We start from the raw sequence: 41,524 nt of genomic DNA on the forward strand, positions 1-41,524 counted from the left end.
GGCTCTCCGCTGGTATTGGTTTATAATGGTAATTTGTTTTATAATGCTTTGGAACATTTCGTTTAATCGTCGTTTTTTGTGTACGTTTTCAGGTAATTGTATTTGTGTGGCATACGGATTTTGTACTTCTTCAACTTTTAAAGCTCTGATTATTTTTTGTAATAGTTCTTTGGCTTTCTCTTGGTCTTTTTCGTTTATTTCTCCTGCTATACGCTTGTTTTGATAATTAATTATTTTGTCTGTTTGGTACTGGCTTTCATCTACCGCTAATAAAAAACTTCTACTCATATTGTCTTCGTAGATTTCTCCTTTGGTGGTGGCTGATAAACTGCTAAAAACTCCTTTTACTTCTTTTTTGGTACTCTTGATATTTCCCTTTTTATCCTTAATTGATACGCTGCTGCTTAATCTTTGATTACTGATTAACTCACGCATTGCAAACATTGCTTCTTCTTTTAATCCGTCTAAATCTTCAATGATTAATAACTTATTTACAAGCTCGTATTCGCCCCAATTATATAAACTACTTTCTGTAATTCTTGTAAATCGAAGTACGTCTTCTTGTGGTATGATATCGGCTATTTTACTGATAAGGTGTGTTTTTCCACTTCCGCTACTACCTTGCACGATGGCGTGTAATGGGCTTTTGGTTTTGTAGCTTGATGCAATGATAAATAGTAATAATCGGCTGTTTGCTTCTCCAACTATTCCGCTTTGTTCTATCAATTTATTAAGTTCTTGTAGTAGATTATCTTGTTTTAAAAAGTCTATTGTGTTTTCTAAATTGGGTTGTTTTGGTTTTGGTTCTGGAGTAATTTTTTGTACTTCCTGTTTTGGCTCAACTTTTATATCTTCTTCAATTGAAAAAGAAAATACTATTTCCTTTCTTTGCTCGATTAGGTGGATTAAAATTTCGCTTTCGTGTCCTTGGATTAAACTGTTTATATCTTCGTTTACGTGCGTTTCTACTTGGCTTATTTTGGCTTTTGGGTGTAACTCTCGCAAGATTTCAGCGTATTTGGTAACGGCTTCGTTTCCTGCTTTATCTCCATCAAAAAAGAAAATGATTTCTTCTAACTGTTTTAAGAGTTTTAGAGCGTTTAGTATTTCTTCATTTAGTCCATTAGTTCCATAACAGGTTAATAGTGTGTAATTGTCTTTTATTTCATCGATTTGTAATAAACTAGCCGTGTCGATTATAGCTTCAGTAAGAAGTAATTTCTTTGTGTCCGGGTTTGGATAATTTGGATATAATCCTTGTCTATTCTTTAGATAAAAATGTTTTGAGTTTTCGTTATTAATTGTAGATCTAAAATAAAAGCTAACGATTTGGTTTTCTTTGTTTTTTAATGGGAATAATATTGATTTATTGCCAAAAGGTTTATACGCTTGTCCGCCTGTTCTTGAGTTAGTTCCTGCCAAGGTTAGTAATCCATAATTTAAACAATCATTGATTAACTTTTCGTCTTTTCTTGCTCCGTGATGGAACTGCCCACTATTAAAACCAACCTCTAATTTATCAAAATCTAAATTTCTACTACTGCAATATTCTTTGGCTGGATCACTACATAACAATCCTTTTCTAAAACTTAAAAACATCTTTTCAAGAAAAAGTATTCTTTCCTGTTCGTTTACTGGATTTGTCGTTTGTATGGTTGTAATTGCTTTTTGGATTGGTTGCATTGTTTCTATCATTGCCGTACATTTTTTTAATGCTTCGTGTTTGGTTAACTTTTCATAATCTTGAACAAATTGGATAACATCGCCTTTTTTATCGCATCCGTGGCACTTGTATTTATTTTGGCTAAAACTTACTTGTAAACTCGCTGTACTATCTTCGTGGAACGGACAACGGAGCATATTGTTTTTATCTTGCTTTAAATTGTAGTGTTGCAGTACGTTTGCTAGTGGTAGGTTTTGTTTTATTTGTGCTATTTCCATAGGTTAAAATATTTTTTTGTATTTTAAATCATATTGCAAATATATTGAATATGTGTTTATAATCATATATTGATATTTATATTTTTTAACATATTGTGTTTGAAAACATAAAATATTACTTTTGTTGTAGTTTAAATCATTATTGTTATGAATATAGCAGACAAAATAAAAACCGCTAGAACTAATAAAGGATTATCACAAAAAGAGATAGCTATTACTATTGGAATTGACCAAGCACAGTACAGCCGTATAGAAAGTGGTAAAGTAGAACCTACTTTGTCTTCGCTAGAAAAAATTGCAGAAGCTTTAGAAGTTAGAGTAGTTGAGTTCTTTAATGATGATGAACCTATTGATATAAATTCATTTGATAAAAGTATTGTAGAAAAACTTCGCCTTTTAGACCAACTGGACGAAGTAGAAAAAAAATCAATCTATAATATTATTGATATGGCAATAAGCAAAAAGCGTCTGAAAGATACACTTTCAAACGCCTTAAATACTTCTTCTTAAGTTAACAAATATTACCTTTAAAAAGATACTTTTTTAGTTATTAATAATCTTAAAATTAAAGTTATACTAATAATTAAAAATGGAATAGATGTTATCAAATAAAGGTTACTATTGATTATTGATTGTAGCATTTTAAACCACATAAACCACATAAAAACAAATATTATTAATGCAAGTATCATTATCCTTGTATTTCTTTGTATTGTTGCTATAATTAAAACAACACCTACCAACAAAAATTCAACAAAATAATAACTATAATTAGTTTTTAGATTAAAATTATCAAAATCAAAACCATTCTTAATTCCCTCTTTAATTAATACTACAAAAGCACTAAATATTGAACCTGATGGAGCGCTGTTATATCCTATTTGAATAAACAAAAACGACACTATTAATAAAGAAACTAGTATTTTGTTAATATATATTTTCATAATTTCTAATATGACGAACCTCCAGTTGCGTTTGGTTTTATATCTCCATTATTTAAAATTTTTGCCTTGTTAAAATCTATCCCGTTTATTACATTAATTGGGCTTCTACCTCCATTTGTTTGATGAAGTATCAAAGGTAAATATTTAGTAATAGTATTATCCATATTGGTATGAGTAGTTCCCGACGGTAATGACACATTTAAAACATTTGTACCACTTCCTGCAGTTCCACCACTGCCCGAGTAACTATTTGATGCAGAAGTAAAATTAACTAAGTTTTTGACATTACTACCAACTTCGGTACTATAACCCTCTGCAGATGTAGGACCTGTCCTTGTTGCAGCTTCCATTGTAATTAATAAATCAATGGTTTTGTTTTTTATTTTATCATTACCATTAACGAGATTTGCAGCATCTAATGCATCTTTACCTCCCAAACTATGACCAACAATAGCAACTTTACCATCTGGATTAGTTTCTCTATAATTAGCTATTGTTTGAGCAATGTGATCTGCTGTAATACCACCCTCAGAACCCGCATAATTAACAATTTCTGAATTAAGAACATCCCATCCTTTTTGTCCAAGCATTGATAAACCATCATCGTTGTTTCGATATCCTTCGGGTAAATTCTTAACTAAAGTATTATTTCCTGATATTTTATCTCCATTGATACCGCCTGCTGAACCATTTACAGTAATGATTAACATTTTTGTGTTTTTTGTAACATTTACAGGTTCTAGTCCTTCAAGTTCTCTACTATCAACAACCCTATTACCACTAAATACATAAGGCGACCAAGTATGATATTCTTCTGTAAGAGGATCTATCGACATAAAACGTCCAATAGCCATATCATAATTTCTATACTTATAACTATCCCAATTAAGCCCCAACTCGTCTTGGCGTTCGGTTCCTTGAAACTTATACTTATAACTACAATTAGTACAATACTCTATGGACAATTCACTACCATACTTTTCATATTGGAGTTTATCAACATTATAGTTGTTGTGTTTCATCCCAAAAGGATAATAATTATTCTCCTCCAATATCTTTACCACATCTCCGTTTGGCTCTGTTCCATAACTCAACCTAACATTCCCCAAATGATCCAAATAGTTATACACATAACTATAATCATAATCTGTGCTTTCTCCCGATACTTTCACATAACCTTCCGCATGAGGAAAGAAATCCAACACCACTGCGGTAGTATCGTTCGCTTTACTGTATTGAAAACCATCCAAATATTCCGTTTCTACAACGCTACCCGTTTGAGGATAAACAATCTTTTTAATCTTTTGTCCCGTCGCATTGTAAAGATATTCAATTCTAGATTGATTTACAAACGTTATTTTGGTAGGCAAATTCAAATGATTATAAATAATTTCTCTTATGCCTTTGTTGTTGTCTTGTATCATGTTTCCATTGGCATCATAATCATAATCATTATTATTATGAGGATTAGTATCATCTTTAAACCCGTTTGGATTATTGCTACCATCCACTAGGTTCATCAACTGGTTTCGTTTATTTGAGTCGTAGGTATAAGTCAAATTATCAATTTCCAGAGCATAGTTCGCATCATCAAATTCACCGTTTCGAACCAAACTAATGATGTTTCCATTCTTATCATAACTCAAACTCTCGTTGTAACTATTGGTAACAGGAACCGTCTCATTTGGCTTTTGATAGATAGCTTCCGTCAATCGGTTTAAAGCATCATATTTGTAACCATACTTGCGCTTGATGTCATCACTCCCAGTACGCCAGTAGGTTTCCGATATGTTACCATTATACAATGCCTGGCCTTCATAATCGATGTTATTTTCTACTTGATTGTAATTAATCTTGAAGGCAAATAAATCTAATGCATCACCATGCTCGTCCAAGCTGGACACATTATTAATACTTCGCAACCAGCCACGAATGTTATAATTGTAATCTACTTTTTGCAATCCTTCAAAGTTGGTAACATCTTCACCACCAACACGCTTATTCATCAATTGACCTAAATTATCATACTCATTTTTGGCTAATAATCGAACCTGTTCTCCATTTATCTTGTGAAGATGAACAACCAAACGGTCTTGTTCGTTGTACTCATATTCATCTCTAACGGTTAGTAAATCGTCTGCATTTTTTCTTTTGTGTGTAGTAACAGTATAAAGTGGTTTGCCTACAAAATCCAACTTTGTATCTATTTGTGTAAATCCATCATGAATACCTCCTTGCTTATACGAACGAACAACTCGTGACTTAAGGTCATACAACTGATAGGCAAGTTCTCCATAGGTCTCATCTTCTCTAGTTAATACTCTAGTCCATGTACCTGTAGTCAAAGACTTTGCCTGCTCAAGCAGCACTTGATCTTCTACTCGTTCAAACGATGTCGGCGCACCAGCATAGTTATAATCATCATAATAGGTGATGGTTAGCAAATGCTCTACACTAGGCAATGTAGAATGGGTATAATTCATAGCAACTCCATTTAGCGTAGTTGTATTGCTCGTGCGCTGTTCTGACCAATCCGTGGTCATTTCATCCACAAGTTGTTTTCTGCCTTGACTTGTTCTTGGCTTTTGGGTTGACCATCCAGAATAAACCACTCGTCCAAAGATGTCATACTTGCTTATCAACCAAACGGTAGCTGTTCCACCCATCGGATGCAACGCTGGTCCTGTAGCTACCACCATATCTTGATTGTTATACACTATAAACTCCCATTGCTTACCGGGTAGTTTCTTTTCCACCAATCGGTTTCTGTGGTCATACTTGTATTGATAACACAAACTGTTCAAAATATCGGCAGTTACTGCCAATTTAGCATCTACTAAAGGCGGTACTACATAGGTTAAATTACCATAAGCATCATAAACATAGTAGGTATCGTGGGCTTTGTTTTCTTCATAGGTTCGCTTCAGTACTACGCGTCCTTCTTTATCTTTAAACTCTTCTGTAGTATGATTTTTTCCACTTACCCAATTCTCATCTTTAGTAATGGTTTTATACAATGCCGATTTAGCATAATAACTCACTTTGTTCAAGCTAATATCATAAAGCCCCAAGGTAGGGCTCCAATTGGTTTCAGCCTTAAACAAAAAGACTTCTTCATCAGTATTCGTTTGATACTCAAACTTGATTTCGTGACCATTGCCCATACGCCATGCTTCACCAGGAGCTGCTTGTTTTAAAACCCGTTGGAGTGGAGAAGACTCAAATTCCTTCTCACTATAGGGATAAAACGTTTGCTCCTGCGATGGTGCACTCAAACTACTGTAAAACGAAATAACATCAGCATCGGTAATAGATTGGTATTTTAGGTCAACCACTGTTCCTACCATTGGAAGAAACTCTTTTACTTGTCTCCCAAAAGCATCATACTCAATATGGGTTATTAAATCTTCTCCCGTTCCAGCTTGCTTACTGGCTATTTGCTGTATTGGCCTTCCTAGTCCGTCAAAATAGGTAATACTCTCGCGTTTTCCTTCCCCTAACTCTTGGGTATAAACGGTTGTCTTTACATAATTCTGACCAGAACTTTGCCCTAAAACTAAAACTGGCAACAATGCTACGGCTAAATATACTATTTTCTTCATCTTGTTTTAGTTTTGATTTCTATAATGATATTCCGTCTCAGTCAATGGATTGCCCTCTGCATCCGAAACCCGAATCAAACGATTAAAAGAATCATACTCATATCGGGTAAGTTGTCTTTTTGGGTCGGTTATCGTGCTTACACCTACTAAGGGTATGTAGGTAAGTGTGGTAATCATGGCTTTTTGTAAATTAGCATCGGAGCTATTATATAAATCGCTCAAAGCATTCAAAACATCTTGCTCAGTACCAGTTGGCGAATCTGTAGCCGATTGAATGGCTGTAATTAACGAGGCAGGTATACTCGAATACGCTATGTTTTCCAACTTAGCCACCGGCTGGGTTTTATTATAACCCCAAATGTAGCTTATCTTCATGCCGTTCTCATTTTGGACTTCTAATGGGTTTCCGTTAGTTACATCTACAACATTATATTTTATTCGTTCCTCTAGTGTTGCCGTTCCTTTAGATGTCTTAATGATTTCGGGCAAAAGAAGTGTATTACTACTCATATCCCAATCCTTATAGACCGTTTCTTGAGTGGAAAGCTTTTCTGCATTACGATAACCTTCGGTAACCAAAGGAACTCCTATTATATTCTTAGCTATCAATTGCGAAACAAAAGGCTTGCCCGCCATATTAGGATGAGGCGGATAATAATATTTGGTTGTTAAATTCTCTCCCTGAGAATTTTCTAAATGCTCAGTTTCAATTTTAAAATTAGTATTATCATAAGTATAAAATCGATTAGTACTTACAATCTTTGGAATACTACCTTCGTAAAAATAATCCTCAGTCAAAGTTGAAGTTAATTTTGCCCAGCCTCTTATATAAATTTGCTCCTTAATATCAAGAAAAGTGTACATATTATTACATAAAGAAGATTGCATTTGAAATTCTGTATTTGGATTATTAACTGTGGCGATATAATGTGTATGATCTTTTACAAATTCTCCAAAATGAGATCTGTGTATATGACAGTCATTATATTGACGTAAAAAAACATTCCATCCACCCAATACATTAATTTCACTATAATCATAAGAGTTCTCGGTAATTTTTACAGGTTGATTATTCGAATTAAAAACTTCTTCTTTTAATAATAAACCTCTTTTAAAATCATGATTTGGCACTTCATTAGTATAAGGATATGAAAAAGCGTGCTCGGGTTCGGGAAAATCTTCGGGGGAATTATAATAAAAACGCTTAAACCCTTCATAAGAGTCCGTAACTTTTACATTTTTGTACCCAACAATAGAACCATTTGTTGAAGTGTAAGGAACCATTGATTTTGAAGACGTAGTTACATAGTAGGTTTCACGTACTGCCAACATATTGCTTGGAGGTAATATGTAGCTAGCCCATTTTCTTTTTTGATAATAGGCATGAATAGGAATATTAATAATTGCCCCACTTGATTTTGCAGTATTTTCAAAAGAATCATAATTGTAGGAGAACTTTCTAGAAGGTTCAACATCGTCGATAGCATTGTAGTATTCTATTGATTTAACCCGTAAACCTCCTCCATAATTAAATTTTAGATTTTCTATGTATCTATACCATTGAAAACTGATGTTGTAGTTTACAATATCATTCATTTGGGGAATATCTCCGTTAAATCCTAGTTGTACTAAATAAAACCCCTTTAGATAAAAAGTTTTTAAACAACTATTTCCATTTTGACTACTGCAATCTTGCATACTAAATTTATAACTTGAACGAATAGCGTCAACATAATTTTGGTTTACATCAAAAGTATATTGTGATAAATCCTGAATTATTTGAGTATTCTGTGGGTCAAAGTTATAATTAGGGATTAAAGGTGTTATATTGACTCTGTATGCATTTATATTTGCTGTCCCTTGCCAAGTTTGGTTTATGAAAGTAGGTGTTAAATTAAAATTTATAAAATCACCGTTTTCTATGTAAATTATTTTAAAATTTGTGGATACAGATTGATTAGGATTTCCATTTAGCGCTATACTTTCATTGATTACATTCTTGTTTTCAGGCTGGTCATAATATTCTTTATTTAAAGTGGCTGTCTTTGAATAAGTATTTGGCTCAAAATCAATTTTTTTATAGCCTCCATTTGGATAAATAATTTTATTTAAAGAACCTGTGTTGACAACATTCTTATTAGTTCTTGCATCTGAACCTGTAGTCCCCAAAAAAGGGATAGCAGGATAAGGTTCCATATTACGATAGCTATTAAAATAGCCCCAATAATCTTTAGAATAAGATCTCTTATCCGGTAAAAGGTCTGGGTTTTTATATAAAAACAAATACGGATTAAAAGAATTATTATCGTTTCCGTATTTCTTTAATCCTTTAAGAAACAATCTATTTCCTATTCCAAAGGTTTGATACTCTAAAGCAAATTTACTTGTTTGATTCCCTTGAAAATCTTTAACAACAATACTTTCCAAAGAACATCCTGTATTATTTTCATAGTCGGTTCTCCCAAGAGTAATATTAAATAAAATTTCTGCTTTACCGGTGATAGAAATTCTAGAAACTTTTTTGGATGCTACATTAATTGTTGTTTCTGTATAAGAACTTAAAGGAAGCATATTATGAAGATCAGGAGAAACCCCATTTGTATCAAATATATCTATATCATGCTTATAAACATCATTCTTGGAATAAGAAAACGTTTTTGTCGACTCAATTATATCAGGATGATAATCAAATGTACATAGCAATGTTCCAGAACTTGTCTCTACTTTACTTAAATGCCAGCTAGTTGGATAAAATATAGTTGAACCGCCAACACTTGTGTTACCATCACCTCTTAATGATGAAACGTTATTAGTATATATTGTTGAAATCTCTTTAACATCAAAAGTAAATTTATAACCCGTATCATTTGTTAACACAAAAGAATCTATGCCTAACTGTGAAGATTGAAGTACTTGAATTTTAATATTTGATTTACAATCTAATAATGTTGGAACAATGACTCCTGAACTATTTTTTGAAAAAATAAACTTTCCAGATTCACCAAAGAAATTAAAATGAAAAATATCAGACATGGTATCATGATCAAAATCACTGTATTTCCCAGTTCCTAAATAATATGAATCATAATTTATTTGATCAAAAAGATTAAAATTTGTTACAAATGAAGAATTATAATAGTTATTTGAAAGTATCCCACCAAGTTCATCTGGAGCACCTTTTGTTGTTCGTGATACAAATCCTCCTATTCCATTAAGTGACCAACCAGTTCCAACCCATGAAGCATATTCTTCAATTCTAACACCTGTTGGATGATAATCCAAAGCTATTGATAAATTCAAATTTCCATCTACAGGTACTTTGGCTAACTCTTCATTAATACTAGGTATCCCTGTATAATAATTAACAGGCATTTCTTCAAACTTAATAAGAGAAGAAACACTAGGTGATGGGGGTATCAGATTTGGTAAATCAGGGTTTGACACATTTTGACCTGCAGGTTGTCCTATTGCTCTCATAAAAACTAGCAACGTTATTATTAAAAAATATTTTCTCATATCTTTAATTTCTTTTCTCTTGTTTCTTTTCTCTATTTTCCTCTCCTCTTAATAATCTTCACCCCATCATTCCCTTTGTCCGTCTTGATGTTGACAATATAAATTCCTTCGGGTAGTCCTTGTAAATCTATCGGCACAGTGCGTTCCGTAATCTTAAACTGCTGCAATACATGTCCTGCCAAGTCCACCAACGTAGCCGTACCCTTTTCAAATTCATAACCCACAATAACATTGGTATAATCCACCGCTGGGTTTGGTATCGCTTCAATCTTTTCTCTTTCTTCTTTCTTCTTATTTTTGTCTTTGAGCTTCACCACCCAAAAGTCTTGTCTGCCTATACCACTACTTTTATCACCAGTCGCTTTTATTCCCCCTTCGGGAGTTAGGGGGCTTTTACTCGTTCCTGCCATCAAATAACCACCATCTCTGGTTTCAACCACTTTCTTCAAAATATCTTCACCATCACTACCTACATCTTTTCTCCATTTCTCTTCACCCTTGGCATTAATCTTTATCACTACATAATCCGCTGTACCTTTTTTTACCTTCTCTTCACTATTATTTGTCACCCTGAGCGCAGTCGAAGGGCTTTTGCCTTTAACTACTTCACCCTGTGCATAACCACAAAGCAACATAGTACTATCATCATTCTCAACCACAGAGGTCAAAATATCTACTTTTGCAATGTTATACGTCTCTTGCCAAAGTATATCTTTATTGTCTTTATCTAGTTTTACCACCCAAAAATCAGTTCCATTGTCATTACTACTACGTTTATCATTTCCCGGCTCTGAATTGGAATTTCCTGCTAAAAGATAATGTCCGTCTTTGGTCGTGTGTACAGCATACAACTGGTCGTCACCAGTACTACCAATAATTTTTTGCCATTGCTCATTACCATCTTTGTCTAATTTAATAATCCAATAATCACTTTCGCCCAAATGCTTTTGTGTTTTATTCCCACTTTCAGGTGAGTTCGAACTTCCGCCAAGCAAAAAACCGCCGTCTTCGGTTAGAGCAATGCTTCTTAGTTCATCATTATACTTTCCACCAAAACTTTGTTGCCAAACAACCTTACCATCTTTATCCAACTTCATTATCCAATAATCCAATCCTCCATAATGAGGTGTCGTTTTTTTGCCTGCTTGTTCAAAAGCCCCTCCTTTGGAGGGGTTGGGGAGGCTAGCACTCGAACCGCCTATAACAAATCCACCATCTCTAGTGCGAACAACTGCAGTCAAATCGTCTTGTCCACTACCTCCAATAGTTTTTTGCCATTCTTCACCGCCTTTGGCATTCAATTTTATAATCCAAAAATCCGATTGTCCTCTTCTGGTTCCTTTATAATCTCCATCCATCTCTTCATCGCTCTTAAAAGCCCCTCCTTTGGAGGGGTTGGGGAGGCTTGGATTGGGAAGGCTTGAACCCGCTAACAAAAAACCACCTTCATTAGTAAGCACCACCGCTTTAAGCATATCCTGTCCCGAACCACCCAAACTCTTCTGCCAGTCCAATTCGCCTTTTTCATCCATTTTCCAAACCCAATAATCCAAGTCACCTCGGTTATCTTCGGTCTTGTTTCCAGTTTTTTTCGACAACGAACTTCCTGCTAAAATAAAACCATAATCCGGCGTAGGGATAACATCAAATAAATACTCGGCATGTTTGCCGCCATAGCTTTTTTCCCAGAGAATATCTTGAGAATAGGATTTACTTTGAACCAGCAATGCAATTGCGGTTACAAAAAACACAAAATAAAAAGGCTTTTTAATCATAGAATATAGTGGTTAGAAATTTCAATTTTAAAAATAGTACTTAAATTTTATCTTTTTAACTAAACAGGTTAACTTTGTGTAAACATTTTGTAAGGCGCAAGCTAAAACCTTTATTTGAATTATATCTACGTAGAAATACCTATTTTTTTATACCAAACTAAATTTTTTTATACATTCAGATGTAGAACAAAAAACAAATAAAATCCACATACATTAGTTCAAAACACAAAGCTTAAAGAGGCATCTTAATTTTTAAGACACCACCATGCACAAAAATGCAGAATCAATTTGTGCCAAAAGTAAACATCATACAAACACCAAAACAGGGTAAAAACCGCAATTCTGCATTGCGGTTTTTACCCTGTTTTTAAAAATTGTTATTTCAAAAAAAATTTAAACTACTATCATTTCTTCACAACCTAAACCAATCAGTTTAGTAAAAAAACTTAAAAACATAAATTTTAATTACTAGTAAAAACTTTGCGCCTTCGCGCCTTTGCGAGAAAAAACCTTGAGTAAACCGAATTTAATTTGTGATAATCTGTGTAATTTGTGGCTAAAACCCAAGAGCAAAGCGACAAAACTTAAATGCCCTTAAATTCCTAAATGGTTAAAAAAACCATGAGCAAAGCGAATTCAATTTGTGCTAATTTGTGCTAATTCGTGGCAAAAAAACTTTGTCCCCATCAGCTATCCAAAATAAATCTACACTAATCAGCACAATTCGCAACAAAACAGAAAATTTATAAAATTTAACAAAAAATTAAATAATTTCTTAAAAATATGGCAAACATTTTGATAATTGTTTATTCGTGAAATAGTTCACAAACAATTAATAATTCAAAAAATCATGAGTTCACAATCAGAAACAGGTCATTACAAAAATGTGGTAAACCTAAAAGCACTAAAAACATTCGCAAATGGATTAGGTACAGAGTACACACCACAAAAAGAAACATTACAACTTCCATTTCTTGAGGCACTTGTCACAGAAATGACAAACCTTCATCAAGATGTAAAAGACCAAGCCAATACGCTATCAATAGCAATTGATGAACGCCAACTAGTTTTTCAAGATGTAAAACCCCTTGCTACCAAAATTATTAATACGATGAGTTCAACTAATGTCGATTTTAAATTAATTGAAGATGCAAAAGCCATCAATGCAAAAATCCAAGGAGTTCGTGTAAATAAAAAGAAGCAAACAGAAAACCCAGACCAACCTATGAATAACATTTCTGTTTCCCGTCAAAGCTATGACAGTCTATACGAAAACTTTCGCTCTTTAATAAACTTACTAGAACAAGACGACAAATACAGTCCTTTAGAAGAAGAGGTAAGCATTGTTGGGTTAACCGCTAAAGCCACTAGGCTGCTCCAAGCCAACGAAAAAAACGCAACAGAAAGCAACACACTTGAAAATCTTCGCATTCTTCGCAATAAAAGGTTTTATCAAGATGAAGACTGCCTATTAAATGTAGCTAGAGATTTCAAAAAATACATTCGCGGAAAGTTTGGCGTCAACTCACCTCAATTCGCTCAAATAAGCGGATTAGAATTCAAAGAAATAAAACCAGAGTAAAAATCACCAACTATAAAAAACCACTTAACAGTGGTTTTTTTTAAGCTATATTATTTCTGATATAAAATACTGTTGAATAATAATACCACAATGGTAATTAGCAAAGAAAAAAGCTCTTTGTAAACTTTCCAAAATACATTTATAAAATAAACTATAAATAACTACTACATTTTAAACAATTTTTAAAATATAGCAACAACTATTTAAAAAATCACAGTTACTATTCTACAGTAAGCTACTACCATTTCAAAACTTACTACTGCTATTCTGAAAATAGCTACTGCGGTTTTAAAACTTACAACTGCAATTCTAAAGTAAGCTACTGCGGTTTTAAAACTTACTACTGCAATTCCAAAGTTAACCACCGCGGTTTCAAAACTCGCTACTGCAATTCTAACAATAGCTGCTGCGGTTTCAAAACCTGTCACTGAATTTCAAATAGAATCTAATTGATTTTTAAAATACCCTAAGCCATTTATATCATCGTTACTCAACTTACCAGTAACAAAAAAAACTACTTCAAAAAATTAATATTACGTTTCAATCCTTCCAATTTAGTCCTTTTTAGAGGCGAATTAGTGAATACTTTAGCAAAAGTTTCTTCGGTTATTTCTTCCCAATCTTTTTTAGAATAAGACAACAATTCAGGATAAGGTGTAAACAAAGGTTCGCTATGCGCTTTAGAAAAACGATTCCACGGACAAACATCTTGACAAACATCGCAACCAAACATCCAATCGTCTAGTTTTCCTTTCATCTCCTGCGGAATATTTTCTTTAAGCTCGATGGTATAATAAGAAATACATTTGCTTCCATCAACAACATAAGGCGCAACAATAGCTTCAGTTGGACATGCATCGATACAAGCCGTACACGAACCACAATGGTCGGTTGTAGGATTATCATATTCAAGTTCTAAATCCAAAATTAATTCCGCAATAAAATAAAATGAACCCGTTTTTTGAGTAATTAAGTTAGCGTTTTTACCTATCCAACCCAAACCACTTTTTGCTGCCCAAGATTTTTCCATAACCGGCGCAAAATCCATAAAAGCACGACCAGAAACATCACCAATTTCAGTTCGAATAGCTCGTAACAATTTCTTTAACTTCTTCTTTAAAACAGAATGGTAATCCTTTCCGTAGGCATATTTTGAAATCTTATAACTGTCTGCATTTTGAAAATCTGGCGGATAATAATTCAGCAATAATGAAATCACACTCTTAGAATCAGGAACCAATAAGGTTGGATCCAATCGTTTATCAAAATAATCAGTCATGTAATCCATTTTGCCATGATGATTTTGATTTAACCATTTCTCCAATCTTGGCGCATCATCTTCCAGAAAACCCGCTTTAGAAATACCACAAGAAAGAAAACCGAGGCGTTTGGCTTCGGCTTTTATGAATGAAGTATATTTTAATTTAGAATTCAGAAATTAGAATTTAGAACGTTAATAAACTACTTGATATTGATTCTATTTTTTGTATTCTTAATGATTGTAACAAAAATTGCTGTTAACTCGTTCGCTTCTTTCAGCAATCGTTGCAATTCATCATTATTTTTCCAATTCATTTCTTCAATTATCTCTAACCAAAACAAGGTTTCATCAGCTTCTTCTAAAACAATGTTCATTTTTGACAAAAATTCAGCATCACTTCTACCTCTACATGCTGAACGATAATTTGCTCCAACGGATGAACCTGACTTTGTAATTTGATTTACAACTACCTTTTTAACTATTGAATAGTCCAAACTCTCAGCAAAATTGAATATCCCAATTGTAAATTGCTTCGTTCTATTCTTTAAATCTTTATCTTGATGCAACATAGATTTCTAAATTCTAATTTCTGAATTCTAAATTAAAAAAGTTCCCCCTGATTAAATCCTTTAATTCTCCCAAGATGCTTATATGCCTTTTCAGTAACTTCTCTTCCACGTGGAGTTCTGATGATAAAACCTTCTTGTATCAAAAACGGTTCATAGACTTCCTCAATAGTTTCACCACTTTCAGAAACAGCTGTTGCAAGCGTAGAAAGACCAACTGGTCCGCCTTTAAATTTATCGATTATGGTTGTTAGGATTTTATTATCCATTTCGTCCAAACCATGTGCATCAACATGTAATGCTTTAAGAGAGAATTTAGCAATTTCAATGTCAATTTTACCATTTCCTTTAATCTGTGCAAAATCACGCACTCTTCGAAGCAATGCGTTAGCAATACGTGGTGTTCCACGACTTCTTCCAGCAATTTCGATGGCGGCTTCCATTGTGATTGGCATTTTTAAAATTGCTGAGCTTCGCTGAACTATTGTAGTCAACAATTCGGTGTTGTAATATTGTAATCTACTTTGAATTCCAAAACGCGCTCGCATTGGTGCTGTTAACAATCCTGAACGAGTTGTTGCTCCAACTAAGGTAAACGGATTTAGATTAATTTGAACCGTTCGTGCATTTGGTCCAGACTCAATCATAATATCTATTTTGAAGTCTTCCATTGCCGAATACAAATATTCTTCAACAACAGGACTTAAACGATGAATTTCGTCTATAAAAAGAACATCTCGTTCCTCAAGATTTGTCAGAAGACCAGCTAAATCTCCGGGTTTATCTAAAACTGGTCCAGAAGTTATTTTAATTCCAACACCAAGTTCATTTGCCAAAATATTAGCTAATGTAGTTTTACCTAAACCTGGCGGACCATGAAATAAGGTATGATCTAATGCTTCACTTCTAAGATTAGCTGCTTCAACGAATACTTTTAAATTTTCAAGTACTTGTTCTTGACCAGTAAAATCATCAAAAGATAATGGTCTTAACTTTTTTTCTAAGTCAAGCTCTTCTGGATTAAAATTGGCATTCGTTGGGTTAAGATTTTCGTTCATACTACAAATATAGGATAAAGTTGGATGCAAATAAAAATGCCTTTCGATGATGAAAGGCATTTTCTATATTTTTTAAAACCGATTAATGATGCAATACTTCTTCACCTGGTTTCATTGGCACGTTTTGAGGAACGAAATCTTCATCATGACCTGGTTTACTATAATCATAAGGCCATCTATGAACTTCTGGAAGTTCTCCTGGCCAGTTTCCATGAATGTGTTCTACTGGTGCAGTCCATTCTAGCGTATTTGATTTCCAAGGATTTTGTTCAGACTTTTTACCATAGAAAATACTATGGAAGAAATTCCACAAGAATACCAATTGGAAAACACCTCCAACAAGAGCAAATACAGTAATAACAACATTTACATTTGCTAAATCATCAAACAATGGGAAATTAGTATTTGTATAATATCTTCTTGGTAAACCTGCCATTCCAATAAAATGCATTGGAAAGAAAACTCCATAAGCACAAACCGCAGTTACCCAAAAATGTACATATCCTAAATTTTTATTCAACATTCTTCCAAACATTCTTGGGAACCAATGATAAATTCCAGCAAACATTCCATAAAGAGCAGAAATACCCATTACTAAGTGGAAGTGAGCAACAACAAAATACGTATCGTGAACATTGATATCCAAAGTACTGTCTCCAAGGATAATTCCAGTTAAACCTCCAGTAATGAAAGTAGAAACCAATCCAATAGAAAACAACATCCCAGGATTCATTTGAAGATTACCTTTCCACAATGTTGTAATATAGTTGAATGCTTTTACCGCAGATGGAATTGCAATCAATAAAGTTGTAAAGGTAAATACCGAACCTAAGAATGGATTCATACCCGATATAAACATGTGATGTCCCCAAACAATTGTTGACAAAAATGCAATTGCAATAATAGACATAATCATCGCTCTGTATCCAAAGATTGGTTTACGAGCATTTGTAGCAATAACTTCTGAAGTAATACCCAAAGCTGGCAACAATACAATATATACTTCTGGATGTCCTAAGAACCAAAATAAATGTTCAAATAATACAGGTGAACCACCTTGATAATTCAATACTTCACCTGCCAAATAAATATCAGATAAGAAGAAAGATGTACCAAAACTTCTATCCATAATCAACAATAACGCTGCTGATAATAAAACAGGGAATGAAATAATACCAATAATTGCTGTAATAAAGAAAGCCCAAATTGTTAGTGGCAATCTTGTCATTGACATACCTTTTGTTCTAAGGTTGATAACGGTTACTACGTAATTCAAAGAACCTAATAATGAAGATGCAATGAAAATAGCCATAGAAACTAGCCAAAGAGTCATACCAGTTCCCGAACCTGAAATAGATTGAGGCAAGGCACTCAATGGCGGATAAATTGTCCATCCTGCAGAAGCTGGTCCAGATTCTACAAAAAGAGAAATAACCATGACAACGCTAGAAAGGAAGAATAACCAATAGGAAACCATATTCAAGAAACCTGAAGCCATATCACGAGCTCCAATTTGAAGCGGTATCAATAAGTTACTAAACGTTCCACTTAATCCAGCAGTCAATACAAAGAAAACCATTATGGTTCCATGAATAGTGATTAATGCCAAATACACTTCATTGGTCATTACGCCATTTGGAGCAAATTTGTCTCCTAATAATATATTGAAAATTTTGAATGATTCTTCTGGCCATGCAAGTTGCATTCTAAAAAGCATTGACATTCCAACACCAATAATACCCATAATGATACCAGTAATTAAATACTGTTTAGATATCATTTTATGGTCAATACTGAAAATATATTTAGTTATAAAAGTATCTTTATGGTGATGCTCGTGGTCGTGACCGTGATCATTTTCGTGTGCGTGATTGTGAGCTTCTGATGACATATTATTAAGCTTTATATTATAAATAATTATTTAACTTCTATTGAATTAGCTACTAAAGTTGTGTCTTTAGTTGTTGTTACTGCAGTAGTATCTGGTTTTTTAGCTTCAGCTTCAGTAGCTTGAGCTTCGGCAGCAGCAACTTTAGCCGCAGCAGCAATAGTTTTTGATTGTTTTTCTTTCATCCATTTGTTGAAATCTTCAGGAGTATCAACCACAATTTTCATTTGCATGTTGTAGTGAGAAGCACCACAAATTTTATTACAAAGTAATAAATAATCAAAAGTATAAGGTTCTAGAGCTGGCTCACCTTTTGCAACCAATTTTTCGCTATTTTTAGCTCTGATAGCATTGATATTAGCAACTTTTTCAACAATAGCTGGCCTTTCTCTCATTTCGGTTGTTGTTAATGTTGGAATAAAAGAAAAAGTGGTTACCATACCTGGAACACAGTTCATTTGTGCTCTAAAATGTGGCATATAAGCTGAGTGCAAAACGTCTTGTGAACGCATTTTAAAAATTACTCTTTTACCTTTTGGCAAGTGCAATTCAGTAGATGCAAAATCGTCTTGAGCATTTGGATCAGATAAATCAACACCAAGATTATTTACACCTTCTATATAACGAACGTTTGCTTTACCTAAAACGTTATCAGTTCCAGCATAGCGAGCTTCCCAACCAAATTGTTTTGCATACAATTCAATTATGATAGCGTCTTGTTCTTGTTCTTTGTCAACAAACATAATGTTGTTCCAAGCATATAATCCATAAAGAATTAAACCTGCCAAAACTACAGCTGGAATTGAACTCCAAATAACTTCTAACTTGTTATTATCAGCAAAATAAAGTGCCTTTTGTCCTTCTCTTCCTCTGTATTTATAAGCGAAATAGTGTAATAATGCTTGTGTAATCGTTTGAACGATAAAAATCAAAACCAATGAAATTATCATCAAATTATCTACTAATGGACCGTGTTCTGATGCTGAATCACTCAATAAAGGGAAATGTCCATAATTCCATACACAATAAATTGTGGTAATGTATATGAAAACAAGGAAAGCAAACATTAAGTATCCATTAACTTTATTGTCATTATCATCTGCAACCTGAGTATCGTTAACTGATGAGCCAACTTGAGTTAGATCAAAAATTTTGGTTAACTGCCACAAAGCAATTGCTAATAAAGCTACAACTATAAGTATCAAAAAAGTTGTCATTTGTTTTTTACTTTAAAATATTAATAATGAAAATGTTTACTTTCTTCAATCAAAGGGTTTCTTTTTGGTAGTAACGGAGCTTTTGTTAAAGCTGTAAATACAACAAAGATGAACAATCCTAGGAAGAATAAAATTGCTGCGATTTCTGTGATACCAATAAACCATTGGTCACCAACTGTTGCTGGCATAATCATATTAAAGAAATCAATATAGTGACCTGCTAAAATTACAGTTCCAGCCATAACAATTATCCAAGTGATGCGTTTAAAATCAGTATTAATCAACACTAAGAATGGGAAAATAAAATTCATAACAACAGCACCAAAAAAGGTGATGTTATAATGCTCGATTCTGGTTATGAAATAAGTTACCTCTTCAGGGATATTTGAATACCAAATAAGCATAAACTGTGAAAACCATAAATAAGTCCAAAAGACACTAATACCAAACATGAATTTTGATAAATCGTGGATATGACTTGTATTTACATGTTCTAAATATCCTTTTGATTTCAAATACAAAGTAACCATTGAAATTACCGTTATTCCACTCACAAAGAAACTTGCAAATACATACCATCCAAATAATGTACTGAACCAGTGTGGATCAACTGACATAATCCAGTCCCATGACATGATAGATTCTGTTACAATGAAGAAGACTAAAAATGCCGCTGACATTTTGAAATTCTTTTTGTAGAAAGTATTATCGTTAGATTCGTCTTGAGCTAAACAATTTTTTCTAGACAAATAACGGTATAAATTCCAACCAGCAATAAAAATTGCAGCTCTGATAATCCAGAATGGAAAATTTAAGTAACCTGATTTTCCAGCAATAAGTTTATCGTAGTTTTCATGACCAACTTCGGTTACACCTTCATTCATCCATACGAATAAATGATTTAAGTGGAAACCTGAAAGTAATAACAAGATGAAAACAATGATTGAACCTGGTAACAAATAAGCAGTTATACCTTGCATTACTCTAAATAATACTGGTGACCAACCTGCCTGTGCTACTTGCTGAATGGCATAAAATGCTAAAACTCCAAGAGAAATCAACATAAAGAACAAACCAGCTACATAAACGGCAGCCCAAGGTTTGTTTTGCAATTGGTGTAAAACATGCTCGAGGTGTTCATTATGCTCAGCTTCTGCTTTAGCATCGTGCTTTTGAGTTGCATGTGCATCATGTTTTGCATCATGATGACCATGACTATCAGCAGCAAGTATAGTTTCTACATCTTGAATTGTTTTTGGCGCCGAAAAAAAGCCATAACCAATTCCTAATACTCCTAAAAGCATCAAGATGAATGAAAATGTTTTTAATTTACTAGAAAAAGTATACATATCTATAACAATCAATTTATTCTACAATTATAATTCGCTTTTCAGTTTTTGAACATAAGCCGTCACTAACCATCTTTCTTCTTGGTTTAACTGATTAGCATGTGAACCCATTGAATTTAACCCATAAGTAATTACGTGAAAAATACTTCCTTCGGTAATAACTCTATCTTTATAACTTGGTACTCCAAGAAATTTTTCATTGGTTACTAGTTTACCTTTTCCATCACCAGCATTTCCGTGACAAATTGCACAATAAATATCGTATAACTCTTGTGCTTTTTTCATATCAACAGTAGCTGGATCAAGAGGTGATTTTAAACTTGCTTTTGCTGCTTCATATCCTTCTGTTGTATTTGGATATTCATAAGGTTGAAAACCTCTTTTAATAGTCCCATCAACAGGTAATTGTCCTTCTTTACCTTTCAAACCAGTAGGCGAATTGAAAGCATCAGATTCCGAATAGGTTTCATAAGCGACCGATTCATACATGTTTGGCATGTATTGGTAATTAGGTTTCTTATCATCTTTACAAGAAGACAACGAAACTAATAATCCAAATATAAATACTACTTTAAGTAACTTTTTCATATTCTCTTTTTAATGCTTTTCTACAACTTTAACTTCAACTGCACCTGTTTTATGAAAGAAAGAAACCAATTCATCTTCATTGTTATTAACAGACACTTCCATTAAGAAATGATCATCAGTTGTTCTTACATCAGGATTTTCTGCTTCTTTAAATGGCCACAATCTACTTCTTAAGTAGAAAGTAATAACCATTAAGTGAGCTGCAAAAAATACAGTCATTTCAAACATTACTGGAACAAAAGCCGGCATGTTTTGTAAATAACTAAAACTTGGTTTACCACCAATATCTTGTGGCCAACCTCCAGTTGGATTAATCATGATATTCCACATCATCCATGTTGCAAATGAAATACCGATACATCCATAAATAAAGGCACAAATAGCAAGTCTTGTTGGCGCTAATCCCATTGCTTTGTCCAAACCATGAACAGGAAATGGAGTAAAGACTTCTTCAATATGATAATGTGCTTTTCTTGTTTGCTTTACAGCATCCATCAAAATATCATCATCATTATATAATGCGTGTATAACTTTAGTATTACTCATAACAACAATTAGTGTTTATCTGAATGATTATGACCTTCTTTTTCTCTTTCTCTTTTATAATTTTCTCCTGATGATTTCAAGATTGTTTTTACCTCTGCTTGAGCAATCACAGGGAAAGTTCTAGCATATAAAAGGAATAAGACAAAGAAGAAACCAATAGTTCCAATATAAATTCCAATATCTACAAATGTTGGTGAGAACATTGTCCAAGATGATGGTAAATAATCTCTGTGAAGTGATGTAACGATAATTACGAAACGCTCAAACCACATACCGATATTTACTACAATCGAGATTACGAAAGAGAACATGATACTTGTTCTTAATTTTTTGAACCACATAAACTGTGGAGAGAACACGTTACATGTCATCATTGCCCAATAAGCCCAAGCATAAGGACCAGTTGCTCTATTCAAGAAAGCATACTGCTCATATTCTACACCTGAATACCAAGCTACGAATAACTCTGTTATATAAGCTACACCAACGATAGAACCTGTAATCATGATTACGATGTTCATTAATTCGATATGTTGGATAGTAATATATGCTTCTAAATTTGATACTTTTCTCATGATGATAAGAAGTGTATTTACCATCGCAAATCCTGAGAATACCGCACCTGCTACGAAATATGGTGGGAAAATGGTTGTATGCCAACCTGGAATTACCGAAGTAGCAAAGTCAAACGATACAATAGTATGTACCGAAAGTACAAGTGGTGTTGCTAAACCTGCTAATACAAGAGAAACTTCTTCAAAACGTTGCCAGTCTTTTGCTCTTCCGCTCCAACCGAAACTTAAAATTGAATAGATTTTTTTATTGAAAGGAGTTACTGCTCTATCTCTAAGCATTGCAAAGTCAGGTAATAAACCTGTCCACCAGAAAACAAGTGAAACAGAAAGATAAGTAGAGATTGCAAATACGTCCCAAAGAAGTGGTGAGTTAAAGTTTACCCAAAGTGAACCAAATTGATTTGGAATTGGAACAACCCAATACGCTAACCAAGGTCTACCCATGTGAATAATTGGGAACAAACCTGCTTGAACAACCGAGAAAATTGTCATTGCTTCTGCCGAACGGTTAATTGCCATTCTCCATTTTTGGCGGAATAACAAAAGTACTGCAGAAATTAGAGTTCCAGCGTGACCGATACCAACCCACCAAACGAAGTTAGTAATATCCCAAGCCCAACCAACGGTTTTATTTAATCCCCAAGTTCCGATACCAGTAGATATGGTATAAATTATACAACCTATTCCCCAAAGGAAAGCTACCAATGCTATGGAAAATACAGTCCACCATTGTTTATTTGCTCTACCTTCAACTGGAGCAGCTACATCAACTGTTACATCGTGATAAGTTTTATCACCTATAACTAAAGGTTTTCTAATGGGTGCTTCGTAATGAGACGACATAATCCTTTATATTGTTTCTTATTAATAAATTTACTATTAGGTATTTCTAACTTTTACGTGGTAGAATACATTCGGTTTTGTACCAACATGCTCAAGTAAGTGATACATTCTTTTATCTTCAACAAGTTTTGAAACTTTATCTTCTTTGTTGTTAACGTCACCAAAAACCATCGATCCTGTAGAACATGCTGCAGAACAAGCTGTTTGGAATTCATCTACTGAAACTTCTCTTCCTTCGCGTTTTGCAGTTAAAATTGTTTTTTGTGTCATTTGAATACACATTGAACATTTTTCCATAACTCCACGAGAACGGACGTTTACATCTGGATTAATAACCATACGACCCAAATCATCATTCATATAGAAATCAAATTCGTCATTGTTGTTATACAAGAACCAGTTAAAACGACGTACTTTGTATGGACAGTTGTTTGCGCAATATCTTGTTCCAACACATCTGTTATAAGCCATTTGGTTTTGACCTTGACGACCGTGAGATGTTGCAGCAACTGGACAAACTGTTTCACATGGTGCGTGATTACAATGTTGACACATTACTGGCTGGAATACTACTTGTGGATTATCAGCAGGACTTTCCATTTGTCCAAATCCACCTAATGAACCTTTATCTCCAAATAAACCGTCGAAACCTTCTTTTTTCTCAACATCTTTAGCAAAAGTTTCTTCTGAAGAATAATATCTATCAATACGCAACCAGTGCATATCACGACTTCTTCTAATTTCTTCTTTTCCTACTACTGGAACGTTGTTTTCAGCATGACAAGCAATGACACATGCGCCACATCCTGTACATGAATTCAAATCGATTGAAAGATTAAAATGATGTCCTATTGAACGATCAAATGATTCCCATAAATCTACCGAAGTAGCTTCAACTTCTTTGTGATCTAAAGAAACAACTGGTTGTGGATTCCAAACCTTAGCTTCTTTAGTATTGAATATTTGTAATGTTGTTTCTTTAACAATATCACCTCTACCCATCAACGTTTTTTGTGATTGAACAGAAGCAAACTCGTGTTCACCACCTGCTTTTGTAATAGTTACTGATTGTACATTATTAAAGTTTGCGTATAAAACATAGGCATTAACACCTACTTGCATTTCTTCTTTTAAAGCAGCTTTTCTACCATATCCAAGCGCTAAACCAACAGTTCCTTTAGCTTGACCAGGTTGTACAATAACTGGAGCAGTAATTTCTTTATTACCAGCATTAATTGTAACATAACTTCCGTTCAAACCTCCATCGGCAACAATTCTATTTTCTACACCTAATTCTTCTGCATCAGCTCTAGAAATAGTTAAATAGTTATCCCATGAAACTCTTGTAATTGGATCTGGAAACTCTTGTAACCAAGGATTATTTGCCTGTTGACCATCACCAAGACCAGTTTTAGTATATAATACTAATTCAAATCCTTGAACAGCTTTTGTTTGAGCTAATGCATTGGCAGCAGCTCCAAAATCAGCAGAGCTAATTGAAGTTGCACCTACAGCACCAACAAATAAACCATCGTGCAATGCTTTATTCCAAGTAGTTCCCGAAATATAGTTAGCTGCATTTGCTTTTATATAATCATAGAAAGATTGAGTGTTTCCATTCCAATCTAACAATGCTTCTTGAAATTGTTTTGAACTGAATAATGGTTTGATTGTTGGTTGAACCAAAGAATACGTTCCTTTAGTTAACATTAAATCATTCCAAGATTCTAAATAATGAGGTGCAGGAATAGCAATTGATGAAACTAAAGCTGTTTCATCTTCTTTCAAGGCGAAAGAAACCGAAAGTTTTACTTTTTTCAATCCAGAAACGAAAGCATCACCGTTTGCTAAAGTATAAACTGGATTAACTCCGCTCATAATTAGTGTGTGAACTGTTCCAGCATTCATATCAGCAATAAGTTGAGCCACTTTTTCGTTAGAACCTTTTCTAACTTGACGTGTTCCAACTGTTGAAAATGCTTCACTTGTTAAAGCTTGATTAATAGCTAAAACTAATAATTGAGCATTTTTATCTTGTATTCCTGAAACTAAAACTCCTTTTGAACCAGCATCTCTTAATTGTTGTGCTGCTTTTAAAACTGCGTCTTCATTTGCAATTTTTCCAGTTGCTACAGCAGAACCTGTAATAACACTGTATATTTTAACTAATGCTAATTTTTGCTCAGCAACAGTCATTGGAACTCTTTTATCAGCTGCTGCTCCAGACAAAGTCATATTAGCTTCAAACTGAAAGTGTTTTGACATTTTTCCTGCTTGTGGAACTCTTCCTTTAGCATAAGCAGCATCAAATCCGCCACCTTGCCAATCTCCTAAGAAATCTGCACCAACAGAAACGATTACATTAGCTTTTGAAAAATCATAATCCACTAAAGCTCTTTCTCCAGAAACTGCTTCGAAAGCATCAAGTGCTGCCGATTCTGAAACCGCATCATAAACAACATGTTTAGCTGTTGGATTTTTTGCAATAAATTCAGCGATTAATTTTTCCGTCGAAGGACTTGCAAGTGTATTAGTCAACAAAACAATTTGTCCACCTTTTGCTTTTGCATCGGCTAAACTAGATTTAATCTTTAAATCAGCTTCTTGCCAAGTAGCGTCTTTTCCTGCAACTTTAGTTTGCTTTAATCTTAGATTATCATATAAAGACAATACAGAAGCATGAACTCTTGCATTAGCAGAAAATTTTGCTCCTTCAATGGTATTGTTTTCAACTTTTATCGGACGACCTTCACGTGTTTTAATCAATAAGTTTGCAAAGTCAAAACCATCAAACATAGTTGTTGCATAGTAATCTGCAACACCAGGAATGATTTGTTCTGGTTGTAACACATAAGGAATTGATTTGTGAACTGGTCCTTCACATGCTGCTAATGTAGCTGCAGCAGTACTAAACCCTACATATTTTAAGAAATCACGACGAGTAGTTGATGAAGATGATAATGATTCTTTGTCAGATAAAAATTCATCTGTTGGAATTGCTTCCACGAATTCATTATTTCTAAGCGTCTCAACAATAGAACTATTTTCGTTTAGTTCCTCAACACTTTTCCAGTATTTTTTGTTAGATGACATCGTATATAAATATTAGCTTCTTAATTATTTTATTAGTAATGACATTTTCCACATTCTAAACCGCCCATATCACTTACAGTAAGCTTTTCTTTACCGTATTTTTTAGAAAGTTCTTGGTGAATTTTGTCGTAATAAGCATTTCCTTCCACTTTAACATTCGTTTCTCTGTGACAGTTTACACACCATCCCATTGTTAAAGGAGCAAATTGTTTTTGAATTTCATAGGTTTGAACCTCACCGTGACATTTTTGACATTCAATTCCACCAACGGTAACGTGTTGTGAGTGATTGAAGTATGCAAAGTCAGGAAGATTATGAATTCTAACCCATTTTACAGGATTTGTTTTTCCAGTATATTTTTGAGTTGATTTATCCCAACCAACAGCATCATATAATTTTTGGATTTCTCCATCGTAGAATGCTTTTGAATATTCTGCTGTAGCAGTTGTGTCAGCAACTTCCGAAATGTTTTTGTGACAGTTCATACAAACATTCAACGAAGGAATACCTGCATTTTTACTAACTCTAGCTGCCGAGTGACAATATTTACAATCTACACCATTGCTTCCCGCGTGAATTCTATGAGAGAAATGGATTGGTTGAACTGGAGCATAATCTTGATCCACTCCAATTTGCATAAACCAACCATAAGCAAAGTATCCACTTGCCAACAATAGGAAAATTGAAGAAACTAAAACCAGGAATTGATTTTTAGCAAATGCTTTCCAAAGTGGTAACGAAGCTTGTTTTTGAGCTACTTCAACACCATTAGCTTTTGCAATTTTAGTAAGCACATTATTTACAAAGAACAACATTACTACTAACATTAATAATACTAATGCTAATGCACCAAGAATTACATTGTTAGAAATTCCGCTATCTGCTGATTGACCACTTGCTGCTACAGTTGCAACCGGAGTTGTAGGCTCAGCTTTTGGCTCAGATGTGTAAGCTAAAATATTATCAATATCTGCTGTTGATAATTGAGGAAAAGAAGTCATTACCGACTTGTTGTACTCTTCAAAAATCTTTACTGCTTTAGCATCACCAGATTTTACCATAGCAGAACTGTTATTGATCCATTTGTACAACCAAGCTTTGTCGTACTTATTGGCTACATCTCTTAATGCTGGACCAGTTGATTTTGCATCTAATTTGTGACACGCAGCACAATTTGCATTAAACAACGCTTTTCCTGCAACTGCATCGCCTGCTGCTGCTGGAGCAGAAACTGCTGCTGCATCAGCTGCCGGAGCTGCTGTTTTTTGTGCAAATAAAGTTAAGGAGAAAACTAGCGTAAAAGCTAAACTGAAGAGTATTTTCCTTGAAATCGAATTATGGTTACCCACTTTTTTCATATTTGTTAATGATTATCGACTAAATTGGCATGACTTTTTATGATGAATTATTCACAAAAAATGCATCGCTTTATTAAAAACTTGCACAAAAATACGACTTAAGAACTATTCTCAAAACCTAATTTTGACCTTAATTATTAATTTATATTAATTCTAAATAACAAATAGTCTTTTGATTAATTTTTTAAGTTTTACATTTGTATAAAAATCAAATCATTATGAAAATTTTGACAGTAACAAAACCAATTTATCTTTTAGCAATTTCTTTAAAAATAACTTCATTTTGCTTTGCACAAGAGAGCAATATAATCATCAATCAGGATCCGAAATTTGAGCAATTATTAAACGAAAAAAGAAAAATCAATAGTTCAATAACTGTTAACGACCGTTATAAAATTCAGATTTTCAATGGCGACAGCGAAAACTCCAAAAAAACCTTAATAAGCTTTAAAAAAGAGAACAAAAACATGGATGGAACTATCGTTTTTAGTACTCCTATGTACAAAGTTTGGGTTGGAAACTTCAAAACCCGAATTGAAGCCGAAAAAAACCTTCAAACACTTAAGAAAAAATACCCTAATGCTTTTTTGATTAAACCGAATAAGTAATTTTTTTTTGGAGCGAATGGTTTACGCTTTTTTGTTTATTCGTTTTCCCGTCTCGTTATAAAAAACAAGATTTCAATCTGTCATTGCGAGAAACCAAGCAATCTCATATTCAAATTCTGAATAGTAATTACAGGATTTCCACTTCCATAGGAGTTAATTGATGAACTCGCTGAATTATTGGTTTCTTTTACACTTAGCGCAATTCTGATTTAAATGAGATACCTACGGAATGACAAGTTTGCGGGTAGTTTGTCATTCCGTAGGAACCTTAGTTGAAATGATTTACAATCTATCTTTTTGATTTATTTTACCTTTCTAAACTCTAAAATGTCTATTAATTCTATATCGACATCATTTGGATTAACTAGACTAAATTTAATTAAATCTTTCCTTAAATTTTTAATTAAATGTTTTTCACTATTTCTTCCTTTTACAAACACTAAAGTATCAAAATCAACTCTAAAACTAGAGTATTCAATTTCATTATCATTTTCAAATCTAATAACTTTATTTTCAGAAAACACTAGTTTAATCTTTGGATGTCTATTATTAGTGCTTTCCCATACACCAATTAAACTTTCTTTACCAAAGTCTTTTTGATTTTGACAAGAAAAGAAATTTAAAATAAATAATAGTAATAAATAGATTTTCATATTTCTGTCTTTATTATTGTTAACTATTGAATTCAAACTCCATATACATTTTCACCTAGATAGTAATGAAAAAATCTTAATTGAAATAATTTGCAGCATTTCATTCAACATATCTGAAAGAATTAGAAATTAGTATTAATCACCATTAATTTTTGATAATGGAATATAATATTTAATCATAACAAATAAAGCAAAAACCAATAAAATAAAAGGCGATACAAACTCAAAATCTGAAAACTCATCAGGAAATAACAAACTCTCTGCATCATTATTTGTAATCATTTTTACCGTTTCTTGTCCAGATACTAAATGGCAAAATTTCTTTCCAGCTTTTTTGGTGTATAACTTTCCATTGTATTCAAGTTTACAAAACCCACCTCTTGATGAAACATTATCACAATCTATTGGAGCTTCTATCACTTTAGCTATTATAGAAAATCCATTTTTATGAATATCATAATCTACTATATTACCCCAAGCAACCATAATTGAAATAAAAAGAATAAATAAACCTCCTAAAGGCAACAAATTAGAAGACAATAAAAGTTTAAGGTTTGACATTTTATTTATTATAATCGCTCATTTGATAATCTTCTCGCTAATTAACTACAAAAACCCTTTCCAAACAAACTTACTTAAAAATAAAAAATCCCATCAACTTGATGGGATTTCTTTGTGTATTTATTATTTCAATTTTTTCTTCACTTCCACTTCTTGGAAAGCTTCGATTATATCATATTGTTCAATATCATTGTAGTTTTTAATCTGCATACCACAATCATATCCTTTTGAAACTTCTTTAACATCGTCTTTGAAACGTTTTAGTGTTGCCAATTCACCGGTGTAAATTACAACTCCTTCACGAATAAGTCTGATTTTAGAATTTCTGAATATTTTACCGTCAGTAACCATACATCCAGCAATTGAACCTACTTTTGATACTTTGAATATCTCACGGATTTCAGCTGTTCCAGTAATTTCTTCTTTCATTTCTGGAGAAAGCATTCCTTCCATTGCATCTTTCAAGTCATTGATAGCATCATAGATAATTGAATAACTTCTGATATCGATTTCTTCTTTTTGTGCCAATTGACGAGCGTTTCCAGCAGGACGAACGTTAAATCCGATGATAATTGCATCTGAAGCAGAAGCCAACATTACATCGGTTTCTGTAATGGCACCAACACCTTTATGGATAATATTGATTTGTATTTCTTCGGTAGATAATTTTGAGAATTCACTAGAAAGTGCTTCAACAGAACCATCCACATCACCTTTAAGGATAATGTTCAATTCTTTAAATTGACCTAATGCAATACGACGACCAATTTCTGCCAATGTAATATGACGTTGTGTTCTAACGGATTGTTCACGCATTAATTGTAAACGTTTTGACGCAATTTGTTTTGCTTCTCTTTCGTCTTCAAAAACGTTGAATTTATCTCCGGCAGTTGATGCACCGTCTAAACCTAATATTGAAATTGGTGTTGACGGTCCAGCTTCTTTGATATTATGACCTCTTTCATCGTGCATGGCTTTTACCTTACCGTGATTTTTTCCAGCCAAAACATAATCTCCAACTCTCAATGTTCCTGATTGTACCAAGATTGTTGACACATAACCTCTTCCTTTGTCTAGTTGCGCTTCCACAACAGTTCCAACTGCAGGTTTATTTGGATTTGCTTTTAAGTCTAAAATTTCAGCTTCAAGCAAAACTTTTTCTAATAATTCTCTAACACCTGTACCTTTTTTAGCAGAAATATCGTGCGATTGGTATTTTCCACCCCAATCTTCTACTAATAAATTCATTGCGGCTAATTTTTCCTTAATTTTTTCAGGATTTGCACCTTGTTTATCAATTTTGTTGATAGCAAAAATCATTGGAACTCCAGCAGCTTGCGCATGACTGATTGCTTCTTTGGTTTGTGGCATGATGTCATCATCTGCTGCTACTACAATAATTGCAATATCGGTTACTTGAGCACCACGAGCACGCATTGCAGTAAATGCTTCGTGACCTGGTGTATCAAGGAATGTTATTTTTTGTCCACCATCAAGGGTTACTCCATAAGCACCAATATGTTGTGTAATTCCACCTGATTCTCCTGCGATTACGTTTTCTTTACGAATATAATCCAGTAAGGAAGTTTTACCGTGATCAACATGTCCCATTACGGTAACAATTGGAGCACGAGTAACTAAATCTTCTGGTCTATCTTCAACAACTTCAAGATTTTCTTCGATATCAGTAGTAATAAACTCTACTTCGTATCCAAATTCATCAGCAACAATTGACAACGTTTCTGCATCAAGACGTTGATTCATCGTTACCATAATTCCAAGTGACATACAAGTACCAATAACTTTAGTAATTGGCACATCCATCATGGTTGCAATTTCACCTACGGTTACAAATTCTGTAACTTTAAGTGTTTTGCTTCCTTCTTCAAGTGCTTGCATTTCGTCTTCTGAACGTTGACGATGCGAATCACGTTTGTCTCTTCTGTATTTTGCCGCTTTAGATTTGTTTCCTTTTCCTTGAAGACGTTCTAAAGTTTCTTTAATTTGGTTTTTAACTTCTTCTTCTGTTGGTTCAACTTTTTGAACTATTGCTGGACGATTTCCTTTTTGAAAACCACCGCCAGGTTTATTTCCTGTTTTGTTTGGTCCAAAAGCATTTCCTCCGCCTGTTGATGGTCTAGCTTCTCCAGGTTTTGGCGGAATACGTTTTCTTTTGTTCTTGTTTGCATTTGCATTATTTGCTCCTGCTGCATTATTAGCTGGTGTTCCAGGTTTATTTGCGTCTTTTTTGAACTCTTCTTTTTTCTTCTTTGGCTTGTTGAACTGAGACAAATCAATAACTTGTCCTGTCAAAGTTGCTCCCGATAATTTTTGATATTGCGTTGTGAACTTTTCTTCAACCGGTTGTTCAACAACTTGTTCCGAAGGTTTTTCAGTAGGTTTTTCAACAAGTTTTTCTGTTGATTTTTCAATTGGTTTTGCCTCTGGTTTGCTTTCGCTTTTTAGAGTTTCTACCAATGGTTTTTCAACTACAACTTCAATAGGTTTTTCTTCTTTTTTAACTGGAGAAATTTTTGGTGTTTCGGCAACAACAGGTTTTGGATCTAAATCAATTTTTCCTACTTGTTTTGGTGCTGTAACAACTGCTTTAGCTTTGATTAATTCTAAACGTTGACGTTCTTCATCTTGCTTACGTTTGTCTTCAATCTCTTTTTCTCTTTCTATTCGAAGTGCTTCTTTCTCCTTTTTAATCTCTTCGCTGATGCCTTTTGAAGCTTCTTTGTTGCCTTTATCACCAGCAAATTGACCGCAAAGAATGTTGTATACATCATCAGAAATTTTTGTGTTTGGACTTGCTTCAATAGCAACTCCTTTATCTTTTAGATAATCCACAGCTCTTTCCAAAGAAATATTTAATTCCCTTAAAACCTTATTAATTCTAATATTTCCTTCAGACATAAAATCTTTTTAATATTTATCTATTGTTGTTGTGTTGTTGATTTTTGTATAAAATTAGTCTTCAAACTCTTCTTTCAATATTTTGATTACTTCTAGAATAGTTTCTTCTTCTAAATCTGTTCTTCTTACTAAATCATCAACATTTTGACTTAGAATACTTTTGGCTGTATCCAAACCGATTTTTGCAAATTCGTCAATAATCCATCCATCGATTTCATCTGAGAATTCTGTTAATTCAACATCGTCTTCTTCGATTGCGCTTCCTTCTCTAATTACATCTAGTTCGTAACCGGTTAAAAGTCCTGCTAATTTGATGTTGTGTCCACCACGACCAATTGCTTTTGAAACTTCTTCTAATTTCAAGAAAACCTCAGCGTGTTTTGTTTCTTCGTTTATTTTTACTGACGATACTTTTGCTGGACTTAATGCTCTTGTAATCAACAATGATGAGTTAGTTGTATAGTTGATAACGTCAATGTTTTCATTACCTAATTCACGAACAATTCCGTGAATACGCGAACCTTTCATTCCAACACATGCTCCAACTGGATCAATTCTATCGTCATAAGAATCTACGGCTACTTTTGCTTTTTCGCCTGGAATTCTTACTACTTTTTTAATCATGATTAAACCATCGAATACTTCTGGAATTTCTTGTTCGAATAATTTTTCCAAGAATTTATCTGCCGTTCTCGACATGATAATTTGTGGTTTATTTCCTTTTAATTCAACGCTTTCAATTACACCGCGAACGTTATCTCCTTTTCTAAAAAAGTCGGAAGGAATTTGTTTTTCTTTTGGTAAAACGATTTCGTTTCCTTCATCGTCAACAAGAATTACTACTCTTGGACGAACGTGGTGAACTTCGGCTGTATAAATTTCGCCAATTAAATCTTTAAATTGTTTGTAAAGATTAGTACTATCGTGTTCGTGAATTTTTGAAATTAAGTTTTGACGCAAAGCTAAAATTGCTCTTCTTCCTAAATCGATAAGTTTTACTTCTTCTGAAACCTCTTCGCCAATTTCAAAATCGGGCTCAATTTTTCTGGCATCAGTCAATGTAATTTCTAGGTGTTCTAAATCTAAATCATCATCAGCAACTACAATACGTCTTTGCCAAATCTCCATATCACCTTTATCAGGATTGATAATGATGTCAAAATTGTCATCAGAACCGTATTTCTTTTTTAATGCGTTTCTAAAAACATCTTCCAAAATCGCCATAAGCGTTACTCGATCAATAAGTTTATCGTCTTTAAACTCTGAAAATGATTCGATTAATGCAATATTTTCCATGCCAAATTTTTAATTAAATATTATTGTAACAATTGCTTCTTTTATCTCTGAATAAGAAATTTCTCGCTGATTTTCAACGGTTTCTTTTCCTTTTCCTATTTTTTTTGGTTCTCTGGACTTCCATTTTAGGATTATAAAATCTTCTTTAGCATCAACTAATTCTGCTTCGATAGTTTCTCCAGATTGTGTTTTAACTTTTAAAGTTCTCCCTATATTTTTTTTAAACTGACGGATATTTTTTAATGGCGATGAAACTCCTGCCGAAGCAACTTCTAAAGAAAAATCTTGTTCTTCTCGATCTAGATTTTGATCAATTACTCTACTGATATCAATGCAATCTTGAAGTGTAACACCATTATCGCCATCTAAAGTCACTGTAATTTTGTAACTATCTGATATATTCAAATCTACCAAAAACAAAGATGGATTTTCGTCTAACCCTTGCTTTAACAAACCTTCTACTTTTTCTTTAAATGTCATATTTTGTATAAAAAGAGGGAAGCATTGCTTCCCTCATTATTTAGAAAATGGTAAATAACGGCACAAATATAGTGATTTTTTTATAAATCAAAAAATCATTGTGATATCAAATTTTTTTAGTATCTTTATTGTATAAAATTTACAACCTAATTTATCTTTTTTATTATGAAAAAAATATTGGTCCCGACCGACTTTTCAGATCACGCCTATTATGCATTAAAAGTTGCTGCCGAAATTGCTAGAAAAAACAACGGAGAAATCTTCTTATTACACATGCTAGAATTACCTGGTCAAGCTGGCGATGCTATTGGAGTTGGACATGAGTTACCAGAAATAATGCTTTTTAAAAATGCTGCCATCAACAAACTAGAAGATTTAATGGACGACGATTGTTTGCAAGGATTAAAAGTTTCTGAAATTGTTCAATTTGAATTGGCTTTTGATGGAATTATGAAAATCAGCGAAAAAAATGGTGTTGATTTAATCGTAATGGGTTCACACGGTGCAAGCGGTTTCAAAGAAATGTTTATTGGTTCTAATGCTGAAAAAGTAGTTAGAAACTCAAACATTCCAGTTTTGATTATCAAAAAAGAACAAAGTACATTTAATGTAGCGCGTTTTGTTTTTGCTGCTGATTTTTCGGATGAGGTAAAAAAACCTTTTGAAAAAGTAGTTGAATTTGCTAATAAATTTGATGCAGAACTACATTTGGTTATGATTAACACTCCAAGTAGTTTTAAACCAACTCACGTTGCTCAGGAAATTATGGATCATTTTGTTTCTAAATTTACAATCAATAAATTTTCTACTCATATCTATAACGATGTTAATGTAGAAAGTGGTGTTTTAAATTTTGCAAACCATATAAACGCCGATTTGATTGGAATGAGTACTCACGGCAGAAAAGGATTGGCTCATTTCTTCAACGGCAGTATTAGTGAAGACTTGGTTAATCATTCGGTTAGACCAGTTGTTACTTTTAAAATCTAATTTTAGAAACACATTGAATCAAAAAATCCCGCAAGTTGCGGGATTTTTTGTTGGTCTACTAGGACTCGAACCTAGAAAGACTGCACCAAAAACAGTTGTGTTACCATTACACCATAGACCAGAATTTTAATAAGTTTTAATGATAGTGAACTAGCATTTTGCTTATTGCGAGTGCAAATTTACATCTTTTTTTTATCTAAACAAATATTTTTTTAAAAAATCATTTAAAAAACCAATTAATGCTCTAAATTAGTTATTTAACCTACGATTAACTCACTTGAATTAAGAAAATTTAGTTAAAGCAACTTAATTTGCAGTAAAAAATAGTTTCTTTGTACCACAAAAAGTAAAAACACTTTAGTATTGAATTATGCAAAACTTCAATTTTAATAAATGGAATACCATTTTAGGTTGGTCTTCTTTCGCAATTGCTCTAATAACCTATACACTTACTGTTGAACCTACGATGAGTTTTTGGGATTGTGGTGAATATATTTCTACCGCAGCTAAACTAGAAGTAGGTCATCCACCTGGAGCGCCGTTTTATCAAATTCTTGGTGCCTTTTTCTCAATGTTTGCTTTTGGTAATAATGAATTAGTTGCCTTGATGGTTAACATGCTTTCTGTGTTTTCGAGTGCATTTACCATATTATTTATGTTTTGGTCAAGCACGATTTTGCTTAAAAAGATAATCAGTAATTATACAGAACTCGATAATTCTAAATTAATTGTAGTTCTAGGAAGTTCGTTTGTTGGCGCATTAACCTTTACTTTTTCAGATAGTTTTTGGAATAGTGCCATTGAAGCCGAAGTTTACGCAATGGCATCGTTGTTTATTGCAATTCTACTTTGGTTAGGTTTGCGTTGGGAAGAAGAAATGAATACGCCAAGAGGAAATCGATGGTTGTTGTTAATTTCGCTTGTAATTGGGCTTTCATTTGGAGTACACTTTATGGCATTATTGACAATTCCTGCCATAGGTTTTTTATATTTCTTCAAAAACTACAAAAAAATAACTGTAAAAAACTTCATCATTGCTAACATTATAATTGTAGCCGTTTTGTTGTTTATCTTCAAATTATTATTGCCTTATACATTAGCTTTCTTCGGAAAAATGGAGATTTTTATGGTAAACACCATCGGTTTACCGTTCAACTCAGGAACTATTTTTGCATCATTATTAATTGTTGCTTTTTTCTATTTTGGATTGAAATACACTCGCCAAAAAGGACATCCTTTCTACAATACCGTTATCCTTTGTATTTTGTTTTTATTGATTGGATTTTCAACTTGGATGATGTTACCAATTAGAGCAAATGCTAATGTGGTAATTAACGAAAATAAACCTTCTGATGCTGCCGAAGTTCTAGCGTATTACAATCGTGAGCAATATGGTGTTAATCCTTTATTTTATGGTCCGCAATATACTGATACCTTTGCAGGATTGGATGCAGATCAACCTTATTTGGACAAAAAACCCAACTATGAAAGAGATTATAAAACCGGAAAATATGTAATTGTAAACAATTATAAAAACGCCGAACAAAACACCGATAATAATCACAAAGCTGTTTTACCTCGACTGTGGAGTACAGAACATATTGAAAATTATATTTCCTTTACTGGTGTTCCAAAATTCCAACTAAATCATAATTATCCTTATGAAGAAGATTTAGCTCAATATGGTGTTAATTTAGAAGAATTAAGCGAAGAACAAATCAACGAAGCTGTTGCTCAACTAAAAAATGAGTTAACATCTAGCATAAACGAATTCAAAACGGCTTATGCCCAAAAACAAGTGGACAACGAAGATTATGTAGCTTTCTTAAAAAAATACAGCGATTATTTAATCATCGAAAAACCATCGGCTTTAGACAATTTAAGTTTCATGTTTGAATACCAATTTGGTTATATGTATGGACGATATTTACTTTGGAATTTCGTTGGAAGACAAAACGACATTCAAGGTAAATATGATAACCTAGACGGAAACTGGATTAGCGGAATTGATTTTGTTGATGAACTTCATCTAGGAAAAGGAACACAAACCAACTTAACAGATGATGCTAAAAATAACAAAGGACGAAATGTATATTTCTTTTTACCATTCATCATCGGACTTATCGGTTTAATGTATCATGCACAGCGTGATTTAAAGAGTTTCTATGTTCTTTTGGTTCTATTCTTGTTTACAAGCATTGCCTTGAAAATTTTCTTAAACGAAAGACCATTCGAACCAAGAGAAAGAGATTATGCATTGGTAGGTTCATTCTACGTTTTTGCGATTTGGGTAGGATTTGGAGTCTATGCTATTTATGAAATTGTAACTGGTTATGTCAAATCAAAGTTGGCTGGTCCAATTGTAATTGCAGCTTGTCTACTTGCTTCACCAATTTTAATGGCAACCCAAAACTGGGATGATCACGACCGTTCAAATAAATATACCGCTTTAGCAATGGCAAAAAATTATTTGAATTCCTGTGAACAAAACGCCATTCTATTTACCATTGGTGACAACGACACATTCCCGCTTTGGTATGCACAAGAAATTGAAGGCATTAGAACAGATGTAAAAATTGTAAATACAAGTCTTTTCATGACCGATTGGTATATCGATCAGCAAAAAAACAAAACCTACAAAGCTGAAGGACTACCTATTTCGTTTAAACATGATGAATATGTTGGTGACAAACTAGACTATGTTGCCCATGTTCCAAAAACCGATGCGCGATGGGATGTAAAAGCATTAATTGATTTTATAAAAGATTCAAGATCAACAATTGATTTGGAAAATGGACAAACCATTCATTTCTATCCAACCAATAAAATCAGAATTCCAGTTGATAAAAACAACATCATCCAAAACAAAGTGGTGAATCCAAAATACAACGACTCAATTGTTCCTTTTATTGATTTGGATATCAAAGGACGCGCAATGTATAAAAACCGATTGATGATGCTTGATGTGATTGCAAACAACAATTGGAAACGACCAATTTATTTTACTGGAGGAAGTTTTGGTGATGACGATTATCTTTGGATGAAAGATTATCTACAATTAGACGGTTTGGTTTACAAATTAGTTCCTGTAAAAACCAAAAACAATCCAGAAAGTCCTATAGATATGGGACAAATTGATAGTGAAAAAATGTACAACATTATCAATAAATGGGAATGGGGTAACGGCGAAAGAACTGATATTTATCATGATCCAGAAACTAGAAAAAACAGTATATCTTACAGAACCAATATGGCTAGATTGATGCAACAGCTAATCTATGAAGAGAAAAACGATAAAGCCGAAAAAATAATTGAACTTGCTTTAAATAAAATGCCAATGGATTATTATGGCTATTACACTATGGTTGAGCCTTTTGCAAGTGGTTATTATCAAATTGGTAAAAAAGAAAAAGCGCGTGAATTGTTAAATAAATTAGTAAACAAATACAAGCAAAGCTTAACCTATTACAGCGGAATTCAATCTTCTATTCAAAACGGAATTGCTTCAGACATTATTACTGATATTGAACGATATAGAAGTTTATTATATGTTATGAAGGACAACAAAGACCTTGAATTCTATACTAAAAACAAAGCAGCTTTCAATTCATTAAATAAACGTTTTGAACGTTTTGGTAGAGAAATGGAGTAATTTTTAATTCAAAAAAATTGAAATGTGTCATCATGAAAATTCATTTTGGCACATTTTTTTTATTATTACATTTACAACATGAGTTTATGGATTAAAACAAATCGGTTAATTAAAATACTTTTCCCCAACTATGTTTGGTCAATACCAAATGACGAAAAAAAAGTGTATTTAACTTTTGACGATGGACCAACGCCTGAAATAACGGAATGGGTTTTAGAACAACTAAAAAACTACAATGCCGAAGCTACATTCTTTTGTATTGGTGATAATTGCAGAAAATATCCTGAAATATTCCAAAAAGTAATTTCAGAAAATCATTCCATTGGCAATCATACTTTTAACCATCTTAAAGGCTGGGAAACCTCAACGGAAGATTACATTAACAATGCAAAACTCTATGAAGCTGAACACTATAAACTGAGTACAGAAAACTGCAAACTCTTTCGTCCACCTTACGGAAAAATAAAATCTTCCCAAGCGAAAATACTTAGAAAAATGGGTTACAAAATAATCATGTGGGATATTATTTCTTATGATTTTGACCAAACTACATCAAAAGAAAAATGCTTAGAGAATGTATTGAAAAATATAGAAAGTGGAAGTATTATCGTTTTTCACGACAGCAAAAAAGCTTGGCAAAACCTAGAATATGTTTTACCAAAAACATTAGAGTTTTTAAAAGAGAAAGGATTTACCTGCGAAAAAATCGACTAAAGTTGCTCTTGTACAATTCCAATCAACGTATTAGCATCTAATTCGCCTGATTGTCTCCAAACCATTTGACCTTCTTTATAAATCATTAAAGTAGGCAAACCTTTGATGCGAAGTGCTTCGGCAAGTTCTTGATTTTTATCAACGTCAATTTTAATCACTTTGGCTCTATCACCAAGTGCGGCTGCAACATCTCTAATTACAGGATGCATTGAAACTGATGAATCGTTCCACTCTGTGTAAAAGTCTATCAACACAGGTACTTGAGCGTTAATTAATTCTCCAAATTTTGACATAAAACCAAAATATTATAATTTTCTTTTATAAAGAAATGAATTTAGAATACTACAAATGTAGCATTTTTAACTAATTATGCTACTTTTTCTGCTTTTTTTAGTTCGAAAACCGTTATTTCTGGCCAAATTCCAACACGACCAGGATAAGCATGAAACCCAAAACCGCGATTTACATAGATATAACGTCCTAAATTTTCATACAATCCAGCCCATTGCTTGTAAACATATTGTACTGGACTCCATCGGATAATTCCAGGTATTTCAATTCCAAATTGCAATCCATGCGTGTGACCAGAAAGCGTTAATTGGAAATTTTTATCATGGTTTTTAACTTCATATTCCCAATGACTTGGATCATGACTCATTAATATTTTAAAATCTTCATTGGACAATCCTTCCGAAGCTTTGTTTAAATCGCCAGCTTGTTTGAAATTTTTACCCCAATTTTCAACGCCAACAATCGCTATTTCGCTCGAACCTTTTTTAATTTTTTTGTTTTGGTTTAAAAGCAAATCAAAACCAATATCGCCATATACTTTTTTAATGGCTTCAAAATTTTCGTCTTTTGCTGCTTGCGATGACCAAGTTACATATTCTCCATAATCATGATTCCCTAAAACCGCGAATTTTCCATATTGATGATTATCAATTTTATTAAAAGTTTCAATCCAAGGATGCATTTCCGTTGCATGTGTATTGACAATATCGCCAGTAAAAAGCATCAAATCGGTTTTGTGTTGATTAATCAAATCAACTGCATATTGTATTTTTTCTGGATTATCAAAACTTCCGCTATGAACATCGGATATTTGAGTAATTGTGAAACCATCAAAATCATCGGGCAAATCTGAAAAAAACAGCGTTTGTTTGATTACTTTATAATTGTATTTCCCTTTCGTCATTCCGTATAACAATGAAGTGAACGGAATTGCCGCAATTGCTAGAGCCATCTGACTGATGAATTTTCGTCGGTTTGGCAAAAAATTTCCCGAATCGTTATCGCCCATAAAATGAGTAATTGTTCCGCTAAAAATCCGGAAAATATCTTCCAAAAACATAAATAATGTCATTATAATTTTTGGAACAAGCACCAACAACAACAATCCTAAAGTAAATAATGACATTTGCGTTTGTCCAACACTTCTATCAAATTTTGAAAATTGGTAGAAAATAAAAATGATTACTGATATAGAGACTATCAAATATACTGAAAGTACAACTCTAGATTTTGAAATTGTTCTTATCGCTTGAAAAGAATAAATTTCAACAATAGCAATGATTATGAAGAGAAATAACCAACGAAACATACAAATATTTTCGGCAAAATAACGAATAAAGTAATCACTAAATTACATTGTTATGGTTTTTTTAACGTGTGTTAAGTAAAAGCAAATACAAGATAACTTTCTATTGATTTTTACTTCATAAAAATAATAACCAATTTCATAAAAAACGTCATCACTTTCATGAAAAATAAAACATTTTACAAAAACAAACTATTTGATTTGCAATGTTTACAATTTCATTAAAACACATTTCTTATGAAAAAAATACAGCAATTTCGACTAGAAATCATTTTAGTTATAATCTATTTTCTGCTTTTTATGATCTTCTGTTTGAATTTTCGATAATTATTTAATGAATTTTTGTTTTAAA

The 41,524-nt window shown here is 33.2% G+C and carries 30 protein-coding genes and 1 tRNA gene; 6 read left to right on the forward strand and 25 right to left on the reverse strand.

What is annotated here, in order from left to right:
- Nucleotides 1-1,941: CHC2 zinc finger domain-containing protein (locus IAI56_RS07030; RefSeq protein ID WP_187657198.1), on the reverse strand; the 1,941-nt coding region annotated here is incomplete at its 3' end.
- A 147-nt stretch (nt 1,942-2,088) separates the two neighbouring features.
- On the opposite strand from IAI56_RS07030, the gene IAI56_RS07035 reads away from it, so the two are divergent.
- A complete protein-coding gene (locus tag IAI56_RS07035; RefSeq protein WP_187657199.1) occupies nt 2,089-2,451 on the forward strand; it encodes a helix-turn-helix domain-containing protein in 363 nt (120 codons plus the stop codon).
- 17 nt (nt 2,452-2,468) lie between these two features.
- On the opposite strand, the gene IAI56_RS07040 is transcribed toward IAI56_RS07035, so the two are convergent.
- The 4 genes from IAI56_RS07040 to IAI56_RS07055 form a co-directional block, all read right to left on the reverse strand.
- Nucleotides 2,469-2,885, reverse strand: coding sequence for a hypothetical protein (locus tag IAI56_RS07040; protein ID WP_187657200.1), 417 nt, complete (start codon nt 2,883-2,885; stop codon nt 2,469-2,471).
- 5 nt (nt 2,886-2,890) lie between these two features.
- Complete coding sequence (locus IAI56_RS07045; RefSeq protein ID WP_187657201.1) at nt 2,891-6,487, reverse strand: DUF6443 domain-containing protein; 3,597 nt, start codon at nt 6,485-6,487, stop codon at nt 2,891-2,893.
- Between the two features lie 6 nt (nt 6,488-6,493).
- Nucleotides 6,494-9,964, reverse strand: coding sequence for an RHS repeat domain-containing protein (locus IAI56_RS07050; RefSeq protein ID WP_187657202.1), 3,471 nt, complete (start codon nt 9,962-9,964; stop codon nt 6,494-6,496).
- A 71-nt stretch (nt 9,965-10,035) separates the two neighbouring features.
- Entirely contained in the window at nt 10,036-11,778 is a 1,743-nt protein-coding gene (locus IAI56_RS07055; protein WP_187657203.1) for a T9SS type A sorting domain-containing protein, read from the reverse strand.
- 850 nt (nt 11,779-12,628) lie between these two features.
- Here IAI56_RS07055 and IAI56_RS07060 point away from each other — a divergent pair.
- On the forward strand, nt 12,629-13,360 hold the full coding sequence (locus tag IAI56_RS07060; protein WP_187657204.1) for a hypothetical protein: 732 nt from the start codon (nt 12,629-12,631) through the stop codon (nt 13,358-13,360).
- Nucleotides 13,361-13,563: 203 nt separating this feature from the next.
- Here IAI56_RS07060 and IAI56_RS07065 read toward each other — a convergent pair whose 3' ends face one another.
- The 12 genes from IAI56_RS07065 to IAI56_RS07120 all read right to left on the reverse strand — a co-directional run bounded on the left by IAI56_RS07065 (nt 13,564) and on the right by IAI56_RS07120 (nt 27,702).
- Nucleotides 13,564-13,788, reverse strand: a complete 225-nt coding sequence (locus tag IAI56_RS07065; protein WP_187657205.1) for a hypothetical protein — start codon at nt 13,786-13,788, stop codon at nt 13,564-13,566.
- A gap of 86 nt (nt 13,789-13,874) precedes the next feature.
- A complete protein-coding gene (queG, locus tag IAI56_RS07070) occupies nt 13,875-14,795 on the reverse strand; it encodes a tRNA epoxyqueuosine(34) reductase QueG (RefSeq protein ID WP_187657224.1) in 921 nt (306 codons plus the stop codon).
- Nucleotides 14,796-14,821: 26 nt separating this feature from the next.
- Nucleotides 14,822-15,190 (reverse strand): four helix bundle protein, encoded by a 369-nt coding sequence (locus tag IAI56_RS07075; RefSeq protein ID WP_187657206.1) that lies wholly within the window; start codon nt 15,188-15,190, stop codon nt 14,822-14,824.
- Nucleotides 15,191-15,222: 32 nt separating this feature from the next.
- Complete coding sequence (ruvB, locus tag IAI56_RS07080; protein WP_169524736.1) at nt 15,223-16,245, reverse strand: Holliday junction branch migration DNA helicase RuvB; 1,023 nt, start codon at nt 16,243-16,245, stop codon at nt 15,223-15,225.
- A gap of 82 nt (nt 16,246-16,327) precedes the next feature.
- Entirely contained in the window at nt 16,328-18,136 is a 1,809-nt protein-coding gene (locus IAI56_RS07085) for a cytochrome c oxidase subunit I (protein WP_187657207.1), read from the reverse strand.
- Between the two features lie 26 nt (nt 18,137-18,162).
- Nucleotides 18,163-19,350: a cytochrome c oxidase subunit II gene (locus tag IAI56_RS07090; RefSeq protein WP_187657208.1), complete on the reverse strand. Its 1,188-nt coding sequence runs from the start codon at nt 19,348-19,350 to the stop codon at nt 18,163-18,165.
- A gap of 20 nt (nt 19,351-19,370) precedes the next feature.
- Complete coding sequence (locus IAI56_RS07095) at nt 19,371-20,699, reverse strand: quinol:cytochrome C oxidoreductase (RefSeq protein ID WP_187657209.1); 1,329 nt, start codon at nt 20,697-20,699, stop codon at nt 19,371-19,373.
- 27 nt (nt 20,700-20,726) lie between these two features.
- Nucleotides 20,727-21,287, reverse strand: coding sequence for a c-type cytochrome (locus IAI56_RS07100; RefSeq protein ID WP_187657210.1), 561 nt, complete (start codon nt 21,285-21,287; stop codon nt 20,727-20,729).
- Nucleotides 21,288-21,296: 9 nt separating this feature from the next.
- The gene (locus tag IAI56_RS07105; RefSeq protein ID WP_187657211.1) at nt 21,297-21,833 is read right to left on the reverse strand and encodes a DUF3341 domain-containing protein; all 537 of its coding nucleotides are present in this window, start codon (nt 21,831-21,833) and stop codon (nt 21,297-21,299) included.
- Nucleotides 21,834-21,841: 8 nt separating this feature from the next.
- Nucleotides 21,842-23,251 carry an NrfD/PsrC family molybdoenzyme membrane anchor subunit gene (gene nrfD / locus IAI56_RS07110; protein ID WP_169524636.1) on the reverse strand — a complete coding sequence of 470 codons (1,410 nt, stop codon included), beginning with the start codon at nt 23,249-23,251 and terminating at the stop codon, nt 21,842-21,844.
- A 36-nt stretch (nt 23,252-23,287) separates the two neighbouring features.
- Nucleotides 23,288-26,344: a TAT-variant-translocated molybdopterin oxidoreductase gene (locus tag IAI56_RS07115; protein WP_187657212.1), complete on the reverse strand. Its 3,057-nt coding sequence runs from the start codon at nt 26,342-26,344 to the stop codon at nt 23,288-23,290.
- Nucleotides 26,345-26,376: 32 nt separating this feature from the next.
- Nucleotides 26,377-27,702 carry a c-type cytochrome gene (locus tag IAI56_RS07120; RefSeq protein ID WP_187657213.1) on the reverse strand — a complete coding sequence of 442 codons (1,326 nt, stop codon included), beginning with the start codon at nt 27,700-27,702 and terminating at the stop codon, nt 26,377-26,379.
- Nucleotides 27,703-27,920: 218 nt separating this feature from the next.
- Here IAI56_RS07120 and IAI56_RS07125 point away from each other — a divergent pair, with 218 nt between their 5' ends.
- A complete protein-coding gene (locus IAI56_RS07125; protein ID WP_187657214.1) occupies nt 27,921-28,310 on the forward strand; it encodes an SPOR domain-containing protein in 390 nt (129 codons plus the stop codon).
- A 302-nt stretch (nt 28,311-28,612) separates the two neighbouring features.
- Here IAI56_RS07125 and IAI56_RS07130 read toward each other — a convergent pair whose 3' ends face one another.
- The 5 genes from IAI56_RS07130 to rimP form a co-directional block, all read right to left on the reverse strand.
- A complete protein-coding gene (locus IAI56_RS07130; protein ID WP_187657215.1) occupies nt 28,613-28,963 on the reverse strand; it encodes a hypothetical protein in 351 nt (116 codons plus the stop codon).
- Nucleotides 28,964-29,098: 135 nt separating this feature from the next.
- Nucleotides 29,099-29,524: a hypothetical protein gene (locus IAI56_RS07135; protein ID WP_187657216.1), complete on the reverse strand. Its 426-nt coding sequence runs from the start codon at nt 29,522-29,524 to the stop codon at nt 29,099-29,101.
- A 123-nt stretch (nt 29,525-29,647) separates the two neighbouring features.
- Nucleotides 29,648-32,443 carry a translation initiation factor IF-2 gene (gene infB, locus IAI56_RS07140; protein WP_187657217.1) on the reverse strand — a complete coding sequence of 932 codons (2,796 nt, stop codon included), beginning with the start codon at nt 32,441-32,443 and terminating at the stop codon, nt 29,648-29,650.
- A gap of 54 nt (nt 32,444-32,497) precedes the next feature.
- Nucleotides 32,498-33,739 carry a transcription termination factor NusA gene (gene nusA / locus IAI56_RS07145; protein ID WP_187657218.1) on the reverse strand — a complete coding sequence of 414 codons (1,242 nt, stop codon included), beginning with the start codon at nt 33,737-33,739 and terminating at the stop codon, nt 32,498-32,500.
- A 9-nt stretch (nt 33,740-33,748) separates the two neighbouring features.
- Complete coding sequence (rimP, locus tag IAI56_RS07150; protein ID WP_187657219.1) at nt 33,749-34,219, reverse strand: ribosome assembly cofactor RimP; 471 nt, start codon at nt 34,217-34,219, stop codon at nt 33,749-33,751.
- 165 nt (nt 34,220-34,384) lie between these two features.
- Here rimP and IAI56_RS07155 point away from each other — a divergent pair, with 165 nt between their 5' ends.
- Entirely contained in the window at nt 34,385-35,209 is an 825-nt protein-coding gene (locus tag IAI56_RS07155) for a universal stress protein (RefSeq protein WP_187657220.1), read from the forward strand.
- A 50-nt stretch (nt 35,210-35,259) separates the two neighbouring features.
- Here IAI56_RS07155 and IAI56_RS07160 read toward each other — a convergent pair.
- Nucleotides 35,260-35,330: transfer RNA gene (locus IAI56_RS07160), tRNA-Gln, on the reverse strand.
- Between the two features lie 249 nt (nt 35,331-35,579).
- On the opposite strand from IAI56_RS07160, the gene IAI56_RS07165 reads away from it, so the two are divergent.
- Together IAI56_RS07165 and IAI56_RS07170 are read left to right on the forward strand one after the other, a co-directional pair.
- Complete coding sequence (locus IAI56_RS07165) at nt 35,580-38,861, forward strand: glycosyltransferase family 117 protein (protein ID WP_187657221.1); 3,282 nt, start codon at nt 35,580-35,582, stop codon at nt 38,859-38,861.
- Between the two features lie 78 nt (nt 38,862-38,939).
- Complete coding sequence (locus tag IAI56_RS07170) at nt 38,940-39,575, forward strand: polysaccharide deacetylase family protein (protein WP_187657222.1); 636 nt, start codon at nt 38,940-38,942, stop codon at nt 39,573-39,575.
- Here IAI56_RS07170 and IAI56_RS07175 read toward each other — a convergent pair.
- Both IAI56_RS07175 and IAI56_RS07180 read right to left on the reverse strand, forming a co-directional pair.
- The gene (locus IAI56_RS07175; RefSeq protein WP_133532652.1) at nt 39,572-39,868 is read right to left on the reverse strand and encodes a thioredoxin family protein; all 297 of its coding nucleotides are present in this window, start codon (nt 39,866-39,868) and stop codon (nt 39,572-39,574) included. The genes IAI56_RS07170 and IAI56_RS07175 overlap by 4 nt on opposite strands.
- A 74-nt stretch (nt 39,869-39,942) precedes the next feature.
- Complete coding sequence (locus IAI56_RS07180) at nt 39,943-41,175, reverse strand: metallophosphoesterase (protein ID WP_187657223.1); 1,233 nt, start codon at nt 41,173-41,175, stop codon at nt 39,943-39,945.
- Nucleotides 41,176-41,524: the final 349 nt, after the last annotated feature.

The organism is Flavobacterium macrobrachii (assembly GCF_014486675.1).
Lineage (GTDB): Bacteria > Bacteroidota > Bacteroidia > Flavobacteriales > Flavobacteriaceae > Flavobacterium > Flavobacterium macrobrachii.

Excerpts from the sequence above, each read along its gene's own strand:
- IAI56_RS07035 (WP_187657199.1), top strand. The coding sequence starts at position 2,089 with ATGAATATAGCAGACAAAATAAAAACCGCTAGAACTAATAAAGGATTA.
- IAI56_RS07050 (WP_187657202.1), bottom strand. The coding sequence starts at position 9,964 with ATGAGAGCAATAGGACAACCTGCAGGTCAAAATGTGTCAAACCCTGAT.
- IAI56_RS07040 (WP_187657200.1), bottom strand. The coding sequence starts at position 2,885 with ATGAAAATATATATTAACAAAATACTAGTTTCTTTATTAATAGTGTCG.
- IAI56_RS07125 (WP_187657214.1), top strand. The coding sequence starts at position 27,921 with ATGAAAATTTTGACAGTAACAAAACCAATTTATCTTTTAGCAATTTCT.
- IAI56_RS07055 (WP_187657203.1), bottom strand. The coding sequence starts at position 11,778 with ATGATTAAAAAGCCTTTTTATTTTGTGTTTTTTGTAACCGCAATTGCA.
- rimP (WP_187657219.1), bottom strand. The coding sequence starts at position 34,219 with ATGACATTTAAAGAAAAAGTAGAAGGTTTGTTAAAGCAAGGGTTAGAC.
- infB (WP_187657217.1), bottom strand. The coding sequence starts at position 32,443 with ATGTCTGAAGGAAATATTAGAATTAATAAGGTTTTAAGGGAATTAAAT.
- IAI56_RS07085 (WP_187657207.1), bottom strand. The coding sequence starts at position 18,136 with ATGTCATCAGAAGCTCACAATCACGCACACGAAAATGATCACGGTCAC.
- IAI56_RS07135 (WP_187657216.1), bottom strand. The coding sequence starts at position 29,524 with ATGTCAAACCTTAAACTTTTATTGTCTTCTAATTTGTTGCCTTTAGGA.
- IAI56_RS07170 (WP_187657222.1), top strand. The coding sequence starts at position 38,940 with ATGAGTTTATGGATTAAAACAAATCGGTTAATTAAAATACTTTTCCCC.
- IAI56_RS07115 (WP_187657212.1), bottom strand. The coding sequence starts at position 26,344 with ATGTCATCTAACAAAAAATACTGGAAAAGTGTTGAGGAACTAAACGAA.
- IAI56_RS07075 (WP_187657206.1), bottom strand. The coding sequence starts at position 15,190 with ATGTTGCATCAAGATAAAGATTTAAAGAATAGAACGAAGCAATTTACA.
- IAI56_RS07045 (WP_187657201.1), bottom strand. The coding sequence starts at position 6,487 with ATGAAGAAAATAGTATATTTAGCCGTAGCATTGTTGCCAGTTTTAGTT.
- IAI56_RS07155 (WP_187657220.1), top strand. The coding sequence starts at position 34,385 with ATGAAAAAAATATTGGTCCCGACCGACTTTTCAGATCACGCCTATTAT.
- IAI56_RS07130 (WP_187657215.1), bottom strand. The coding sequence starts at position 28,963 with ATGAAAATCTATTTATTACTATTATTTATTTTAAATTTCTTTTCTTGT.
- IAI56_RS07100 (WP_187657210.1), bottom strand. The coding sequence starts at position 21,287 with ATGAAAAAGTTACTTAAAGTAGTATTTATATTTGGATTATTAGTTTCG.
- ruvB (WP_169524736.1), bottom strand. The coding sequence starts at position 16,245 with ATGAACGAAAATCTTAACCCAACGAATGCCAATTTTAATCCAGAAGAG.
- IAI56_RS07175 (WP_133532652.1), bottom strand. The coding sequence starts at position 39,868 with ATGTCAAAATTTGGAGAATTAATTAACGCTCAAGTACCTGTGTTGATA.
- IAI56_RS07120 (WP_187657213.1), bottom strand. The coding sequence starts at position 27,702 with ATGAAAAAAGTGGGTAACCATAATTCGATTTCAAGGAAAATACTCTTC.
- IAI56_RS07060 (WP_187657204.1), top strand. The coding sequence starts at position 12,629 with ATGAGTTCACAATCAGAAACAGGTCATTACAAAAATGTGGTAAACCTA.
- IAI56_RS07165 (WP_187657221.1), top strand. The coding sequence starts at position 35,580 with ATGCAAAACTTCAATTTTAATAAATGGAATACCATTTTAGGTTGGTCT.
- IAI56_RS07180 (WP_187657223.1), bottom strand. The coding sequence starts at position 41,175 with ATGTTTCGTTGGTTATTTCTCTTCATAATCATTGCTATTGTTGAAATT.
- IAI56_RS07105 (WP_187657211.1), bottom strand. The coding sequence starts at position 21,833 with ATGAGTAATACTAAAGTTATACACGCATTATATAATGATGATGATATT.
- nusA (WP_187657218.1), bottom strand. The coding sequence starts at position 33,739 with ATGGAAAATATTGCATTAATCGAATCATTTTCAGAGTTTAAAGACGAT.
- IAI56_RS07090 (WP_187657208.1), bottom strand. The coding sequence starts at position 19,350 with ATGACAACTTTTTTGATACTTATAGTTGTAGCTTTATTAGCAATTGCT.
- nrfD (WP_169524636.1), bottom strand. The coding sequence starts at position 23,251 with ATGTCGTCTCATTACGAAGCACCCATTAGAAAACCTTTAGTTATAGGT.
- IAI56_RS07095 (WP_187657209.1), bottom strand. The coding sequence starts at position 20,699 with ATGTATACTTTTTCTAGTAAATTAAAAACATTTTCATTCATCTTGATG.